At 70.2% G+C, this 41,500-nt stretch carries 37 protein-coding genes; 25 read left to right on the plus strand and 12 right to left on the minus strand.

What is annotated here, in order from left to right; all coding sequences use genetic code 11:
* Window positions 1–58 precede the first annotated feature (58 nt).
* Genes L324_RS27620 through L324_RS27630 form a run of 3 tightly spaced genes read left to right on the plus strand, consistent with a single transcriptional unit; the run spans window position 59 to window position 2,504 of the window.
* The gene (locus tag L324_RS27620) at window positions 59–1,420 is read left to right on the plus strand and encodes an ATP-binding protein (RefSeq protein WP_081736492.1); all 1,362 of its coding nucleotides are present in this window, start codon (window positions 59–61) and stop codon (window positions 1,418–1,420) included.
* A gap of 7 nt (window positions 1,421–1,427) precedes the next feature.
* Window positions 1,428–2,135: a response regulator gene (locus L324_RS27625; RefSeq protein WP_145926822.1), complete on the plus strand. Its 708-nt coding sequence runs from the start codon at window positions 1,428–1,430 to the stop codon at window positions 2,133–2,135.
* Window positions 2,136–2,504, plus strand: a complete 369-nt coding sequence (locus L324_RS27630; protein WP_037314880.1) for a DUF4345 family protein — start codon at window positions 2,136–2,138, stop codon at window positions 2,502–2,504. It abuts the gene before it with no gap.
* Window positions 2,505–2,595: 91 nt separating this feature from the next.
* On the opposite strand, the gene L324_RS27635 is transcribed toward L324_RS27630, so the two are convergent.
* Complete coding sequence (locus tag L324_RS27635) at window positions 2,596–3,537, minus strand: DMT family transporter (protein WP_037314884.1); 942 nt, start codon at window positions 3,535–3,537, stop codon at window positions 2,596–2,598.
* Between the two features lie 101 nt (window positions 3,538–3,638).
* Here L324_RS27635 and L324_RS27640 point away from each other — a divergent pair, with 101 nt between their 5' ends.
* Together L324_RS27640 and L324_RS27645 are read left to right on the plus strand one after the other, a co-directional pair.
* Window positions 3,639–4,577: a LysR family transcriptional regulator gene (locus tag L324_RS27640; RefSeq protein ID WP_037314885.1), complete on the plus strand. Its 939-nt coding sequence runs from the start codon at window positions 3,639–3,641 to the stop codon at window positions 4,575–4,577.
* Window positions 4,578–4,649: 72 nt separating this feature from the next.
* Complete coding sequence (locus L324_RS27645) at window positions 4,650–5,318, plus strand: alpha/beta hydrolase (RefSeq protein ID WP_037314886.1); 669 nt, start codon at window positions 4,650–4,652, stop codon at window positions 5,316–5,318.
* On the opposite strand, the gene L324_RS27650 is transcribed toward L324_RS27645, so the two are convergent.
* The 7 genes from L324_RS27650 to L324_RS27680 all read right to left on the minus strand — a co-directional run bounded on the left by L324_RS27650 (window position 5,319) and on the right by L324_RS27680 (window position 12,250).
* Entirely contained in the window at window positions 5,319–6,365 is a 1,047-nt protein-coding gene (locus L324_RS27650; protein ID WP_037314887.1) for a serine/threonine-protein kinase, read from the minus strand.
* A gap of 13 nt (window positions 6,366–6,378) precedes the next feature.
* The gene (locus L324_RS27655) at window positions 6,379–7,983 is read right to left on the minus strand and encodes a serine/threonine-protein kinase (protein ID WP_037314888.1); all 1,605 of its coding nucleotides are present in this window, start codon (window positions 7,981–7,983) and stop codon (window positions 6,379–6,381) included.
* Window positions 7,984–8,202: 219 nt separating this feature from the next.
* Window positions 8,203–9,045: a hypothetical protein gene (locus L324_RS27660; RefSeq protein ID WP_037314893.1), complete on the minus strand. Its 843-nt coding sequence runs from the start codon at window positions 9,043–9,045 to the stop codon at window positions 8,203–8,205.
* 255 nt (window positions 9,046–9,300) lie between these two features.
* Complete coding sequence (locus L324_RS27665) at window positions 9,301–10,260, minus strand: hypothetical protein (protein ID WP_037314900.1); 960 nt, start codon at window positions 10,258–10,260, stop codon at window positions 9,301–9,303.
* Window positions 10,261–10,874: 614 nt separating this feature from the next.
* Window positions 10,875–11,180, minus strand: coding sequence for a hypothetical protein (locus L324_RS27670; RefSeq protein WP_037314903.1), 306 nt, complete (start codon window positions 11,178–11,180; stop codon window positions 10,875–10,877).
* A gap of 191 nt (window positions 11,181–11,371) precedes the next feature.
* Window positions 11,372–11,659, minus strand: coding sequence for a chorismate mutase (locus L324_RS27675; RefSeq protein ID WP_037314906.1), 288 nt, complete (start codon window positions 11,657–11,659; stop codon window positions 11,372–11,374).
* Between the two features lie 171 nt (window positions 11,660–11,830).
* The gene (locus L324_RS27680) at window positions 11,831–12,250 is read right to left on the minus strand and encodes a DUF1707 SHOCT-like domain-containing protein (protein ID WP_037314911.1); all 420 of its coding nucleotides are present in this window, start codon (window positions 12,248–12,250) and stop codon (window positions 11,831–11,833) included.
* A 90-nt stretch (window positions 12,251–12,340) separates the two neighbouring features.
* Here L324_RS27680 and pcrA point away from each other — a divergent pair, with 90 nt between their 5' ends.
* Complete coding sequence (gene pcrA, locus L324_RS27685; protein WP_037314914.1) at window positions 12,341–14,749, plus strand: DNA helicase PcrA; 2,409 nt, start codon at window positions 12,341–12,343, stop codon at window positions 14,747–14,749.
* Between the two features lie 657 nt (window positions 14,750–15,406).
* Here the strand turns inward: pcrA and L324_RS27690 are convergent.
* On the minus strand, window positions 15,407–16,093 hold the full coding sequence (locus L324_RS27690; protein ID WP_037314917.1) for a M23 family metallopeptidase: 687 nt from the start codon (window positions 16,091–16,093) through the stop codon (window positions 15,407–15,409).
* A gap of 652 nt (window positions 16,094–16,745) precedes the next feature.
* On the opposite strand from L324_RS27690, the gene L324_RS27695 reads away from it, so the two are divergent.
* The 9 genes from L324_RS27695 (at window position 16,746) to L324_RS27735 (ending at window position 27,291) form a co-directional block, all read left to right on the plus strand.
* Entirely contained in the window at window positions 16,746–18,593 is a 1,848-nt protein-coding gene (locus L324_RS27695) for a hypothetical protein (RefSeq protein WP_037314919.1), read from the plus strand.
* On the plus strand, window positions 18,590–18,949 hold the full coding sequence (locus L324_RS27700) for a hypothetical protein (protein ID WP_037314923.1): 360 nt from the start codon (window positions 18,590–18,592) through the stop codon (window positions 18,947–18,949). The genes L324_RS27695 and L324_RS27700 overlap by 4 nt, the downstream gene beginning before the upstream one ends.
* A gap of 117 nt (window positions 18,950–19,066) precedes the next feature.
* Window positions 19,067–20,236 (plus strand): ADP-forming succinate--CoA ligase subunit beta, encoded by a 1,170-nt coding sequence (gene sucC, locus L324_RS27705; protein ID WP_037314926.1) that lies wholly within the window; start codon window positions 19,067–19,069, stop codon window positions 20,234–20,236.
* A gap of 1 nt (window position 20,237) precedes the next feature.
* Window positions 20,238–21,125 (plus strand): succinate--CoA ligase subunit alpha, encoded by an 888-nt coding sequence (gene sucD / locus L324_RS27710; protein WP_037314929.1) that lies wholly within the window; start codon window positions 20,238–20,240, stop codon window positions 21,123–21,125.
* Between the two features lie 402 nt (window positions 21,126–21,527).
* Window positions 21,528–22,346, plus strand: a complete 819-nt coding sequence (locus L324_RS27715; RefSeq protein ID WP_037314931.1) for a DUF5336 domain-containing protein — start codon at window positions 21,528–21,530, stop codon at window positions 22,344–22,346.
* Between the two features lie 143 nt (window positions 22,347–22,489).
* Window positions 22,490–24,025: a cell division protein PerM gene (locus L324_RS27720; protein WP_081736493.1), complete on the plus strand. Its 1,536-nt coding sequence runs from the start codon at window positions 22,490–22,492 to the stop codon at window positions 24,023–24,025.
* Between the two features lie 76 nt (window positions 24,026–24,101).
* Window positions 24,102–24,719, plus strand: a complete 618-nt coding sequence (gene purN / locus L324_RS27725) for a phosphoribosylglycinamide formyltransferase (protein WP_037314934.1) — start codon at window positions 24,102–24,104, stop codon at window positions 24,717–24,719.
* Entirely contained in the window at window positions 24,716–26,278 is a 1,563-nt protein-coding gene (gene purH, locus L324_RS27730; RefSeq protein ID WP_037314937.1) for a bifunctional phosphoribosylaminoimidazolecarboxamide formyltransferase/IMP cyclohydrolase, read from the plus strand. The genes purN and purH overlap by 4 nt, the downstream gene beginning before the upstream one ends.
* A gap of 212 nt (window positions 26,279–26,490) precedes the next feature.
* A complete protein-coding gene (locus L324_RS27735; RefSeq protein WP_037314940.1) occupies window positions 26,491–27,291 on the plus strand; it encodes a hypothetical protein in 801 nt (266 codons plus the stop codon).
* Here L324_RS27735 and L324_RS27740 read toward each other — a convergent pair.
* On the minus strand, window positions 27,288–27,992 hold the full coding sequence (locus tag L324_RS27740) for an SRPBCC family protein (protein WP_037314943.1): 705 nt from the start codon (window positions 27,990–27,992) through the stop codon (window positions 27,288–27,290). The two genes, L324_RS27735 and L324_RS27740, sit on opposite strands and share 4 nt — an antisense overlap.
* A 112-nt stretch (window positions 27,993–28,104) precedes the next feature.
* The gene (locus tag L324_RS27745; protein ID WP_037314946.1) at window positions 28,105–28,686 is read right to left on the minus strand and encodes an HD domain-containing protein; all 582 of its coding nucleotides are present in this window, start codon (window positions 28,684–28,686) and stop codon (window positions 28,105–28,107) included.
* Window positions 28,687–28,860: 174 nt separating this feature from the next.
* Between L324_RS27745 and L324_RS42870 the strand changes: the two genes are divergently transcribed.
* From L324_RS42870 to L324_RS27780, 9 genes are all read left to right on the plus strand, one after another.
* The gene (locus L324_RS42870; protein WP_161780886.1) at window positions 28,861–29,025 is read left to right on the plus strand and encodes a hypothetical protein; all 165 of its coding nucleotides are present in this window, start codon (window positions 28,861–28,863) and stop codon (window positions 29,023–29,025) included.
* Between the two features lie 246 nt (window positions 29,026–29,271).
* Window positions 29,272–29,976, plus strand: a complete 705-nt coding sequence (gene imuA' / locus L324_RS27750) for a DnaE2-dependent mutagenesis accessory factor ImuA' (protein ID WP_051174128.1) — start codon at window positions 29,272–29,274, stop codon at window positions 29,974–29,976.
* Between the two features lie 14 nt (window positions 29,977–29,990).
* A complete protein-coding gene (locus tag L324_RS27755; RefSeq protein ID WP_037315032.1) occupies window positions 29,991–31,583 on the plus strand; it encodes a DNA polymerase Y family protein in 1,593 nt (530 codons plus the stop codon).
* 2 nt (window positions 31,584–31,585) lie between these two features.
* A complete protein-coding gene (locus L324_RS43140) occupies window positions 31,586–31,738 on the plus strand; it encodes a hypothetical protein (protein WP_162835882.1) in 153 nt (50 codons plus the stop codon).
* Between the two features lie 3 nt (window positions 31,739–31,741).
* Window positions 31,742–35,095, plus strand: a complete 3,354-nt coding sequence (locus L324_RS27760) for an error-prone DNA polymerase (protein WP_037314948.1) — start codon at window positions 31,742–31,744, stop codon at window positions 35,093–35,095.
* A gap of 108 nt (window positions 35,096–35,203) precedes the next feature.
* The gene (locus L324_RS27765; protein ID WP_037314951.1) at window positions 35,204–35,713 is read left to right on the plus strand and encodes a hemerythrin domain-containing protein; all 510 of its coding nucleotides are present in this window, start codon (window positions 35,204–35,206) and stop codon (window positions 35,711–35,713) included.
* Between the two features lie 67 nt (window positions 35,714–35,780).
* Window positions 35,781–36,263 (plus strand): VOC family protein, encoded by a 483-nt coding sequence (locus tag L324_RS27770; protein WP_037314954.1) that lies wholly within the window; start codon window positions 35,781–35,783, stop codon window positions 36,261–36,263.
* A gap of 139 nt (window positions 36,264–36,402) precedes the next feature.
* The gene (locus tag L324_RS27775; RefSeq protein ID WP_268871961.1) at window positions 36,403–37,470 is read left to right on the plus strand and encodes a reverse transcriptase family protein; all 1,068 of its coding nucleotides are present in this window, start codon (window positions 36,403–36,405) and stop codon (window positions 37,468–37,470) included.
* Between the two features lie 22 nt (window positions 37,471–37,492).
* The gene (locus L324_RS27780) at window positions 37,493–38,080 is read left to right on the plus strand and encodes a pentapeptide repeat-containing protein (RefSeq protein WP_037314958.1); all 588 of its coding nucleotides are present in this window, start codon (window positions 37,493–37,495) and stop codon (window positions 38,078–38,080) included.
* Window positions 38,081–38,191: 111 nt separating this feature from the next.
* Here the strand turns inward: L324_RS27780 and L324_RS27785 are convergent, their stop codons facing one another.
* Window positions 38,192–40,984 (minus strand): TNT domain-containing protein, encoded by a 2,793-nt coding sequence (locus L324_RS27785; protein WP_037314961.1) that lies wholly within the window; start codon window positions 40,982–40,984, stop codon window positions 38,192–38,194.
* A gap of 153 nt (window positions 40,985–41,137) precedes the next feature.
* On the opposite strand from L324_RS27785, the gene L324_RS27790 reads away from it, so the two are divergent.
* Window positions 41,138–41,437: a DUF3017 domain-containing protein gene (locus L324_RS27790; protein ID WP_037314963.1), complete on the plus strand. Its 300-nt coding sequence runs from the start codon at window positions 41,138–41,140 to the stop codon at window positions 41,435–41,437.
* Window positions 41,438–41,500: the final 63 nt, after the last annotated feature.

Genomic DNA, 41,500 nt, shown 5'->3' on the forward strand with positions numbered 1-41,500 from the left:
GGTTTCCCCCAGCGGGAAGAGTCAGGGGTTTCCCCGATGGATCAGTGCCCCACTCCGTGTGACCATGGAGAACGTGCAGGAATCCGCCCCCAGCGACCTCGCCGCACAGGTGAAGCCGACGATCATCGAGCGCCCGCCGGTGCCCGTTCCCGGCAGTCTGTCCCCGGCGCCCTTCGAGCCGCCCAAGATGTACCGCCGCCGCTCCGGCCGCGCCATCGCGGGCGTCGCCGGTGGGCTCGCCGACCACCTCGGCGTCAAGGTGCTCTGGGTCCGGACGGCGTTCGCGTTGCTGGCCGCCATGAACGGCGCCGGACTGCTCGCGTACGGCCTGCTCTGGGTCTTTGTCCAGCAGCAGTCCGGTGAAATCGCGCAGGAGCAGGAAAAGGCCGCCCCGAAGGAGAAGCAGCAGGCTTTCGGCCTGATGGCGCTCGGGGTCGGGCTGGCCGTCGCCAGCGGCACGTTGACCGGCCTGATCAGCGGCTGGCTCGCCATCCCGCTCGCGCTGGCCATGATCGGCGCGGCCGTCGTCTGGCGGGAGGCCGACGAGTCGCAGCGGCGGCGCTGGCGTCTCGGTGCCAAGGGCAGCGTCGCCGGGGCGTTCCTCGGTGGCGGTGGCTGGTCGGCCGCGATCCGCGTCGTCGCGGGTGTCGCGCTGGTGATGACCGGGATCGGCGTCGTCGTCCTGCAGAGCGGCAGTATCGACCAGGTCAAGTTCGCGCTGGTCGCGGTGATCGCGACGCTGTTCGGGGTCGCCGTGCTGACCGTCCCGTTCTGGCTGCGCCTGGTCCGCGACCTGTCGGACGAGCGCACCGCCCGCGTCCGCACCGACGAACGCGCCGAGATCGCCGCGCATCTGCACGACTCGGTCCTGCAGACCCTCGCGCTGATCCAGAAGCAGGCGGAATCGCCGCGTGAGGTCGCCAGGCTCGCGCGTGGTCAGGAACGTGAACTGCGCGGCTGGCTGTACGGGCCGACGGGGTACGGCAAGAGCCAGAAGACCGAACAGGAAGCGATCAGCGGGCAGCTGTCCGAGGTGCTCGCGGCCGCGTGCGGCGAGGTCGAGGACGCGTTCGCGATTTCGGTCCAGCAGGTCGTGGTGGGAGAGGCGACGCTGAACGAGCCGCTGACCGCGCTGGTCCAGGCTGCCCGCGAAGCGATCGTCAACGCCGCCAAACACGCGGGCGTCGACGAGGTCAGCGTGTACGCCGAGGTCGAGCCGACAGCGGTGACGGTCTTCGTGCGCGACCGCGGCAAGGGTTTCGATCCCGACGTCGTCCCGGCCGACCGGCACGGACTCGCGGACTCGATCCGGGGGCGGATGGAACGGCACGGGGGCAAGTGCAAGCTGCGCACCGCACCGGGTGAAGGAACCGAAGTCCAGCTGGAGATGCCGGTCAAGGCGGGGAAGGGCGCGGCGTGAGGTCGCTATGCTCACGGGACAGGGCGAACGAGGGAGCATCGTGACGGAGAACCAGCAGACGCGGGAGCCGGTCAAGGTCTTCCTCGTCGACGACCACGCCCTCTTCCGGGCGGGTGTGCGCACCGAACTGGACTCGATCACCGACGATGTCCGCGTGGTTGGCGAGGCGGGCTCAGTGGCCGAGGCGGTCGCGGGGATCGCCCGGACCAAGCCGCAGGTGGTGCTGCTCGACGTGCACATGCCGGACGGCGGCGGCGCCGAGGTGCTGCGCCGGGTCCGCCCGGACCTGCCGGACGTCGTGTTCCTCGCGCTGTCGGTCTCCGACGCCGCGGAAGACGTGATCGCCGTGATCCGTGCAGGGGCGCGCGGGTATGTCACGAAGACGATCTCGTCGAAGGAACTCGTGCGCGCGGTCGTGCGGGTCTCCGACGGCGACGCGGTGTTCTCGCCGCGGCTGGCCGGATTCGTGCTCGACGCGTTCGCAGACCGGCCGGGTTCCGCGCCGATCAGCGACCCGGACCTCGACCTGCTGACGCCGCGGGAGCGCGATGTGCTGCGGCTGCTGGCGCGCGGGTACGCCTACAAGGAGATCGCTTCCGAGCTGTTCATCTCGGTGAAGACCGTCGAGACGCATGTGTCGAGCGTGCTGCGGAAGACCCAGCTTTCGAACCGGTACGAGCTTTCGCGGTGGGCTTCCGACCGGCGCCTCGTCTAGATGGCGGCTGTGCTCATCGGCCTGGTGGCCGTGTTCTTCCTGGGGATGGGACTGCTCGGACTCGTCGCGCCCGGCCGGCTGATCGCGCCGTTCGGGATCACCCTGGACTCCGCGACCGCGCGGACCGAGGTGCGCGCAGTCTATGGCGGCTTCGGGGTGGCGATCGCCGTGCTGCTCGGTTTCGCGGCCTTCGACGTCGGCGGGATCCAGCGGGGTGTCGCGATCTCGGTCGCCGTCGCGCTGGTCGGGATGGCTTTCGGGCGGCTGGTCGCGCGGTTCGCGGAGCGGCCCGAGCGGTTCTATCCGAGCTGGCTGTACTTCTGGGTCGAGTTGGTCATGGCGGCCCTGCTCGTCGTCTCCGCCCTCTGAGTGCGCGTCGCCTTTAGCGGGCTAAACGCGATGCGGTGAGCCCCCGGGCCCCACCGCACCGCGTCGCGTTCAGCCCGCTAAACGCAGGTCGTCACGGCGTCGCCTCCCCGGCGGTGGCGAGGGGCCGCTCCGCCACCGGGGCGGTAGCAAAGGTCCCCCGCTCCTTCGGCCGGATCCGGGTCAGCGCGACCCCGCCCAGCACGACGACCATCCCGGCGATCACTCGGAAGTTCAGCGGCTCGGCCAGGAACACCGCCCCCAGCAGCACCGACACCACCGGCAGCAGGTACCCGACGATCGAAGCCGCGACGGCGCCTTCGCTCGCGAGGAGCTGGTAATTCAGCGCGAACGCGATCCCGGTCGACCCGATCCCCAGGATCACGACCGCGACGATCGCGCCGGTGCTCAGATGCACCGGTTCGAAGCCGCCCATCGGCATCGCCAGCAGCAGGAACCCGGTCGCGAGCAGCATCTGCCCACCCGCCAGCGACATCGGCGAGTCGCCGGTGCCGGTCAGGTACTTGCCCTCGTAGACGAACGCGAACCCGTAGCTCGCCGCCGCCGCGAGGCAGGCCAGCGCGCCCCAGCTGAGCAGGCCGGAGGCCTCCCACGGCGCGAAGATCAGCAGGATCCCGGCGAGCCCCGCGACGAGCCCGGCGACCCGGACCGCGGTCATCTTCGTCCGCGCGCCCAGCATCGGCGCGGCGAGCAGCACCCACAACGGCGTCGTCGCGTTCAGGACGCCGGTGATCCCGGAGTCGACGGTCAGCTCACCCCACGCGAACAGCAGGAACGGCAGCGCGTTGTGGAAGAACGCCGCGACGGCCAGATGTCCCCAGATCCGCCGCCCCGACGGCAGCCTGTCCCGTCCCAGGTAACAGAGCCCGATGAGCACGGCCGCCCCCAGCGCCACCCGCGCCAGCACCAGCTGCACCGGGGAGAACGCCCCCAGCCCCAGTTTGATCCAGAAGAAACTCGATCCCCACATGAGCGCCAGCGCGCCGATCCGCAGCAGGGTCTTGGTCTCACCCACCCCAGTCCTCCTTCGTGCCTGGCCCAGCTTCGCCGCGCCGACGCGTAAGGACAAGCGAAAATAACTGCAGGAAGGCTTAAGAAGAACTGTAAGATTCGACCATGCTGGACGTCCGCCGCATGCAGGTCCTCCGGGCCGTGATCAGCAGTGGCTCGATCACCGCCGCCGCCAGGAACCTCGGCTACACACCTTCCGCGATCAGCCAGCAGTTGTCCACCCTGGAAAGGGAAGCGGGCGTCGAACTGCTCGAGCGCGTCGGCCGCGGCGTGCGGCCGACACCGGCCGGTTCGCTGCTGTCCGAGCACGCGGAAACGCTGAGCACCCAGCTCGCCAAGGCCGAGGCCGCGCTCACCGAACTCAAGGAAGGCCGCACCGGCAGGCTCGCGATCCGCTACTTCGCCACGGCAGGTGCCTCGCTGGTCCCGTTGGCCGTCGCCGCGCTGCGCCGGGACTTCCCGGGCGTCCGCCTCGATCTGAAACTGGTCGAGCCGGACGATTCGATGCCCGAGATCGAGTCCGGCGAGGCCGACGTCGCGATGATCGTGCTACCCACCAGCACTCCTCGCGTCAGGGGCGTCGAGTACGTGCACGTCCTCGACGACCCGTACCGCGCGATCCTGCCGAAGAACCACCGGCTCGCCCGTAAGCGCGTACTCGACCTCGGCGAACTCGCGGAAGACCCGTGGGTCGGCGTCGACGGTCTCCCCGGCGCCTGCCGCGACATCCTGCTCGAGGCCTGCGGCGCCGCCGGATTCGCCCCGAACCACGTCGTAGAATCCGAGGATTACCAGACGGCACAAGGCTTTGTGGCCGCCGGGCTCGGGGTCGCGCTGATCCCGGAACTCGGCCTCGGCGCCCCGCATCCCGGCGTCGCCATCCGCAAGGTCCGCCGCCCCGATCCGGTGCGCTCCATTCACGCGGCCGTGGCCGCGCACGCCAGGGAACACCCCGCGGTGCGACGTTTCCTCAGCGCCATCCGCGAAGGAGCCCTGACCGGACAGGTAAGCGGGAGTGATCAGGTGGGCAGGAAAACCGGCTGAGCTTGAACAGCCGTATCGGCGGTCGACAGCCTGGCAGGGAACCCACGTTTTCCCGCCAGTGAAAGGATCTCCGTGCGTCCCTTGATCGTCCTGCACGGCTCTTGGCACCAGCCCGCCCATTTCGACGACGTCGTGGGGCGCCTGCGCCGGGACGGCGTCGAGGTCACCGTCCCCGACCTCGGCGGCCTTCCGATCGCCGAAACCACCCGCATCGTCCAGGATCTCGTCGACGAGGCGTCCGAACCCCCGGTGGTGCTCGCCCATTCCTACGGCGGACTGACCGCCAGCGGACTACAGGGGATCTCGCACCTGATCTACCTGGCCGCCATCGTCTCCGGACCCGGTGAGACCGCCCAGTACTGGATCGAACGGGCGACGGAGGAAACCGGCCGCGAACCCGAACAGCTGGCCCTCACCGTCGACGAAGCGGGTTTGACTCAACTCGACCTCTCCGCTGTCCGAGAGTCCCTGTACGCCGACTGCACGGACCCTGTCGCCGAGCGCGCCATGGCGTTGCTGCGCCCCGAGCCTGTCACGATCTTCGACGAATCGCCCGAGGGGACCGCGTGGAAGGACACGCCGACCACCTACATCGCCTGCACCGAGGACCGAGCGATCGTGCCCGACGTGTTCGCCCACTACGCCGCCCGCTGTGAGACGACGGTGACCTGGCGGTCCGACCACAGCCCCTACCTCAGCCGCCCCGTGGAACTGGCGGCACTGGTTCGCGAGCGGTTGTAACTAGATCAGGAACAGCTCCGCGAACAGCACGCCGATGAGGATCGCCGCCACGACGGCACCGGCCGTGATCAGCCACTTCCGGGTGTCGGACGACTTGGTCGCGGCCGGCGCCGCGGGGGCCGGGGAGTACTGCTGCGTCGGCGGCGCGTACTGCTGCGGCGGCTGATACTGCGGAGGCTGGTGCTGGGCGAACTGCGGAACCGGCTGCTGCGGCGCCTGCTGCGTCGGCATCGGCATGGAAGCCGGGACCGTGGGCATCGCGGGCGCTGTCGGCGGGATGAACGCCGTCTGCCGCCCTTCGGTGATGGCGCCCAGGGAACGGACCGTGTCGGCCATCGTCGGCCGCGCGTCCGGCTCGGCCCGCAGCATCTTGCGCAGTGCTCCGGCCAGCGGGCCTGCGGTCTGCGGCGGCCGCTCCGACGATTCGCCGTCCTCGCCGAACGGCGGCACCCCTTCGACGGCGGTGTACAGCGTCGCGCCGAGCGAGAACACGTCGGACGCCGAGGTCGCCGGTTCGCCGCGCGCCACCTCGGGCGCCCGGTACGCCGGACTCGCGCCGCCACCGGTGATGCCGATGTCGGTGAGCTTCACGCCGCCGTCGTCGGCCAGCAGGACCGTGCCCGGCTCGACGGTCCGGTGCACCACCCCGGCCTCGTGCATCGCGGCCAGCGCGCGGCCGAGCATGATGCCCAGCGCGGCGGCCTGCTCCGCGGTCAGCCTGCCGTGCTCGGCCAGGAAAGTCGACATCCCGCGCGACGGGATGTACTCCATCACCAGCCAGACGTCCGGCCCGTCGGGCAGGACGTCGTAGACCTTGATGGCGGTGGCGTGCTCGAACTTGGCCGCGTCCTTGCCCTCTTGGATGACGACGGCCTTGGCCTGCTCCGCCCGGTCCGGCGGCAGGCCGACGGGCAGATACATGCGCTTCATCGCGACCGTGCGCAGCAGCCGGGTGTCGAACGCCAGCCACACGATGCCCGCCCGGCCGCGCCCGATGGGCTGATCCAGGCGGTACCGGCCGCCGACGATGGAACCTTCAGAACTCACTTGCTGCCTCGGATCACGTTCCGGCTGGTGTCGATGACGGTGATGTTGGTGTGTCCGTCGGGGTGGGGGTCGGCGTCGGAGTCGGCGTCTTCGTCGGAGTCTTGGTGGGCGTCTTCGACGGAGTCGTCGGATCCGGCTCGTCCGTCTGACTCGCCTTGGTCGACGTCTTCTTCGACGAGGACGGCGTCTCCTTGGGCGGCGCGGACGACTCGGTCTCGGTCGGCGTTTCCGTCGTCGCGGGAGCCGAAGACGTCGCCGACGGGGAAGGCTTGGTCGAGGAGTTCCCGACCTGCGCGGGCGTCTCCGGGTTGTTCGGGCTCAGCAGCCAGAACCCCAGCGCGGCCAGCGCCACGATCACGACCCCGCCGATGATCGCGGGTTTCTTCCACGCGCCCGGCTTCTCGTCGTCGTCCTCGTCCACCGGGCTGGTCTGCGCCCGGGTGGGCGGCGGAGGCGGCGGCTTGTCGTAGTCGTCGTCGTACGGATCGTCGTCGTAACCGCCCGCGGGCACCGGGACGGCGCGCGTGGGTGCCTGGCCGCGTTCGGACATCAACGCGGTCTCGTCGTAGTTGTCGTACCCGTCGTAGTCGTCTTCCGGGTACCTCGACGCGGCCGGCTGGTCGTAGTCGTCCTCGTCGTCGTAGTACGAGCCGGCCGCGGCCTGTTCGTCGAGGAGCGAGCCCGAATGCCCGGCCGCCTCGCTGTCGAGGGCCTGGGTCACGCCCGCGCCCGCGAGACCACCGGCGACCGGGGCCGCGAGCATGGTCTCGTCGGCGGGGCCGCCCAGCGGCGTCTCACCCCGCGCGACGGCGGCCAGCAGCTCTTCGCACTCTTCGGCGGTGGGCCGGTGCCGGACCTCGGGGTGCAGCAGCACGGCCAGCACGCTGGCGAGCGGGCCGGACTGGCGCGGCGGGATGATCTGCCCGGCCGCGACGGCGTGCAGCAGGCTTAGCGTGTTCTCGCTGAGGCCGAACGGGGGCTGGCCCTCACAGGCCGCGTAGAGCGTCGAGCCGAGCGAGAAGACGTCGGACTCCGGCCCGGGGTCGCCGCCGATGGCCACCTCGGGCGCCAGGTAGGCGGGGGTCCCGGCGATCATCCCGGTCTTGGTGACCGTGACGTCGTCCTTGGCCCGTGAGATGCCGAAGTCGGTGATCTTCACGGTGCCGTTGGGGGCGAGCAGGATGTTGCCGGGCTTGATGTCCCGGTGCACGATGCCGACCGCGTGCGCCTCGGTCAGCGCGGCCGCGACCTGGGCACCGATCCTGGCCACCTCGATCGGCGGCAGCGTCCGTTCCTCCTGCAGCACCTGGGCGAGGCTGGTGGAGTTCAGGTACTCCATGATCAGGCACGGCTGCCCGTTGTCGTCGGTGACGACGTCGAACACCGAGATGGCGTTCGGGTGGTGCAACCTGGCGGCGATCCGGCCTTCACGCATGGTGCGCTGGCGGGCGTCCTCGGCGCCTTGGGCCTCCAGGCCGGGCTGCAGCAGCAACTGCTTGATCGCCACCGTGCGGCCGAGTACCTCGTCGTGCGCTTGCCAGACAGCACCCATCGCGCCCGTGCCGATCCGCCCGACGATGCGATATCGACCGGCGACCAGGCGACCCTCGTCGCTCACGCGACCTCCCTTTGGGCTCCGTCTTCACGCCGCGGAGTGGTCCGCGCACGCGGTGCGGCCTTCAGCGCGCCACAGCCTTGGAGCGTATGCACATGTAGTGGTCTGTGTGCCGGCTTTTCCGAGACCGACTCGTGACAAGGCTAGGCGCTCACTCTGCGCACACACACGCGGCACGCTCTGATCGCCCTGGGTGGAGGGCGGTTTCACGCGGGGTATCCGTCACATGTGCTGCGCGGACAGCAGCCGGGCGTCGGTGATCAGGCCCGTCGTCTCGTCGGCGAACGCCAGCACCTGCGTGACCCGCACCAGGCCGCCGTCCGGATCGCGCATGGTCACCACGGCGAGGATCGTCCCGTCGGCCTGCTCCCGGATGTCCTGGATCTGGATGGCGTCCATGGCGCTCCACGCCTGGATCATCCTGCCCGCTTCGGACTCGGCCAGCACCGGTGCGAGCAGCGAGAGCGCGCCGCCGGGATCGGCGTCGACGGTCTGGTAGAACTTCCGGACCGCGTCGATCTTGCCCTCGGCCGTGGTGACCGCGGCCGGTTTGGCGACCGGCCGCGAACTGGCGCTGCTGGACGACGAACCCTGCCGCGGGACCGAACCCGAGCCGGTGCCCGAAGAGGGCTGGGCCGCCGTGCTGGAGCCCGCCGAAGCGGGCGCCTCGTGCTTGCGCAGCTGTTCGGTGGCGTCCGGGACGGCGAGCCCGCCGAGCGCGGCGGCACCGCTCATCATCTCGGGCGCGGTGGCGCCCGGTACCGGGTTCTGCCGCTGGGTCCCGGCGAGCACGCCCGCGGTGACGACGGCTCCCGCGACCAGCAGCCCTGCGGCTACCAGGCCGGCCAGCTTGGCCCGCCGGGCGCTGCGGCTTTCCGGCTCGTCTTCGGGCTCAGGGCGCGGCGACGGCTCTTCGCGGGTGCGGGCGGGGACGAACTTCTGCGGCTCGCGGAAGACCTGCTCGAGGTACTCGCGGTCGACGCGGGTGTCGTTCAGGATCTCTTCCGGGATGACGTCCTCGACACGTACGGCGTCCTCACGCCGTATGCGCTGTCGATCAAGCACGAAATTCCTCGCTCTGGTCCGGGGCAGGCGCTGGGCCGTTCGGCCGACGCCTCTGGTCCGCGCGGCCGTCTTCTGAACGGTGCGGACCCTGCTGTCGTCAGGTAACCCTGTGGAGACGGTCCGCGGCCAGGCTCTGTCGCCGGAATGCCGTCGCGATACGACGAACGGCAGCTTATGTCACCCACCCGGACCAGGGACAACCGCTCGCCGCACCGCACGTGCAGAGGAACGGGACACCTGCACGTGCGTGGCCACCTACATGCCGTCGTCGACGATCTTGTCGTCGTCACCGAAGGTCAGCGTGCGCTGTTCCATGGTCTTCGTCCCGTCTTTGTGGGTTACCTCGACGGTGTTGACCGTGACGCCGCGGCGCTGGTCGATGCTGACCTTCTTCACCTCGAAATAGGCGACGTCGGCGTAGCGCTCACGCAGGCCTTGCGCGCCTTCTTCGCGGAGACCGCCCGAGGTCACGTTGGATGCCTGGTGCGGGTCGGTGGTGACGGTGTTGAGGAAGAGTTCGGTGTTGTCGCCCATCGCCTGCGCGTCCGGCTGCGACGCGTACCAGGGGGCGGGCGTGGTCGTGCGGTCGGCGGGCGTGACCGGGGGCTTCTGCGGCCGGTCGCTCGACGGCGCCGTGGACCGGCCGGTCGTGACGGGACCGCCCGAATCGGGCTGCGAACCGCCGTTGCCGGTGCTCTCGGGATCCGAGGACGTGCCGGAATTGGCGGAACTGCGGTCGTCGCGGGTGGAGGAATCGGTCTCGGAGACGGACGGGTTGCCCGCCGCGCCGCCCTGCGGCGGTGTGGTCGGGTTGCCGGCGAGACCTTCGTTGGTCAGCGGGCTGCCACCGCGGTATCCGGGCCAGCCGCCCTGGCTCTGCTGCTCCGGGAGGGGCTTGCCGACCAGGAAGGAACCGGCGAACAGCAGGCCGACGACGACCAGCGCGGACGCGGCGGCGGCGAACCAGGCGGCCTTGCGCCACGTCTTGGGCGGGGTCACCGAAGCGGGCACCGAACCGAGGTCGAAGGTACTCAGACCGTCGAAGGACGGGGCCAGGTAGACGCGGACGTCGTCGGTCTCCACCGGCTCGGGGCGCCGCGGGGCGGGCGCCGTCAGCGTCACCTTCGTGCGCTGGGCGGCCTTCGCGCGCCTTTCCTCCACGGGGGACAGGGCGGGTTCGGTCAACGAGACCTCGACGCGGGCCGGGCGTTCCACGGGGACCTCGCGAGCGGGCTGGGGGAGCGGCAGTCGGCCGCTCGATGGGGCGTAGCCGGGACTCGGCGCCCTCCTGTTCCGCGGTGGCGGCAGGGGGAGGGAACCGGTGGAGGGCGGGGCGAACTCGCCGTGTGCGCGATGCCCGTGCCCGGTCGGGCGCTGCCGCCTCGGCGGCACTGGTGGGGTCCAGCTCTCGGTGCCACCGGCCCGATGGCGGCCCGCGTGCGTGGCGCCGTCCCGTCCGGTCCGTCCCTGGTGTTCCGCCCAGCCGTTCATGTCCGAGCGACCCCCTCGTGGGCCGGCCCTGACGGCGATGTGACACCGGTTAAGCCGAACGGAGCAACGGTTTCACGGGATCCCTCGCGAGCAGACTCCCGGGCACTCTCGTGAGCAAATGCACGCGCATGCGACTGCGGGCGCGCGGGGCCACTGCCCCCGCGCGCCATACGGGCATCGCCCGACCCAGACGCAAGGGTCCTCACGGGACCCACACTAAAAGCTCGGCCCCCGCAAGTCTTCACCCGCTCTGCAAGTTGCAGATGTTTCACTCGGTCGGGCGCGGCCGTACGGGCCTCGGTGACGTTACGCAGTGCGATCGGCGCTGGTGACGCCGTTCAGTTGCCGCTGCGGTACTTCTGCTGGGTCGACTGCAAGGCCTTGGTGGCCGTCACACCGCTACCCGCTGCAAGCAAAATGGCGATGATGTCGAGGGTCGTTCCCCCACTAGTGAGCAACCAGGCGAACAACGAGGCCGCGGTGGTACCCGCTGCGATCGGCCAGCGTGTCTTGACGTACTGGGCGATGGGCGTACCCCCGGCGCGCTTACCCGCCGCGTTGTTCAACAGGGCGAGATAGCCGAGATGGCCCAAGGCGGCGAGCACGCCGGCGATCGCGATCACGACGGCGATGAGGTTAATCATGGTGTCCAGTTTGCCTGGTCCCGAGCCGTCGTGGCTCGGGGAACACCCTGAGTTTCCCCTCACCGCACGCAATCGTGACGCGAGTCGCCTTTAGCGGGCTAATCGCGCTCCGGTGCCGTGGGAGCCCCGGGGTCGCCTTTAGCGGGCTAATCGCGATCCGGGCGGGACGTCGCGGGAGCAAGGGACCTTTGCTATCGCCCCAGCCTGCCCCGGCCCAGGTTCAGCAGCGCCATCGCGAGCTGCCGCCCCTCCGGCCCGAGTTCGCGGTAGCGGGCCAGCACGTCCATCTCGCGGTTGTAGACGATCCTAGTGCCGCCCGCGGCCATCCTGGCGGCGCCGATCGTCTTGGACACCTCGACACGGCGTTTGACCAGGCGCAGGATCTCGCTGTCGAGCCAGTCGATCTCCTTCCGGAGCTCGCCGATCTCTTCGGCGGTGGCGGCGGGTTCTTCGGCATCCGGCTTCTGCGTGGTGTTCATCGGGACCTCTCTTCGGTCCGGATTCCCTGCTGGCCCCCGGAACGGCGAAAGCCCCGGGTCCGCGTGGACTCCGGGGCTTCGGGTGATGGCGTTTCGGGCACTACGCGATCACGGGAGCCGGTGTCCGGATCCCGTAAAAAAATCGGAACGCGTGGTGCTGCACGCCGATCATTATGCCACAGCGACGCCGTCACGCGGTCGGAAGCCGCGACGGGCTCCGCGCACCCGCGCGTGCACGAGCACGCTCATCGCGAGCCAGAACATCGGCATGGCCGGCCAGAAGAACGGCACGCCCGAAACCGTCCAGCGGACGATGAGCAGCACCGAAAGCACGACGGCAATCGCGAGATGCACCCGCACCGCCGGATGCCCGAAGGCGACCGGACGCCGTTTCGGCGCGGGTCGCGGCAGGTCCGAGGTGAGCGCCTCGAGTTCGTCCGTGTACTTGGTGGAATACACAGTGCCGAGCCGCTCTTCTACTTCTTCGAGGGTGAGCCGGCCTTCGCCGCCGGCGGCCTGGATGAGCGAGGCGACCCGCTCCCGGTCGGTGTCGGCTGCCCTGAGCCGGGAGGGAATTCCGTTGGTGTCCATGGCATCCGATCCTCCGCCGCGAACACCGCCCGCGCGTCGGGCGGCAGGCGACAACAGCGCCTACGCCCGGCGCTGTAGCGTGGACCGGCGATGAACACCCTCTTCGATCTCCCAGCGGACGGTCCGGCCAAGTCCCGGCACACGGACCTGCTCGACGACCTGAACCCGGCACAGCGCGAAGCCGTGACCCACGCGGGCTCGCCGCTGCTCGTCGTGGCGGGCGCGGGTTCGGGCAAGACCCGGGTGCTGACCCGGCGGATCGCGTACCTGCTGGCCGAACGGGACGTGCATCCCGGCCAGATCATGGCGATCACGTTCACCAACAAGGCGGCCGCGGAGATGCGGGAGCGGGTGAGCGACCTCGTCGGCCGCCGCGCGAACGCCATGTGGGTGTCGACGTTCCACTCCATGTGCGTGCGGATCCTGCGCCGTGAGGCCAAAACGCTGGAGATGTCGTCGAGTTTCTCGATCTACGACTCGGACGACACGAAGCGGCTCATCACGCTCGTCGCCCGTGACCTCGACATCGACCCGAAGCGGTACGCGGCCCGCACACTGGCCGTGCACATCTCGAACCTCAAGAACGAACTCGTCGACCCGGAGACGGCGTCGTCGAACGCGGCCAACGACCTGGAGCGCCGGGTCGCCGAGGTCTACGTCGAGTACCAGCGCCGGCTCAACCAGGCCAACGCGTTCGACTTCGACGACCTCATCATGCGGACGGTCGAACTCCTGCAGACCTTCCCGGACGTCGCCGAGTACTACCGGCGGCGGTTCCGGCACGTGCTGGTCGACGAGTACCAGGACACGAACCACGCGCAGTACACGCTGATCCGCGAACTGGTCGGCACTGAGCCGAACGAGTCGGGCATCGAGCCCGCCGAACTGTGCGTCGTGGGTGACGCGGACCAGTCGATCTACGCCTTCCGCGGCGCGACCATCCGCAACATCGAGGAATTCGAACGCGACTTCCCGAACGCGCGGACCGTGCTGCTGGAACAGAACTACCGCTCGACCCAGACGATCCTCTCAGCGGCGAACGGGGTCATCGCGCGTAACCCCAACAGGCGCGCGAAGCGGCTGTGGACCGACGCGGGCGACGGCGAGAAGATCGTCGGCTACGTCGCGGACAACGAGCACGACGAGGCCGCGTTCGTCGCGGGCGAGATCGACGCGCTGGCGGACAAGGGCGAAGCGGACTACTCCGACGTCGCGGTCTTCTACCGCACCAACAACCAGTCCCGCGTCTTCGAAGAGATCTTCATCCGCCTCGGCCTGCCCTACAAGGTCGTCGGCGGCGTGCGGTTCTACGAACGGCGCGAGGTCCGCGACATGCTCGCGTACCTGAGGGTGCTGGCGAACCCGGAGGACACGGTCAGCCTGCGCCGCGTCCTCAACGTCCCCAAACGCGGCATCGGGGATCGCGCCGAAGCGGTCATCGCGACCTACGCCGAGCGCGAGCGCATCTCGTTCGCGCAGGCGTTGCGCGGGGCCGTCAACGGCGAGGTGCCGCTGCTGAACCCGCGCTCCGCCAAGGCGATCACCGGTTTCGTCGAGCTGCTGGACGAACTCGGCGAGGTCGTCGAGAGCGGCGCCGAGGTCGCCGACATCCTCGAAGCGGTCCTGGAGCGCACGGGCTACCGCGCGGAACTCGAGGAGTCCGACGACCCGCAGGACGCGTCGCGGGTGGAGAACCTGACGGAACTCGTCACCGTCGCGCGGGAGTTCACCGAATTCACCGCCGAGGTCGCCGGTCCGGACGGCGAGCTGCCCGAGGCCGAACCCGGAGTCCCGGAGCCGGGCTCGCTGCCCGCCTTCCTGGAACGGGTCTCGCTGGTGGCGGACGCGGACTCGATCCCCGCGGCCGACGGCGGCGAAGACGGGGACGGGCACGACGCGGGGGTGGTCACGTTGATGACCGTGCACACCGCGAAGGGCCTCGAATACCCCGTCGTCTTCTGCACGGGCTGGGAAGACGGGATCTTCCCGCATATGCGCGCCCTCGGTGACCCGACCGAACTGGCCGAAGAACGACGGCTCGCCTACGTCGCGATCACGCGCGCCAGGAAGCGGCTGTACGTCTCCCGGTCGATGGTGCGCTCCGCCTGGGGACAGCCGCAGATGAACCCGGCTTCGCGGTTCCTGGACGAGCTTCCGGGCGAGCTGGTCGATTGGCGCAGGCTCGCGCCGTCGTCGTCCTCCGGTGGTTTCGGTTCTTCGGGCGGCTCGCCGCGCGCCGCGACGACCTGGGGCCGCCGCGGTGGCGGCACCTCGTCGCCGTCGGGTTCGACGGGTACGAGCCCGTTCGGCAAGGGCTGGAAGGACACCGTCGCGCTCAAGCTCGACGTCGGTGACAGGGTCAGCCACGACAAGTACGGGCTCGGGACCGTCGTCGCCTGCGACGGGGCCGGGCCGCGGGCCACCGCGACCATCGACTTCGGTGCCGCCGGCAAGGTCCGGCTGATGCTCATCGGCAGCGTCCCGATGGTCAAACTCTAGCCCTGACCTGCGCTTTCGTCCCCGCGTCCGAAAACTGTCGGACCCTTCCCGTATACCTGTGTCATCGAACACGAGTTCGATGCGCTGGGGTATGCTGGACAAGCCGGTGTGCCCCGATCAGGGAGGGGGCGCACGGTGTGGACGGGGTCTTGTTTGGGGTTCTCGCGGGTGGGGTACTGGAGTACTTGCGGGGTGTTGAAAAAGGGGCGGGGCCGGATCGGGGTCCGGAACCGCCGGAAGTGCTCAGGCTGGTCGCGGCCTGGCGCGCGTTACTGCGGATGCACGAGCCGGACGGGGTCGGCCGATGCGTCGTATGCGGGCACGCGCGGCTGTTCGGGCCGCGGCCAGCCGGGTGCCGGGGTCCTTCGCGGGGAATCTTCGCCGGATGGCTGCCGATCAGACGGCGCCCGGTGGGTCTCTGCACGGTGTGGCAGGTCGCCGTGGGGTACTTCATCCGAAGAACGCCTGACGGCGTCGCGTGAGGGCGCTGAGGGCGCGGAAAGCCGGACCTGCTCGGAGCCGGAGGACCTACGACGCTTCCCGGGCCCGGAGTCAGGGCACACAGCGGAGATCCTGAAGGCGCGCCAGAGCGCCGTTGCCCGGCGCGCGTGTGCTTCAGGCGGGATTACCGGTGTAGCGGTGGGGAAAGAGGCTCGATCAGCCGACGTTGACGCCACGGGCGGCGAGCCACGGGCGCGGGTCGATCTTCTTCGTGCCGTTCTGCCACACCTCGAAGTGCAGGTGCGGGCCGGTGCTCTGGCCGCGGTTGCCGACCTCGGCGATCTCCTCGCCGCACTTGACCTTCTGGCCTTCGCGGACGGAGAACGAGTTCATGTGGCCGTAGACGTGGATCGTGCCGTCGGCGAGCTGGACCTTGACCCAGAGACCGAAACCGCTGGCCGGGCCGGCCTCGATGACCGTGCCGTCGGAGGCCGCGACGATCGGGGTGCCGATCGGGGCCGCGATGTCGATGCCGAGGTGGCTCGTGCCCCACCGGGCGCCGAAGCCCGAGGTGAAGGTGCCCTTGGCGGGCATGCAGGTCTTGGGCCGCTTGGCCTCTTCGGCCGCCTTGCGGGCCGCTTCGGCCTCACGCTTGACGCGGGCCTGGGTGATGCTGCTGTTCTCCGAGAGCTTCTGGGCTTCGGCGGAGGCGTTCGTCGAGTGGCTGGTCGGCAGCAACTCGGGGGCGCCACCACCGGCTCCGCCGCCGAGGGCGAACGAAGCGCTCGCGTCCTGGGTGCTGGCCAGCGGGGTGACGGCGGCGTCGGAGGATTCCGAAACGGACTTCAGGGTCTGCCCGGCAGCGGCGGCCGCGAAGGCGCCGGCAGCGACGGCTGCGACCACGACACGGCCGCGAAGAGCCGAGGACGGGGGCGACAGGCGGTGCGAGCCCCGGACGCGGACGACCGCACCATCCAGTGCGTTCTCGAGCGCCGGGGAAGGAGCTTGGCCGCCGGGGGAGCGGTGTGAAGCCAAGACGGGGCCTTCCATGTTCGGGGAGTCTGATCAAGAGCCCGGGCGGGGGAACCCGGTGAACGACCTCGGGGGTGGTTCGTTCGTTGCTCTCATTCGTGATCTGACTGTAATGGGGACGCGGGAACAGTAACGAAGCGGTACCCCGATCAGCAAGATCTGAGGCCGTCCTCGGCCGATCGGGCGACGGCGATCTGGCCGTTATCCAGTGAATATTACCCAAAGTTAAAGGAGGTTTACTCGTAACCTTGTGACTTGCGTTACAAGATCATGCGGCCGTTCGGGGGTACCGGAGGGTCGGGAAGGAGGCGACGGGGGAAATAACCGGTTGCCGAGAGGCGTTGAAGGAGGTTTATCCGCCGTCGGTCCCTGCGGGACCTGCTGTGTCCTTGTGACGACCCACTGTGACCTGCCGTCGACGTGCCCGGACATGCCGCCGTGACGCACGGCGACCCTCTTCCCGAGTTACCGCCCCGGCCTGCTGTCGCGCCGGTGCGGGCCCGGCTTGCTAGCGTCGCCGTCGATGACTTCGCGCTCACGGCCCCCTGGTGACGATTCCGCGGAACCCGCGGAATCCGCCGGGCAGTCCGTCCCCGGGACAGCCTCCGCCGAACTTCTCCGGAGCGAACCGGGTGCCCGCCCGCGAGCGCTCGTGCTGTCGGCGGGGCTGGTGTCGGCCGGTGCGGTCGCGCTGGCCGCCGGCGCGCTGCTGCCCGTCGTCCGGGCCGGTTCGCCCGGATTCACCGCCTGGCCGGTGCTGGTCGTGCTGGCCTTGGCGCCCGCGGCGGCCGTGCTCCACGCGGTGGTGACGGGACGTGCCGGGCTCGCCTCCGGGCTGGTGCTCGGCCTGACCGCGCTCGCGCCCGGACGGTTGCTGCTGGATCTGCAGCTGCTCGCGGACGGATCGCTCGCCGCGCGGCCGGAACTGTTCCTCGCCGATCGCCTGCTGGCGCTGCCGCCCGCCGGGCCGGGGCTGTGGGCGCTGGTGGCGGGCCACCTGCTGACCCTCGCCGCCGGCGCGTTCGCCGCGGGCACCGCCCGCGACGAGGCGGAACTGGCGGGCGAACTCGACGGGCGGCGGCGCTGGCGGCTGCTCGGTCCGGTCCTCGGCGTGGTGGGCGGGCTCGGCCTGCTGCTCCCGCCGTTGGGGTCGGGCAACGCGTATCTCCTCGCCAAGAACGCCTTCGAGGGCCCGACGGTCGCGATGGCCGGGTACCTGCTGCTCGCGGCCTTGCTCCCGCTGACCGTGCTCGTGGCGGTGAGTTCGCCCTCGGCCGGGGTCGGCAAGGGCGGGTTCGCCGGAGCGGCGCTGGCGGCGCTCGCGGTCGGCGTACCGCAGGTTCTCGCGGGGCTGATCGTGGACAGGCTCTCGGTCGCGCCGGGTTCGGTCGTGGTGACTCTCGCGGGTTTGGCGCTGCTCGGGCTGGCCTTCACCCGGTTCGACGGCGCGGAGGCCGGTGAGGCGGCCACCGGGGATCTGGCCGGTGAGGCCAGGCTGCCCGGACTGTTCTGGTGGCGGCTGGCCACCGGTGCGCTGGCACTGCTCGCCGCCGTGTCCGCGGTCGTGGGCGCGCTGACCCCGGTACTGAAGGCCAACGGTGCGACGCCCGTCCCGGAGACGCCGGCGCGCTGGCTACTGCTCGGCGCCGCCGTCGTGCTCGCCGTACCGGCGCTGTTCGTCTTCGTGCCGAGGCTTTCGGCGTTCGCGAGGGGAGTCGTCGCGGCCACGTGGGTGGGCGTCGTCCTCGCGGGCGCGGCCGTGCTGAGCGCGGCCCTGTCCGTGACCGAGGACAAGGCGGTCGACCCCGCGTCGTTCGGTGTCGACCTCCCGGTGCTGCCGGACAAGATCGGCTTCTCGGCGGGCCCGGGCGTCACCTGGACCTTCATCTCCCTCGCGCTGGCGGCCGTGGCCGCGCTCACCGCCGTGATCACCGGGGTCGTGGAGCGTGACGACGATGCCGCCGACGCTGCCGACGACGGCTCACGGACGAGCGGCAACGTGCTCACCCCGGTCGTCGCGGCGGCGGTGCTGGCGGTCGCCGCGTTCGGCACGCCCGTGTTCACCGCGCCCGGCTACACCGCGCCGGGTCTGTGGTCGGACTTCGGCGCGGCGTCGTGGGGGCTGCTCGGCGCGCTCGCGGTCGTGCTCGGCCTGTACGCGCTCGTCGTGCGCTCCCGTCCGGTCGCGGCCGCGTCCGCGCTGACCGGTGCCGCGCTGGTACTCGGCCTGCGCGCGGCGGAGCTGCCGCTCGTCGGCTCGGAATACGACGGCGCTTCGGCGGGGATGGGGTTCTGGCTCGCGTTGAGCGCGGCCGTCGTCTCCTTCGTCGCGGCCGGGATGGCCGTCGCGGGTTCGAGGCGGTCCGGGTGACACGTCGTCTCCTGCGCGTCGTGCTGGCCGAGTTCGACATCGCCGATGGCTCGGCCGTCGCGCTCGGGAGGCTGCTGCGCGACGACGGGGCCGAGGTCGTCTACTCCGGGCGTCTCGGCACCACCGACCAACTGGTCCGGACGGCCGAACAGGAGGATCCGGACATCCTCGGCGTCGTGCGGGGAGCGAGTGAGCCGGAAGGGCTCGCCGAAGCGCTCCCGGAGGTCCTTCTCTTCGCGGTCGGTAACGGGCCGAGCCGGTTCGAGAACGCCTTCGAAACGCTGGAAGAGGCGGCGAACTGGGTCTCCGGTGTGCGGTCTCACACCGTGGAAACACCGTCTGACCGCGTACGGTGACCGACTTCACCAGGTGCGGAGTCCCCTGCTTCTGCGCAGGTCGCTAACCTCGACTGGTCCGACAGCGCGGTCCGGCAACGGACCACCACAGTGGCGTGTCGTCAGGAGACTGGAGTAGTGGACCTCTACGAATACCAGGCGAGGGATCTCTTCGCCGCCCACGGAGTACCGGTTCTGCCGGGTGCCGTGGCAAACACCCCCGAAGAAGCCAAGGCCACCGCCGAGAAGATCGGCAACCAGGTCGTCATCAAGGCGCAGGTCAAGACCGGCGGCCGCGGCAAGGCCGGCGGCGTCAAGCTGGCCCAGACGCCCGACGAGGCCGCGGAGAAGGCCGAGGCGATCCTCGGTCTGGACATCAAGGGCCACATCACGCGTCGCGTGCTGGTGGCCGAAGCCTCGGACATCGCCGAGGAGTACTACTTCTCCTTCCTGCTGGACCGTGCGAACCGCACCTTCCTCGCGATGGCTTCGGCCGAAGGCGGCGTGGAGATCGAGCAGCTGGCCGTCGAGCGTCCTGAGGCGCTCGCGAAGATCCCGGTCGACGCGATCATCGGTGTCGACAAGGCGAAGGCCGTCGAGATCCTGACCGCGGGCAAGTTCCCGGAGAAGGTCATCGACGAGGCCGCCGACGTCGTCGTGAAGCTCTGGGAGACCTTCGTCTCCGAGGACGCGACCCTGGTCGAGGTCAACCCGCTGGTCCGTGACCCGCAGGACAAGATCATCGCCCTCGACGGCAAGGTCACCCTCGACGAGAACGCCTCGTTCCGTCAGCCGGGCCACGAGGCCCTGGTCGACAAGGACGCGGAGAACCCGCTCGAGGCCAAGGCCAAGGCCAAGGACCTCAACTACGTCAAGCTCGACGGCGAGGTCGGCATCATCGGCAACGGCGCGGGCCTCGTGATGTCCACTTTGGACGTCGTGGCCTACGCGGGCGAGAAGCACGGCGGCGTCAAGCCCGCCAACTTCCTCGACATCGGCGGCGGCGCTTCGGCCGAGGTCATGGCGGCCGGGCTGGACGTCATCCTCAACGACACCGACGTGAAGAGCGTCTTCGTCAACGTCTTCGGCGGCATCACCGCTTGCGACGCGGTCGCGAACGGCATCGTCGAGGCGCTGAAGATCCTGGGCGACGAGGCCACCAAGCCGCTCGTCGTGCGGCTGGACGGCAACAACGTCGTCGAGGGTCGCCAGATCCTGGCCGACGCGAACCACCCGCTGGTCACCGTGGTGGACACAATGGACAACGCGGCCGACAAGGCCGCCGAGCTCGCCGCGGCAGGTGCGTGAGATGTCGATCTTCATCAACGAGAACAGCAAGGTCATCGTCCAGGGGCTCACCGGCTCCGAGGGCATGAAGCACGCGACCAAGATGCTGAAGTCCGGCACGAACATCGTGGGTGGCGTCAACGCCCGCAAGGCCGGCCAGACCGTCTCCATCGAGGGCAAGGACCTCACCGTGTTCGGCACGGTCGAGGAGGCCATCAAGGAGACCGGCGCCGACGTTTCGGTCATCTTCGTGCCGCCGAAGTTCGCCAAGGACGCGGTCATCGAGGCGATCGACGCCGAGATCCCGCTCGCCGTGGTGATCACCGAAGGCATCCCGGTGCATGACTCGGCCTACTTCTGGGCGCACGCGGTCGCGACGGGCAACAAGACCCGGATCATCGGGCCGAACTGCCCCGGCGTGATCAGCCCCGGCAAGTCGAACGCGGGCATCATCCCGGCCGACATCACCGGCGCCGGCCCGATCGGCCTGGTGTCGAAGTCCGGCACGCTGACCTACCAGATGATGTACGAGCTGCGTGACATCGGTTTCTCGACCGGTGTCGGCATCGGCGGCGACCCGGTCATCGGCACGACGCACATCGACGCCCTCGAGGCGTTCGAGGCCGACCCCGAGACCAAGGTCATCGTGATGATCGGCGAGATCGGCGGCGACGCCGAAGAGCGCGCCGCGGCCTACATCAAGGAGAACGTGACGAAGCCGGTCGTCGGCTACGTCGCTGGCTTCACCGCGCCCGAGGGCAAGACCATGGGCCATGCCGGCGCCATCGTCTCCGGCTCCTCCGGCACGGCCGCCGCCAAGAAGGAGGCCCTCGAGGCCGCTGGCGTCAAGGTCGGGAAGACCCCGAGCGAGACCGCCGTCCTGGCGCGCGAGCTGTACAACAGCCTCTGATCCTTCGGAGACTGACGCTTTCCCCGGCGGGCCGGGCACCCCACGGTGCCCGGCCCGCCTGCTTTCTCCCCCTCGCCTCCCTGCCCCGGCGCGTCGACTTTCGCCCCCTAATCGCGCTCCCTGGGGCAGGTCGACTTTCGCCCCCTAATCGCGATCCGGGGGCCGTGTCGACATTCGCGGGCTGACCGCGATCCGCGGGGGCGCGTCGCGATTAGGGGGCGAAAGTCGACACGGGCGTCGACGGGGGTTCCGCACGGAACCCGATCGGGTGTACAGACGTCTCAGAGCCCGAGGCGTGGGGTGACCGCGTGTGCGCTAGCGTTCGAGCATCACAGCCGCCTCGTTTGTCCCGGGAGTCCCGCGTGCCCCGGGGTGCCGGTCGAACGACAGGAGAGCATTCGGATGTCCTATCCCAGCGGTGGGCCCGGCTACCCCCAGCAGGGTGGCGGCCAGCAACACCCCAACCCCGGCTCGGGAGCCTTTCCGCAGCAGCAGGCGCCGTCGCAGGCGGCCCCGCTGAACCTGGCGCTGCTGCTCGCGCTCGCCGTCACCGTCCTCGGGCTGGTGCAGTTCTTCATCGGTTTCTCCGACGAAGCCGACGCCGCCGGACAGATTTCGGTCTTCCTCCTGGTCAGCGGTCTGCTCGCGGCCTTGCACGCGCTGCCGCGCGGCCCGAAGACGCTGCCGTTCGCGGCGTTGTTCAGCGTCCTCGGCGCGTTCGGCGGTCTCGACCTGATCATCGGCTACGGAAGCGGTCGTGACGAGGTCTCGGTCCCGGGCATCCTCACCGTGGTGCTGATCCTGGGCATCCTGCAGATGCTGGTCGCGGTCGCCGCGCTGCTCTTCGAGCACGAGGTCATCAAGCTGCCCGCCGCGAAGCCGCAGCAGCAGTCACCGCAGGCCCCCTACAGCCAGCAGTTCCCGCAACAGGGCCCGCAGGGTCCGTTCGGCCAGCAGGGTCAGCAGGGCCCGGCCGCCACCCAGGTCCAGCCGTTCCCCGGCTCGGGCCAGCAGGGACAGCAGGGTCAGCAGCAGGGCGAGCCGTCCGGCCCGTTCTCGCAGCCGGGCGGGTTCCAGCCGCCGGTCACGCAGCCGCCGGGCCAGCAGGCCACGACGTACGCGCCGCAGCAGGGCCAGTTCTTCCAGCAGCCGCCGTCCTCCTCCTCGGAGCAGGGCCAGAACCCGGGTACGCCGCCGGGTGGTTTCGGCCAGCAGAGCTGACCTCTCGCACGAAAAAGCACCCGCTGTGACTCTCCGTGTCACAGCGGGTGCTTCTTTTTTCCGGGTTACCCGACCGGGTGGGTTGGGCCACGTGCGCCGTGCGGCGGCGGCGTGCCTCACCCGGACGGACCAGTCCGGATGTCATGGTGCGAATCATGAAGCTGCTCACCCGTGACGAACGCCCGCCGGGCGAAGAGCCGGTGAGCGACCTCGTCCCCGAGCCGGAGGTGTCCAGGGCGAAGCGGGTCCGGGTGTTGCTCTCCGCCGCCTGCGCGCCCTTGCTCTTCTCCTACACCGCCGTCGCGGCCGTCCTCGCGGTGGTCGCGTTCGCCGCCGACAGGTCCCGCTTCTCCAGCACCGGCGTCCTGCTCGCCGCGGGGCCGGGCTGGCTCGCCTCGTGGCAGGTGGAACTCGAATTCGGCGGTCACCCCCTCAGCGTGCTGCCGCTCCTGCCGACCATCGCCGTCGCGTGGTTCACGGCGCGGACGGCGTCGCGTGCCGTGCGCCGGATCGGCGGCGGGACCCCGGCCGACGCGGTTCCGGTGGTCGCGGTGATCGCCGGGGCACACGCGTTGTTCGGCGTGCTCATCGCCCTGCTGGCCGGGGGATCGCCGGTCGGGGTGAACCCGCTGACAGCCTTCTGTGTGCCGGGGCTCCTCGCCGGGCTCGCCGCCGTCGCGGGAACCGCCAAGCGGTGCGGATCGCCCGCCACGCTGCGGGAGCGATTCGACCCGGTGGCCGTCCACGGTCTGCGGGCTGGCGCGCTCGGCCTCGCCGCGCTGATCGCCTGTGGCGCGGCGGTGTTCACCACGGTCACCGCCGTCTCATGGTCCACTGTGGACGGCTTGTTCGAACCGGGCCTCGGCGCGAGTCTCGGCTTGTTCCTGCTTTCCGTGGCCTATCTGCCGAACGCCGTCATCGCCGCGCTGTCCTTCACCACCGGACCGGGTTTCTCGGTCGGTTCACTGACCGTCGGCATGTTCGGCTATCGCGAAGGGCAGCTGCCGGGAGTGCCGGTGCTGGCGGGGATCCCGTCGCATCACGCGGTCTGGTGGCCCGCGCTGCTGCTCCTGCCCGCGCTGGTCGGCGCGCTGGTCGGCTGGAAGATCCGCGCGATCGACGAGGATCCGATGCTGCGGATGCGCGCGGTCGCCGTCGCCGGTGCGCTCGTCGCGTTCGGCTGCGTCATCCTCGGGACCCTCGCCGGTGGCCGGCTCGGTGACGGGCCGTTCGATCCGGTCAGCGTGCCGGTCGGGATCGCCTCGGTGATCACCTTCTGCTGGATTGTCATCCCCGGTGGGTTCGTCGCCTTCTTCGCCGGTGCGCACGACGCTCCCGAACCGCCTGGGGAACCGGGCGAAGACACCGAAGACACTGGCGGCGCCGACGCCACCGAAGACATCGACGCCACTGAAGACATCGACGCCACCGACGTCACCGAAGCCGACGAAGAAGTCGTCGAGGGCGAAGAGGGCGAAGCAGCGGAACCGGACGAAGACATCGAGTCCGAGGCCGAATTCGAGGACGAAGCCGAAGCGGAACTCGCCCGCGAGCTGGGTGAGGACCTCGACGGGACCCCGGCCGAAATCGAGCCCGAATCCGAGCCGGAGCAGGACATCGCTGTGACCGAGTCCACCGACGGGTCCGGCGACGAAAGCTCGCCCGGTGGCGACCGTTAGGGTTGACGCGACCAGGTGAAGCGCCGTACGCCCGAGTGCGTACCGCCGTGGCAAGGAGCCCGTTCTGGCTAGTCGGTTGGACCTGCCCACTCCGGTGAAGCTCGTCGTCCTCGCGTCCGGTTCCGGCACGCTGTTGCAGGCCGTGCTCGACGCCGCCGAAAAGCCGAACTATCCGGCGAAGGTCGTCGCCGTCGGAGCCGACCGCACCGGGATCGAGGCGCTCACGCGGGCCGAACGCTCCGGTGTCCCGTCGTTCGCCGTGCGGATGGCCGACCATCCGGACCGCGCGGCGTGGGACAAGGCGATCACCGAAGCCGTCGCCGCCTACCAGCCCGACCTGGTCGTTTCGGCGGGGTTCATGAAGATCCTCGGCGCCGAATTCCTCGCGCGGTTCCCCGGCCGCGTGATCAACACGCATCCGGCCCTGCTGCCGTCGTTCCCCGGCGCGCACGCCGTGGCCGACGCGCTGGCGATGGCCGTCAAGGTCACCGGGTCGACGGTCCATTTCGTCGACGCCGGGGTCGACACCGGTCCGATCATCGCGCAGGAGGCGGTGGTCGTGGAGACCGATGACGACGAGAACGTCCTGCACGAGCGGATCAAGGCCGTGGAACGCAGGCTCCTGGTGGAAACGATCGAAAAACTCGGCCGGAGCGGGTGCGCGGTCGAGGGACGAAAGGTGAGGTTTTCGTGAGTACCGCACAGGGACAGCGTCCCGTCCGTCGCGCGCTGATCGGCGTCTCGGACAAGGCCGGCCTGCTCGAACTCGCCACCGGGCTGCACGCGGCGGGTGTCGAGATCGTGTCGACCGGCGGCACGGCGAAGGTCATCGCGAACGCCGGGGTGCCGGTGACGCCGGTCGAAGAGGTCACCGGGTTCCCCGAGTCCCTCGACGGCCGGGTCAAGACGCTGCACCCGCGCGTGCACGCGGGCCTGCTCGCCGACCGTGATCGCCCGGAGCACGTCGAGCAGCTCAAGCAGCTCGACATCGCGCCGTTCGACCTGCTCGTGGTCAACCTTTACCCGTTCACGCAGACCGTGAACTCGGGCGCGAGCCCGGAGGACTGTGTCGAAAACATCGACATCGGTGGCCCGGCGATGGTGCGCGCGGCGGCGAAGAACCACAACAGTGTCGCCGTCGTCGTCGACCCCTCCCGCTACGAGTGGGTGCTGGAGCGCGTCGCCGCCGGTGGTTTCGAGCTGGCCGACCGCAAGCGGCTCGCCGCGCAGGCGTACGCGCACACTGCCGCGTACGACACCGCCGTCGCCGCGTGGTTCGCCAACGTCTACGCGCCCGCGGACGACTCCGGTTTCCCGGACTTCACCGGCGCTTCGTGGGAGCGCGGCGACGTCCTGCGCTACGGCGAGAACCCGCACCAGAAGGCCGCGCTGTACAAGCACTGGCGTCCTGGCCTCGCGCACGCGGAACAGCTGCACGGCAAGGCCATGTCGTACAACAACTACGTCGACACCGACGCCGCGCGCCGCGCCGCCTACGACTTCGAGGCCCCGGCCGTCGCGATCATCAAGCACGCCAACCCGTGCGGGATCGCCGTGGGTGAGGACATCGCCGAGGCGCACCGGAAGGCGCACGCGTGCGACCCGGTTTCGGCCTACGGCGGGGTGATCGCGACCAACCGGCCGGTGAGCCGCGAGGCCGCCGAGCAGATCTCCGAGGTGTTCACCGAGGTCGTCCTCGCGCCGGACTTCGACGCGGAGGCGCTGGAGATCCTGCAGCGCAAGAAGAACGTGCGGCTGCTGAAGCTGCCCGCCATCACGTCGCCGGATCCGATCGAGTTCCGGCCGATCTCCGGCGGCATGCTGGTGCAGACCGTCGACACGATCGCCGCCGAGGGCGACGACCCGGCGAACTGGACGCTGGCGACCGGTGCGCCCGCCGACGAGCGGACGCTGGCCGACCTCGAGTTCGCGTGGCGTTCGCTGCGTGCGGTGAAGTCGAACGCGATCCTGCTGGCGAACGACGGCGCGACCGTCGGCGTCGGCATGGGTCAGGTCAACCGGGTCGACTCTTCGCGGCTCGCGGTCTCGCGAGCGGGGGACCGGGCGAAGGGCTCCGTGGCCGCTTCGGACGCCTTCTTCCCGTTCCCGGACGGGCTCGAGGTCCTGCTGGAGGCCGGTGTCCGCGCCGTCGTCCAGCCGGGTGGCTCGATCCGCGACGCCGAGGTCATCGCCGCCGCCGAGGCCGCCGGGGTCACCCTGTACCTGACCGGCACGCGCCACTTCGCGCACTAGCCCAGATCGCGTTTCGCGGGCTAACCGCGCTCCGGTCGCCTCCGGCGCCGACTTGCGTTCAGCCCCCTAATCGTGATCCCGGGGGTGCCCGTGGACAGGACCGCGGGCATTCCCGGTGCCCGGCCCCGGTCGCCGTGCCATGCTGGCCGCGTGTCGACTTCAGCGGGCTGATCGTGACGCGAAGCGGACGCGAGGATCGGTAGGAGGAACGGGTGAACCAGCCGCCGCAGGGGTACGGCCAGGGACCGGGTTATGGCCCGCCACCTGGGCCGGGCTATGGACAGCAGCCGGGGTACGGCGCGCCTCGGCCCGGCGGGCCGGGGTACGGCGCACCGGGCGGGCCCGGGTACGGTCCGCCGCCCGGATACGGTCCGCCGATGCCCGGCTACGGGCAGCCGCCCAAGAAGAAAAAGACCGGGCTGATCATCGGCCTGATCATGGGCGGCGTGGTCCTGCTCGGCCTGGGCATCCCGGGCGGCATCTTCGCGTCGGAGTACTACTCGTCGGTCGGCAAGCCGCCGGTCTCCCAGCAGCCGCCCGCCCAGTGCAAGGTCTCGCCGGAAGTCCTGAACAAGGCCATCACCAACAGCTTCCAGGGCTTCGGCGAGAACGAGTTCAAGGCCCTCGACATCGTCACCAAGCAGTACGGCTGTTCCTGGGCGGCGCCGGACGGGGACAACGTCCACGACCGTACCCTGCAGATCACGGTCTACCGTCACGAAGGACCGGACGCCGAGAAACGGGCGGCGGAGTCCTCCACCGGATCGGCCGCGCCGTCCGAGCGCCAGCAGCAGGTGCAGGGGATCGGGCAGAAGGCGGTCCTCGTCTCCCTGGACACCGACAGCGCATTCAGCGGTGCCGAGCTGCGGTTCATCCAGGGCGTGTACGTCGGTGTCATCACCTACAAGGGCTGGGACAAGGGGTTCTTCACGAACTCGCCGATCCCGCCCGCGGAGTCCGCCGAAGTGGCGAAGTCCGTGGGCGCCGAGGTCGCGAAGAACCTGCCCCGCTAGGCGTACAGACCGTTCAGCCAGGCAGTCCACGCCTTCTCGGCCTTGTCCGCGTCGGCGTCTTCGGCGAACAGGTGGTGCCCGATGCCGACAGGCCGGCCCCAGACGTTCCGGCCGTAGAAGCGGTACAGCGCGTCTTCGGTCCGGACGCCGAGGAAATTCGACGTCAGGTAGTCGACGACCCCGTCGACACCGGGGACATCGAGGTGCACCCGGTCGCCCACGGCCGCCGCGCCGACCGCCGCCCGGACCGCTTCGAACGCCTTCGGGGCTATCGACGCTTCGAGTGCGTCGGCCTTGAAGTACTTCGCCTCGCGACGGTTGAAGTGCGTCAGGTACTGGCCGAGCGAGTGGTAGTAGAAGGCCGTGTGACGGCGGCAGGCGTCGTATTCGACGTCCCAGTCGTCGAGGACGGTGGTGTGCTCGTAGCGCAGGTACGTCCCGCCGTCCTTCGGTTCGAGGACGTACTCGAGGGTGTTGAACCAGCCCTCCTCGTTTTCGGCGTAGGTGACGAAGCGTCGTGACGGCTTCCAGACCGTGACCATGCCGCCGGTCGGGGTGAGGCCGGATTCGGCACCGCCGTCGCGCGGTTCGTACTGGATCGGCCAGAGCCAGCCGCCCGTGCCTTCGGTGATCGCGGCCCAGGTGTCGGCGGGCGTGGTGGGCAGGAAGCCCTCGAAGCGGACCTCGGATTCCTTCGCCATGGCTGTCCTCTCTCGTTGTCTTCATAGAGGCGACGCCTGGCCAGGGGCCGTTTCGACAAACGGATCGCGATCAGCCCGCTAAAGGCGACGTGACGCGGGGCACAGTCGTGGGTCAGTCGTGGATGGGATGGCGGGCTTGGAAGGCGAGTCTTCCGTCGGCGGACGCCGCGATGCGGTCGAGTACGTCGTCGAGGGCCATGAAGACCTCCCACGGCGACTGTCCGCTCGCGGCGGTCAGGCGATCGACCAGGAGCTGTTCGAGGTCCGTGACCCGCTTCGCCTTCCACACCTTGTCCGCGGTGCTCACGAGCAGGTCCTCGACGCCGACGTCCGCGCTCCAGGCGGCGTGCGTCCGCGCGAATCGCGCCCGCTCTTCGCCGATCCCTTGGGAAAGAAGGAGTTCGTAACCGGCCTGCTCGTGCGCGGAGCCGGGGCCGGACAATTCCTCGGGATGGATCGTCTTGCCGATGTCGTGGGTGGCCGCGCCGAACAGCGTCGCTTCGCGGTCGAAGGCCAGCTCCGGATGCTGCTTCTCCAGCCAGTCGGCCAGCGAACAGGCCACGTCGTGGACCGCCCGGAGATGCGCGGCGAGCCGTGGGGGAGCGGCCAGCTTCTCCAGGAGTTCGCTCACTTCATCCGGCAGGGGCCGAGGCCCCGGGTCGGTCAGGGCGCGGCGCAGGGCTGGCGAGGGCATGACATCCAGAATGACAGAAAGCGCCGCTCACCCGGTCGGTTCCTCCGTCGCGAAGTCCCTCGTGTGCCGGTCGTTGTGCTCGTGGGCGACGAGGGTGAGCAGTTGACCAGGGCCAGCTCGTGAGCGCCTGTTCGGCCGATGACGGGGAGGGCGGCTGCTTGGTGCAATGGAACTATGACGCTGCGCGGATCCGGCTCCGACAGGCCCGGCGAGTCGGCCGAGGAGAAGAAGAAACGGCGGGAAGAAGAAGCACGGCTGGCCGCGTACTGGCGGAACCGCAAGAAGAAACGCGCCGGCAGGCAGCGGAGGGGGAACACGTCGTCCCAGTCGGGCGACTGAGACACCGTCCTCGGCCCGCGGAGACCACGCGTCAACAGGCTGACCGCGCGAACTGGCGATGGTTGAATACGTGATCTCCCCGGTCGGCGATGCCGACTGGCGCCTGTGGTCACACCTCGCTTGACAACCGCTGCGCCGCCCGGTCTACTGGAGGTATCGAACAAGCGTTCGAAGTGCCGCCTTCCCCGTGGCATGCCGGTGCCGTCCACAGAGGACGGTTTAGGTGTCGTGGGGAGGCGGGGTCCGGTGACAGCGGAGGTGGTCGAGGCACGGGCCTTGCCGTTGGCGAGGCTGGCGGCCTTGCCAGGAGTGAGCACGGCCAGTGGTGTGGCTTCCGCGGCCGAACACGCGAGGACGACGGGAAGGGTGCTCCCGGTGTCCCCGGCGTTGTCCGGTCTGCTGCCCGCCGCGGGGCTCCGGCGCGGGAGCACCGTTTCGGTGCTGGGGTCCACGTCACTGATGCTCACCCTGCTGGCCGCCGCGACCGCCGGCGGTGCGTGGGCGGTCGCGGTCGGCCTGCCCGCGCTCGGGGTGGTCGCCGCCGCGGAACTCGGGGTCGAGGTGGGCAGGCTCGCGCTGGTCCCCCGTCCCGGTGCCGAGTTCCCGGCGGTGACCGCGGCTCTGCTCGACGGCTTCGACCTCGTGGTCGTCGGTCCGGGACTCGCCCGGCCCGAGGTGGCGAGGCGGCTGTCCGCCCGCGCTCGCAACCGTGGTTCGGTGCTGCTTTCGCTGGGTTCCTGGCCCGGTGCGGAGGTCGAACTGAGCTGCCGCCGATCCCGCTGGACGGGCTTCACCGGCGGCGGCGCGGGCTACCTGCGCGTCCGCGAGGTCGAGGTGCGGGCCGGTGGCCGGGGTGCGGCCGCCCGGCCGATGTCGGCGTCGCTGCGGTTTCCCGGTGAGGGCGCGGTCGAGCGAGCGGATTTTCCCGCGGCCAGGTGGGGGACGGCGTGAACCCGCCCGTGCGCATGCTGGTGCTGTGGTGCCCGGACTGGCCCGCGGTCGCCGCCGCGGCCGTCGCGGGCGAACCCGTCGGCCGCCCGGCCGCGGTCTTCTCGGCGAACCGTGTGGTCGCCTGTACCGCGGTGGCCAGGGGATACGGCGTCCGCCGGGGGATGCGGCGGCGCGAGGCCCAGTCCTGCTGCCCGGAGCTGGCGGTCTTCGGCGAGGACGACGGCCGTGACGCCCGGCTCTTCGAATCCGTCGCGCAGGCGGTGGAGGAAGTGGCCGTCGGGGTCGAGGTGGTGCGCCCGGGGATCGTCGCCGTCCCGGTCGAGGGAGCGGCCGGTTACTTCGGCGGTGAACACGGCCTTCTCGAACGGCTGATGGACGAGGTGTCCGTGGCGGCGGGGGTGGAAAGCCAGGTCGGCGTCGCCGACGGCCTGTTCGCCGCGACGCTCGCCGCCCGCCGTTCGACACTGGTCGAACGCGGTGGGACCGCGGAGTTCCTGGCCCCGCTGCCCATCCGGGAACTCGACCAGCCCGAAGCCGGTCGCGCCGAACTGGTCACCCTGCTCAAGCAGCTCGGCCTTCACACGCTGGGCGCCTTCGCGGCGCTCGACGAAAGCGACGTCTCCGCCCGCTTCGGGATGGAGGGCGTACTCGCGCACCGGCTGGCACGGGGCCGCTCCGAACGTCCGCCGTCACGCCGTCGTCCGCCGCCGGAACTGTCGCTCGCGAAGGCGTTCGACCCGCCGATCGACAGGGTCGACGCCGCCGCGTTCGTGGCGAAGGGCCTCGGCGAACGGTTCCACGCCGGACTCGCCGCCCACGGGCTGGCCTGCACCCGGCTCGGTATCTACGCCACCACCGAGACCGGTGAGCAACTCGGCCGCGTGTGGCGCTGTGCCGAACCGCTGACCCCGCTCGGCGTCGCGGACAGGGTGCGCTGGCAGTTCGAAGGCTGGTTGAAAGCCAAGGAACGCCCGCATTCCGGAGTCGTCCGGCTGCGGCTGGAGCCGGAGGAGACGGTCGAAGGCCGGTCGCTGCAGCTCGGGTTGTGGCAGGCGGGTGCGACTGGCGTGCTGCGACCGTCCACAGAGGACGAAGACCTGTCCGGCGAGCGCGCCAGCCGCGCGCTGGTGCGGGTGCAGGGATTACTCGGCCCGGAGAGCGTCTTCACCGCGGTGCTCGACGGCGGTCGCGATCCCGGCGAGCGCGTCCGGCTGGTGCCGTGGGGCGACAGGCGCGAGAAGTCGGCGCAGGCGGACGCGAACTGGGCCGGGAGGCTCCCGGCGCCCTCCCCGGCGACGGTGTTCGCGCGGCCGGTGCCCGCCCAGGTGCTGGACGAGAACGGGCGTGCCGTGGAGATCACCGCGCGGCGCCGGGTCACCGCCGCGCCGTTCCTCGTGAGCTTCGAGGGCGACGAGCCGCGCGAGGTCCTCGCCTGGGCGGGGCCGTGGTTCGTCGGGGTCCGGGCCGGGGCGGGACATGCCCGGTCGGGGACCCGGATGCGTATGCAGGTGCTGCTGGCCGACGGACGGGACGCCGAGGAGGCGGTGCTGCTCCGCTTCGAGCACCACAAGAATCCGATGTGGACACTGGAAGGGAAGTACGACTGAACATGGACGAGGAGTACACGCGGCTGGTGCGGCGATGGCTGGAGGAACCGGCCGTCCCGGTGCAACGTGCTGAGCTGGACACGGCCTGGGCGGCGTGCGTCCCGCGCGCGGAAGTGTTCGTCCCCGCGCCGAGAAGCTCGGCCGAGAACCGGTGACCGATGGGCTGGAACAACCCTCCGCGGCCATGGAAGGACCTCGCCCGCGAGCTGGCGGGCGAGGTGCCGCCCGGCGACGGCGGTGACAGCCCGGCGTGGAGCGCCAAGCGGCAGGGGTACCAGCGGCCCGCGGATCTGGCCGGGCTGATCGGTGAAGACGACGGCGCCACCGCGCGCCGGATGCCGTACGCCGAGCTGCACTGCCATTCGAACTTCAGCTTCCTCGACGGGGCGAGCCACCCCGAGGAACTGGTGGAGGAGGCCGCGCGGCTGGGCCTGGACGCGATCGCGCTCACCGACCACGACGGCATGTACGGCGTGGTCCGCTTCGCCGAAGCGGCGAGGGAATTGGGCGTGCACACCGTTTTCGGCACGGAACTCAGCTTCGGCCTGTCCGGGCCGCAGAACGGGTTCGCCGATCCGGAGGGTGAACACCTTCTCTTGCTGGCCAGGCAGCAGGACGGTTACCTGAGCCTGAACCGGGCGATCACCGCGGGCCAGCTGTACGGCTTCGACAGGCAGTCGTTGTCCCCCAAGGAGAGGGCGGAGAAGGGCAGGCCGGTCTACGACCTGCGCGCGGTCGCCGAAGAGGTCCGCGGGAAATGCGTCGTGCTCACCGGGTGCCGCAAGGGCGCGGTGCGCAAGGCGCTCGTCACCGAAGGCCCCGCCGCGGCCGTCGGGAGACTGAAGGAACTCATCGACTGTTTCGGCCGGGACAACGTCTACGTCGAACTCATCGACCACGGCCTTCCCTTGGACAGCACGCACAACGACCTGCTGAGCGAGATGGCCGGGGAGTTCGGGTTGCCGACGGTGGCGACCACGGCCGCGCACTACGCCCGGCCGGAGCGGGCTCCGCTCGCCGACGCGCTGAGCGCCATCCGCGCCCGGCGGGGCCTGGAGGACATGGAGGGCTGGCTGCCCGCGGCGGGGATGGCGTTCCTGCGGTCGGGGGAGGAGATGGCCGAGATCTTCGAGCGGTATCCGGGCGCGGTGCAGCGGGCGGCGCTGCTCGGCCGGGAGTGCGCGTTCGAGCTGCACCACATCGAGCCGAAGCTGCCGCCGTTCGAGGTGCCGGAGGGGCACACCGAAGCGTCCTTCCTGAAGAAACTCACCCGTGAAGGCGCCAAGGAACACGAGAAGAACAAAGACGCCGAATACCGTGAAAAAGCCGAGAAGCTGATCGAGCACGAACTGAAGATCATCGAAGAACTGGGGTTCCCCGGCTACTTCCTGATCGTCTGGGACATCGTGCGGTTCTGCCGGGAGGAGGGGATCCTCTGCCAGGGCCGGGGATCGGCCGCGAACTCGGCGGTCTGCTACGCGCTCGGCATCACCAAGGTCGACGCCGTGCGCTACGGCCTGCTCTTCGAACGGTTCCTCGCCCCGGATCGCGACGGCTATCCGGACATCGACCTCGACATCGAATCCGATCGCCGCGAGGAGGCGATCCAATACGTCTACCGGAAGTACGGCAGGCTGAACACCGCGCAGGTGGCGAACGTGATCACCTACCGGGCCCGGTCCGCGGTCCGGGACGCGGCGCGGGCGCTGGGATACACGCCCGGCCAGCAGGACGCGTGGAGCAAACAGATCGACCGGTGGGGCGCGTTGCGGGCCACGGAGAAGGACCACGATCACGACATCCCGGAAGAGGTCGTGGAACTCGCCTGCGCGCTCGAAGACTTCCCGCGGCATCTGGGTATCCATTCCGGCGGGATGGTGATCTGCGCGCAGCCGGTGAGCGAGGTCGTCCCGATCGAATGGGCCCGTATGGAGAACCGCAGTGTCGTGCAGTGGGAAAAGGACGACTGCGCCGCCGCGGGACTGGTCAAATTCGATCTGCTCGGACTCGGGATGTTGTCGGCGCTGCACTATATGATCGATCTGGTTCGTGACCACAAAGGGGAAGAGGTCGACATCTCCGAATTGGATCTCAAGGATCAGAACATCTACGGAATGCTCTGCCGCGCCGACGCGATCGGCGTCTTCCAGGTGGAGAGCCGGGCGCAGCTGGCCACACTGCCCCGCTTGCGCCCCAAGACGTTCTACGATCTGGCGGTCGAGGTCGCGCTCATCCGCCCCGGCCCGATCCAGGGCGGTTCGGTGCATCCCTACATCCGGCGCAAGAACGGCCAGGAGAAATGGGATTTCGACCATCCCAAACTGGCCAACGCGCTCGGAAAGACCCTCGGCGTCCCGTTGTTCCAGGAACAGATGATGCAGATCGCGCTCGACGTCGCCGATTTCACCCCGGCGGAGGCGGATCGCCTGCGGCACGCCATGGGGGCCAAACGGTCCGAGCAGAAGATGGAGCGGCTCAAACGGCGTTTCCTCGAAGGCGCCGCGAAGAATGGCATCCAGGGCGAGCTGGCCGAGAAGATCTTCGGCAAGCTCAAGGCGTTCGCGAATTTCGGCTTCCCGGAGAGTCACGCGCTGAGCTTCGCCCTGCTGGTGTTCGCGAGCGCGTACTTCAAGTACTACCACCCGGACGCGTTCCTGGCGGGTTTGCTGCGCGCTCAGCCGATGGGGTTCTACTCGCCGCAGTCGCTGGTCGCCGACGCGCGGCGGCACGGGGTGAAGGTGCTCGGCCCGGACATCAACGCGAGCCTCCCGCACGCGACGCTGGAACCCTTGCCGGAAGGGGGAGAACTGCTCGCCGTGCGCGGTGGCCTGTCCACCGTGCGGATGATCGGCGAGAAGCTGGCGAAGGAGATCGTCGAGGAGCGGGAACGCGGGGGGCCGTTCGCGGATCTGGCCGAGGTCGCCAGGCGGATGCGGCTGACCAAACCGCAGGTCGAGGCGCTGGCCGCGGCCGGCGCGTTCGGTTGTTTCGGCGAGAGCAGGCGGAGCGCGCTCTGGGCCGCGGGCGCGGTCGCCGACGAAAGCCCGGAGAAGCTGCCCGGGCTCATCACCGGGGCCAAGGCGCCGATGTTGCCGGGAATGGACGAAATCGACATCGCGGCGGCGGACGTCTGGGCCACCGGGGTGTCGCCGGACAGCTTCCCGACCCAGTTCATCCGGGAGCACCTCGACGCACTCGGCGTCGTCACGGCGGCGCGGCTGCGCGAGGTCCCGCACGGCTCGGAGGTGCTGACCGGCGGCGCGGTGACCCATCGCCAGCGGCCGGCGACCGCGGGCGGTGTCACCTTCATGAACCTCGAAGACGAGACGGGGATGATCAACGTGATCTGCACGATGGGGGTGTGGCAGCGCTATCACCGGGTGGCCCGCGGCAGTCCCGCGCTGCTGATCCGGGGCGTGGTCGAGCGCACCGGCGAGGTGGTGAACGTCCTCGCCGAACAGATCCGGCACCTGCCGCTGCGGATCACCGCCAAGTCCCGTGACTTCCACTGAAACCCTCTTGACGATCACCCGCCGGCCGTGCTGAAGTTCCGTCCAGCGTCGCAGTGCACCCGGCAAAGAGACCGTCGTGGGCATGGAGGCGCCGGACCATGGGAAATCATGGAAACCCCTTCTCGGACGGGCGACCGGTTGACGGCGTTCGGAAATCAACTCATTCAGGTGCACAACTGGCTGCGTAAAGAGCTGGCCAGGCTGGACGACGACCTCGAGTCGGTCGCGGCGGGGCGCGCCGAGCGGCTGCGCGATCTCCGGGCGCATTGCCTCACCTTCTGCTCGGCGCTGACCAGGCATCACACCGGCGAGGACGGCGGCGCTTTCCTCGTGCTGGCGGGCGAATTCCCCGAACTGCGGCCCGCGCTCGAAGAACTCGCGCACGACCACGGCGTGATGACAGGGATCATCGAACGGCTCGAAAAGCTGGTCGCCGGTGTCGGCCCAGGGACGAGTCAGGACGAGATCCTTGACGTCCAACGGGAACTGGACGGCCTCACCGCGATCATGGAGACGCATTTCCGTTACGAGGAGAAACGGATCGTCGAGGCGCTCAACTCGCTGGACATACCGGAGTGGCGGGAGTCGAAGCCGCCTTTCCTGCTGAAATCGCATTAGGACACGATCTGTCCTATACGGGTTCTAGCGTTCTTCTCAGCGCACACGACGACTGAGGAGAATCCCGATGAGCAACCCGATCCCCGCCGGATACCACTCGGTGACCCCCTGGATCATCTCGCGCGACACCGCGGGCGTGATCGACTTCCTGAAGCGGGTCTTCGACGCCGAGCCGCTCGGCGAACCGGTGTACGTCGAGGGCGGGAGGATCGGGCACGCCGAGGTCCGGATCGGCGACTCGGTCGTCATGCTGTTCGACGCGCAGGACGACTGGATCGAAACCCCGGCGTACCTGCGGCTCTACGTCGAGGACAGCGTGGAGACGCAGCGCCGGGCCGTCGAGGCGGGCGCCGAAGAGGTCACGAGGCAGACCGAACTCTTCTTCGGCGACCGCGTCGGCCGGGTCCGCGACCCGTTCGGCAACCTGTGGTGGATCCAGACCCGGCTGGTCGACCTCGACCCGGCCGAGATGGAGCGGCGGATGAACGACCCGAAGTTCGTCGAGGCCATGCGGTACGTCTCCGGCGCGAAGATCATCCCGAGCCGCTGAAGTCGGTAGGGTGGTGGTCGCGACGCGGAGGTGAGCAGGTGGAGCACCACCCACTCCGGGGCAACCCCGGGGAGTACGAGGACAGCGAGACAAGGCGCCCCGCGCGAGAGCGGCATGCTTCGCGTACGGGTCCGCGCGGATGACAGGAGAAAGAGTCACCCCCGCGTCGCTCCTCGAACCGATGCCGGTCTGGCGATTCCAGGTGGCCCGCTGGGCGACCTTCGACGAATGCGCCGCCGCACTCGACCTGACGCCCGGTGAACTCTCGTGGTTCGCCGACACGAAGGGCTGGAACCGGCGCGCGGCCTGCCCGGTCCGGCACTACACCTATCGCTGGATCCCGACGGCGTCGGGCGGGGTGCGGCTCATCGAACGGCCGAAACCGCGGCTCGCCGAACTGCAGCGCCGTGTCGTGCGGCACGTCGTCGGGGCCCTGCCGGTGCACGAAGCCGCGCACGGATTCCGGCGCGGACGTTCGGCGATGACCTGTGCCGCACCGCACGCCGGCCGGGAGACCGTGGTCAGGATGGACCTCGAAGGGTTCTTCCCGGCGGTGTCCGCGCGCCGGATCTCGGCACTGCTCGCGCTCGCGGGCTATCCGGCCGCCGTGGCGGAGGCGCTGGCGGGCGTGCTCACCACGGCCGCGCCGCCCGAGGTCGTCGCCGCCGTGCCGGACGGGCGGCGGGACCCGGCCCGCATGCGGCTGCTGAACAGCCTGGCGGCCACGCATCTGCCGCAGGGCGCGCCGTCCTCACCCGCGGTCGCGAACGCGGTCACGCACCATCTGGACCGGCGGCTGGACGGCCTCGCGCGCACGCTGGGGGCGGCCTACACGCGCTACGCCGACGATCTGGCGTTTTCCGGGGATTCCCTGCCACTGCACCGGTTGCTGCCCGGCGTCCGGCGGATCGTGACCGACGAGGGCTTCCGGCTGCGGGACGACAAGACGTCGATCGCCGGTGCGCACCAGCGGCAACGGGTCGCGGGCCTGGTGGTCAACAGCGCGCCCGCCGCGACGCGCGCCGACTACGACGCCCTGCGCGCGCTGCTCCACAACTGCGCCCGCACCGGCCCGGAGGCGCAGAACCGGACCGCGCATCCGGACTTCCGCGCCCATCTGCTCGGCCGGATCGGCTGGATCGCCGCGTCGTCACCGGCGCGGGCGGCGAAACTGCGCGCGTTGTTCGGCGGCATCATCTGGCCGTGAGCGGGTGTGCGATCCTGGACGGGTGATCGAGACCGCCGAGGATTACCGTGAAGCCGTCCTTTCCCAGCAATGGTGGGAAAAACGCAGTTTCGTCGGCTGTGATTTCACCGAAGCCGACCTTCGGGGGCTGCGGACCCAGGGCTGCACCTTCGACCAGTGCGACTTCACCAAGACCGACTTCGAGGGCTCGCGTCACGAGGCGTCGGCGTTCCGGTCCTGCACCTTCGACCGCAGTGTGCTCGCCGGTACCCGGTGGAGCTCCTGCTCGATGCTCGGATCGTCCTTTGTGGACTGCCGGTTCCAGAAGATCGCGTTCACCGAATGTGATCTGTCCCTGGTTTCGTTGAGCCGCAACCGACTGTCCAAAGTAGACTTCTCTGGTCTGCGGCTGCGTGAGGCCAACCTGACCGAGGCCGACCTCAGCGGCGCGGATCTGCGCGGCGCCGACCTCACCGGCGCCCGGCTGGCGGGCGCGAAACTCGACGGCGCCGACCTGCGTGGCGCGCGGATCGACGCCAACGGCCTGGTGCAGGCGAACCTCTCGGGCGTCCACGTGGACACCGAGACCGCCGTGGCCTACGCGGCCGCGCACGGCCTCGTCATCCACTGACTCCCGGCACCGGCCCCCGGCGGGTGAAGGGGCCTTTCCTCTCGTCTCATGCGCTGAAGGGCGCTTTCCCCGCATCGCATGCGGGGAAAGCGCCCTTCAGCGCGGTACCGACTAGTCGATCGGCGGTTCGCCCGGGTCCAGTTCGATGAGGTCGCCCTCGGCGAGCAGCTCCTCGATGGACGCGGGCAGCAGGTACGCCGACCCGCCACCGGGCTGGTTGAACCACGGGATCGCGACCCCGGCCAGCGCCTCGAGCGGACGCTGCACCCGGTACACGTGGTACGGCCGGTTCACCCACTCCGGCACGAGCGAACGCTCCTCGAACGGCGTCCCGGCCGCGTAGGTCAGGTTGCCGTTCGGGCCGCCGAAGCGGTCCAGCTCGCTGCCCGCGGGCAGCTCACGCAGTTCCTTGCCGCGGAACAACGTCAGCGGCGGTTCACCACTGAGCGGCGAGATCGGCCAGTTCTGCTTGGCATCCGGCGGCCCGGCACTCGCCGCGGCCGGCGGGCGGGCCGGCTCCTCACGCCGCATCGGCGGCGCGGGAGGCGGCGTCACCGGCGGTTCGCGCCGGGGCGGGGCGGGCGGCGGGCTCGACAGTGCCGGGTTGGACAGGCCCGGATTGGGCAGGCCCGGGTTCGGCCGCACCGGGGGCGCGGGCGGGACCGGAGCCGGGGTGGGCTCGTCGTCCAGGTCGTCTCCGAGCAGTTCCTCCGCCGTCGTGAACGCCGTCTGCTCCTGCGGCGGGATCGACTCCCGCGGCGGCACCGGATGCGAACCGGTGGCGACCTCGGGGGAGAGCGTCGCCAGCACGGGGGGCGCCGGAGCGGGCGGCTCCTCGGCGGGCCGCTCTTCGACCGCGGGAGGCTCCTCGACGGGCGGAGCGCCGTTCGGGTTCAGCAGGACCTTGCCGAGCATGAACGCGGCCGCGTCCTCGGCGTCGCCGAACACCGCCGGGTTGGTCAGCTTCCCGTCGTACCAGCCGACCCGCCAGCCACCGCCGTCGACCTGCTCGACACTCCAGCCGTGCTCGGCGGGGGCGCCGATGCGGTAGACGTCGTCGGGCACGTCGAGGTCGTCGAACTTCGACTGCAGTTCGTTCAGCACCGGCACGGGGTGCTCGGCACGGCGCGGCCGCTCCGGGGTCGCGCGGCGCGGGGGCTCCTCACGCTGCGGTTCGGGCTCCGGACGGGACACGGGCGCGGCGGTAGCAAAGGTCCCCCGCTCCTGCGGCGGGCCGTCGACCTGCGTGACCTCGGTGTCGGACGGCGGAGGCGCGCTCGGCGGCTCCGCGTCGTGTGTGAGAAGCGGCAGGCCACCCGCGTCGGCCTGCTCGACCGGCGTGTAGCCGGTGGTCGCTTCCTCCTCGGGGGGCGCGTACGGCTGGTCCTCGTCCTGCGGGGCGTAAGCGCCGTGCGGTTCCTCGCGAGGCTGCTCGTAGGCGTCGACGTGCGCGGGCCGCGCGTAAGTCGTGGCCTCCGGGTCGGCGGCCTGCGGCTCGGGCTCGGCGCGCTGGTGAGGCTCGTCGTCCTGGCGGGCTTCGTCGGCGTAGACGTCCTGCTCGGACTCGTGGAACTGGGCCTCTTCGTGCGCGTACGGCTCGTCGTAGCCGTCCGCGTACTGCTGCTCGGCGGCGGCTTCGTGGAAGTCCTGCGCCTGGTAGTCCTGGGTGTCGTAGTCCTCTTCGTACCGCTGGGACTGCTCCGCCTGGTCCGGGACGGTGGTCTCGGCGGCGGGGACGGCCGAAGCCGCCGCGACCGGTGCGGCCGCCGCCGCGGCCATCGAGGCGGCGTCGGGACCCTGCTGGTGCGATGGCGGCGGTGGGACGGGCGGCTGGGCGGCCTGGTTCGGACCGGGGCCGCCTGGGCCCGCGGGACCGTGGGGTCCCGGCTGACCGGGAGCGCCCTGGTTGACCGGGGCCTGCTGCTGCGGACCGGGACCGTTCGGACCGGGACCGTTCTGGGCGGGGCCGTTCTGCGGCGGACCCTGTGGCGGCGGGCCGCCGGGACCACCAGGTCCACCGGGGCCGCCGTTGGGGCCGCCGGGACCGGGGCCGTTCGGCCGCTGCTGCGGGGGCTGATTCCCCCGGGTGAGGTACCCCGCCGCGGCCTGCAGCGTCGGGTCGTCGACCTCGGGCAGCGTGAAGCCGTTCTGCCGGACGTGCTCGATCAGGTCGAGTTCCGGCGAGACGCCGTACTCACGCAGGTAGTAGTTGACGGCGGCGGGCCAGATCCACTGCCCGTCGCTGTGGAAGGCGACCGGGACGGTGGCCTCGGGGGTCTGGGCGAGCCGGTCGATGTCGTAGCCGCGCTCGGTGACCACCAGCGGCGCGTGGTCGAGGTATTCGAGCAGCCTGTCCTGCTCCTCGATCTCCAGGTCGGGCCGGTTGATCACCGGACGCCCGGCCGGGCCGATGGTGTCGAAGATGCGGGCGATGCGGAAATGCGGGCCGGGTTGCTCGGGGCCGAGGCCGGACATGCGCCGGATCAGCCATTCGGGCACGTTCTCCTCGGAACGGGGGAACATGCGGAGTTCGTCGGAGTACGCCTGCGGAGGCGGCGCGAGGCGCCACTGAGGCTCGTCGCGGTTGTACTCGAGGTTGTAGCTCGAGGGGTGGTCGAGCTGGTAACGGGCGTTGAACCAGGTGCCGCGGCCGTCGCGGTACATCCCGGCACGGAGCCTGCCGAACAGCGTCGCGATGTCGTGCGTCGCGACCCACTCGTGCGCGGTGCCGTCCTCGGTGATGATCTCGCCGGTCATCTCGTGGTACCTGCCGACGGCTCGGTACTCGGCGGTCACCTTCCGCCAATCACGCGGTGCGGCCCGCAGCAGGGCGAGGCCGATCTGTTTGACCAGGGTGTCCTGCTCGGTCGCGTTCAGCTGAGTCGTCGGTTGTGCCACGGTCACATTTTGACCGTATCCGCGCCCGCGTGCACCCCGCATGTGGGTTTTGCCGCTCTTGACACCTCGGAAGGCGCCCTGACCTGCTGCCGGATAACTCACCCGGGATACTGGCGACGTGAATCGATTCGCCTGCGAGACCGTGAAGGACGAGGACTGATGGCGGTGGCCGGACAGCGGCGTGACCGTGGGGCACTGCTCCATCACCTGCCGTTCCTGCTGGTGATGCTGGTGGTGGCGGTCGCGGCCCTGCGGATCGGCCAGTACCACTGGCGCCAGGGTGCCGCGCTGATCGGCGGGGCCCTGATGCTCGCGGGCCTGCTGAGGGCGGTGCTGTCGGACGCGAAGGCGGGGCTGCTGGCGATCCGGGGCAAGCCGGTCGACGTCCTGACTTATGGCGCGCTTTCTGTCTTGATCCTTTTCATCGCTTTCACGATCACCGGCGGTCCCCTGTCCTGATGCGCGTGAAGGCCCCCTTCCCCTTGGGTTCTAGTGGTGGTTGCAACACCTGACTTTGTTCGG

The sequence above is a fragment of the Amycolatopsis orientalis DSM 40040 = KCTC 9412 genome (assembly GCF_000478275.1).
Taxonomy (GTDB): Bacteria; Actinomycetota; Actinomycetes; order Mycobacteriales; family Pseudonocardiaceae; genus Amycolatopsis; species Amycolatopsis orientalis.

What these genes read in the sequence shown, in the direction of transcription:
- L324_RS27680 (WP_037314911.1), bottom strand. Translation starts at nt 12,250, where the DNA reads ATGGACACCAACGGAATTCCCTCCCGGCTCAGGGCAGCCGACACCGAC.
- L324_RS42870 (WP_161780886.1), top strand. Translation starts at nt 28,861, where the DNA reads ATGACGCTGCGCGGATCCGGCTCCGACAGGCCCGGCGAGTCGGCCGAG.
- L324_RS27740 (WP_037314943.1), bottom strand. Translation starts at nt 27,992, where the DNA reads ATGGCGAAGGAATCCGAGGTCCGCTTCGAGGGCTTCCTGCCCACCACG.
- L324_RS27630 (WP_037314880.1), top strand. Translation starts at nt 2,136, where the DNA reads ATGGCGGCTGTGCTCATCGGCCTGGTGGCCGTGTTCTTCCTGGGGATG.
- L324_RS27675 (WP_037314906.1), bottom strand. Translation starts at nt 11,659, where the DNA reads ATGAACACCACGCAGAAGCCGGATGCCGAAGAACCCGCCGCCACCGCC.
- L324_RS27790 (WP_037314963.1), top strand. Translation starts at nt 41,138, where the DNA reads ATGGCGGTGGCCGGACAGCGGCGTGACCGTGGGGCACTGCTCCATCAC.
- L324_RS27720 (WP_081736493.1), top strand. Translation starts at nt 22,490, where the DNA reads ATGGTGCGAATCATGAAGCTGCTCACCCGTGACGAACGCCCGCCGGGC.
- L324_RS27745 (WP_037314946.1), bottom strand. Translation starts at nt 28,686, where the DNA reads ATGCCCTCGCCAGCCCTGCGCCGCGCCCTGACCGACCCGGGGCCTCGG.
- L324_RS27755 (WP_037315032.1), top strand. Translation starts at nt 29,991, where the DNA reads ATGCTGGTGCTGTGGTGCCCGGACTGGCCCGCGGTCGCCGCCGCGGCC.
- L324_RS27775 (WP_268871961.1), top strand. Translation starts at nt 36,403, where the DNA reads ATGACAGGAGAAAGAGTCACCCCCGCGTCGCTCCTCGAACCGATGCCG.
- L324_RS27695 (WP_037314919.1), top strand. Translation starts at nt 16,746, where the DNA reads ATGACTTCGCGCTCACGGCCCCCTGGTGACGATTCCGCGGAACCCGCG.
- L324_RS27670 (WP_037314903.1), bottom strand. Translation starts at nt 11,180, where the DNA reads ATGATTAACCTCATCGCCGTCGTGATCGCGATCGCCGGCGTGCTCGCC.
- L324_RS27770 (WP_037314954.1), top strand. Translation starts at nt 35,781, where the DNA reads ATGAGCAACCCGATCCCCGCCGGATACCACTCGGTGACCCCCTGGATC.
- sucD (WP_037314929.1), top strand. Translation starts at nt 20,238, where the DNA reads ATGTCGATCTTCATCAACGAGAACAGCAAGGTCATCGTCCAGGGGCTC.
- L324_RS27625 (WP_145926822.1), top strand. Translation starts at nt 1,428, where the DNA reads ATGCTCACGGGACAGGGCGAACGAGGGAGCATCGTGACGGAGAACCAG.
- pcrA (WP_037314914.1), top strand. Translation starts at nt 12,341, where the DNA reads ATGAACACCCTCTTCGATCTCCCAGCGGACGGTCCGGCCAAGTCCCGG.
- L324_RS43140 (WP_162835882.1), top strand. Translation starts at nt 31,586, where the DNA reads ATGGACGAGGAGTACACGCGGCTGGTGCGGCGATGGCTGGAGGAACCG.
- L324_RS27765 (WP_037314951.1), top strand. Translation starts at nt 35,204, where the DNA reads ATGGAAACCCCTTCTCGGACGGGCGACCGGTTGACGGCGTTCGGAAAT.
- L324_RS27640 (WP_037314885.1), top strand. Translation starts at nt 3,639, where the DNA reads ATGCTGGACGTCCGCCGCATGCAGGTCCTCCGGGCCGTGATCAGCAGT.
- L324_RS27715 (WP_037314931.1), top strand. Translation starts at nt 21,528, where the DNA reads ATGTCCTATCCCAGCGGTGGGCCCGGCTACCCCCAGCAGGGTGGCGGC.
- L324_RS27760 (WP_037314948.1), top strand. Translation starts at nt 31,742, where the DNA reads ATGGGCTGGAACAACCCTCCGCGGCCATGGAAGGACCTCGCCCGCGAG.